Consider the following 57,524-nt stretch of genomic DNA (forward strand, 5'->3'; position numbering starts at 1 on the left):
TTTGGAAAACTAGGCGGTGCTTTGAGCGGGTTGACTGCCGCAGAACTAGGCGGAGTGGCAATCAAGGCTGCGCTGGAAAGAGTGCCAGGTTCAAATCATGTGGATGAGGTCATCATGGGAAGTGTTTTGCAGGGAGGACAAGGACAGATTCCTTCAAGGCAAGCAGCAAGACATGCTGATCTTCCGTGGTCCGTTCCGACGCAAACCATCAATAAAGTCTGTGCATCAGGAATGCGCAGTGTGAGCACAGCAGATCAAATCATCCGAGCTGGAGACGCGGAGGTCATCGTAGCGGGCGGTATGGAATCCATGTCACACGCTCCTTATTTACTAAAAAAAGCGCGCTGGGGCTACAAAATGGGAGATAGTGCGGTACAAGATGCGATGATTTTAGATGGATTAACCTGTTCATTTACAGGCGTCCATATGGGGGAGTATGGGAGCATGGCTGCGAAGGAACTTGGAATTACGCGCGAAGAGCAAGACCTTTGGGCGTTAAGAAGTCATGAACGGGCGATTGAAGCGCAGAAAAACGGCTTTTTTGAACATGAAATCACCCCCGTCACCGTCAAGACAAAAACGGGAGAGCGGCTGATCACAGAAGATGAATCCCCGCGGCGTGATACGTCATATGAACGACTGTCAAAGCTCATGCCTGTTTTTGATCAAACTGGTACCATTACCGCTGGAAGTGCACCAGGTATCAATGATGGCGCAAGTGCGCTACTTTTAATGAAAGACACATATGCAAAGCAGCATGATGTCAAGCCATTGGCAGTCGTGCTTGGTCATGTGCAGATAGCCGTAGAGGCAAAGGATTTTCCAAAAACACCAGCCTTTGCTATCGAGAAGATTTTACAGAAAACAGGGAAGCGTCTAGAGGATATTGATCTATTTGAAATCAATGAGGCATTCTCAGCCGTGGCGCTGGCGTGTGAAAAAATCACGGGGCTGGACCGGCGGAAAATGAATATCAATGGTGGTGCAGTTGCGCTTGGTCACCCTATTGGGGCAAGCGGAACACGTATCATATTGACCTTGATTCATGCATTAAAACAAAGAGGTGGCGGTATTGGCATTGCGGCGATTTGCAGTGGAGGCGGTCAAGGAGATGCCATCATGATAAAGGTAGATTAAAAGGGAGGCGTTCATCGTCATGAGTACAGAAGAAACCGTCATGGTCGTTGGAGCTGGACAAATGGGATCAGGCATTGCCCAAGTCTTTGCACAGTCTGGCTACACAGTCCTGCTGCATGATGCATCTGAAAAGCAGATTCATCGAGCCATTTCCTCCATGACCAAACAACTGACGAAACGAGCAGAAAAAGGAAAGCTAGCCCATCAGGCAGTCCGAGATATTACACAGCGGCTTGCCGTATCAACAGATTTAACGGACGTGCAGCAAGCTCACTTAGTGATTGAAGCTGCATCTGAACAAATGAGTGTGAAAAAACAAATCTTTGAAACACTTGATCAATTTGCAGAGGCGAAGACGATATTTGCAACAAACACATCTTCCTTGTCGATCACAGAATTAGCAGCTGTTACAGGAAGACCGGAGCAAGTGATTGGCATGCACTTTATGAATCCTGTCCCTGTCATGAAACTCGTTGAGGTCATTCGAGCGCTGCAAACGAGTGACGACACGTATCAACTCGTTTGTGAAACAGCAAAGGCATTAAACAAAACTCCAATTGAAGTGGAAGACTTCCCAGGGTTTGTATCAAATCGTATATTGATGCCAATGATCAATGAAGCCATCTATACCCTTTATGAAGGCGTGGCAGATGCAGAAAGCATTGACGGTGTTATGACGCTTGGAATGAATCACCCAATGGGACCGCTTCGTCTCGCTGATTTCATCGGACTAGATACATGTTTATTTATTATGAATACCCTTCATGAAGGACTTGGGGATAGCAAGTATCGACCTTGTCCTCTTTTGAAAAAATACGTGAATGCAGGCTGGCTGGGCAAAAAGACAAAGAAAGGTTTTTACACATACCACGACCACTCATAGGGGGAGTCAAAATGGATGTTTTGCTTACGGATCAACAGCGACTCTGGAGAGAACAGGCAGCAGAATTTGCAAGACAGCGTGTATTCCCGGAAGTGGAAGCCATGGAACAAGGTCAGTTCCCAAGGACACTTTTAGCTGAAATGGGACGACAAGGCTTTCTAGGGATTCCAATACCATCTTCTTATCAAGGCTTAGGAGCAGATTTTACAACGTATATCATCGCCATTCATGAATTATCTAAAGTGAGTGCGACCATCGGCGTCATTGTGTCCGTCCATACATCTGTTGTGACGATGCCTATTTTGGCTTTTGGAACGAATGAGCAAAAAGAATCCTATGTTCCGCAGCTTGCATCCGGGCAGAAACTGGGCGCTTTTTGCCTGACTGAACCGAAGGCAGGCTCAGATGCCTCTAGTATTCAGTTAAGGGCAGAGCGGACAGAAGACCATTATGTGTTAAATGGTACAAAAATGTTTATCACAAGCGGCGGGGAAGCAGAACTGTATCTTGTCTTTGCCGTGACAGATCCTGCTTCTACGAAAAAAAATATATCGGCATTCATTGTTGAGAAAGGTACACCAGGATTTACGATCGGAAAAGATGAGAAAAAGATGGGACTGCATGGATCAAAAACGGTCACGCTTCATTTTGATGGTGTGCGGATTCCAAAACAACAGCTGCTCGGAGCAGAAGGAGAGGGCTTTCACATCGCCATGTCTAGTTTAAATGCGGGAAGAATCGGTATCGCGGCTCAAAGCCTTGGGATAGCTGAAGCTGCTTTAACGGAAGCAGTGACGTATTTAAAGCAGCACCCAGCAGGTCTAGAAACGACCATTCGGCTAGGGGATTTGGCGGCGAAGCTTGAAGCTGCCAAGCTATTAGTCTATCAAGCGGCTGCTTATAAAGAGGCAAATCGTCCGGTGACAAAGGAAGCATCCATGGCAAAGCTATTTGCGTCAAAAACGGCGGTTGAGATCAGTACAGAAGCGATCCATTTACTCGGCATGGACGGTTATACGAATCGCTATCAAGCACAACGTTACTTTCGTGATGCGAAAGTTTGTGAAATCTATGAAGGAACAAGTGAAATTCAAAGGCTGGTCATTTGTAAACAGCTAATATGAAACGAGGTGGCTCATGATGCAGTTTCAATTAAGTGATGAACATGAAATGATTCAAAAAATGGTGAGGGATTTTGCGAAAAATGAAGTAGAGCCAACAGCAGCAGAGCGAGATGAGACAGAAACGTATGATCCAGCTATTTTTCGCCAAATGGCAGAGCTCGGTTTAACGGGGATTCCTTGGCCGGAAGAGGTTGGCGGGATCGGTAGTGATTATTTAGCCTACGTCATCGCAGTGGAGGAGCTTTCAAGAGTGTGTGCCTCTACAGGCGTCACGCTCTCCGCCCACACCTCTCTCGCCTCGTGGCCCATCTATACTTTTGGAACAGATGAACAAAAAGAGACCTATTTAAAGCCGCTTGCAGAAGGACAGAAGGTAGGGGCATATGCACTCACTGAGAGCGGGTCGGGTTCGGATGCCGGCGGAATGAGGACGACGGCAGTAAAGGCAGGCAGTGAATACGTCCTGAACGGTGCGAAAATCTTTATTACAAATGGGGGCATTGCGGATTATTATATTGTGTTTGCTGTGACAGACCAAGAAGCTGCATCTCGAAATACGACAGCCTTTATTGTAGAAAAAGAGACACCGGGCTTCTCGGTCGGTAAAAAGGAAAGCAAACTGGGCATTCGCTCATCGCCAACGACTGAAATTCGATTTGAAGATTGCCGGATTCATGAAAAGAACCGGCTCGGACAAGAAGGAGAAGGCTTTAAAATAGCAATGATGACCCTCGATGGCGGCAGAAACGGCATTGCTGCACAGGCTGTTGGGATTGCACAAGGCGCTCTTGATGCGGCAGTCCATTATGCGAAGGAGCGCAAGCAATTCGGCAAACCAATCATTCAACAGCAAGGAATCGCGTTTAAGCTAGCAGATATGGCAACCGCAATTGAAGCCTCCAGGCTACTCACTTATCAGGCAGCATGGCTCGAAACGAAAGGGCTCCCGTACGGAAAAGAATCAGCTATGTCCAAGCTCTTTGCTGGAGATACAGCCATGAAGGTAACAACAGAAGCCGTCCAAATCTTCGGCGGCTACGGGTATACAAAGGATTACCCAGTCGAACGATACATGCGTGATGCGAAAATCACCCAAATTTATGAAGGCACACAGGAAATCCAGCGCCTAGTCATCTCGCGCAAACTACTAGATATGTAGAAACAAAGCAAAGACCACCTGACGTGAGGTGGTCTTTTTCGGTGTGGATCATGAAGTGTTTTTGCACTAGCACCATCCAAAATTCACATTAACGTATGAGTGATTTGTAACTGATGAAGTAGTGAGTATTGGTACATGTGAATTGGCAATATACCTACTAAAGAATTAGACCTCAAGAATAATATAGCGATAACCCACATACAAGGTAATAGTCAGGTTTTCCTGAATTTAAGATGATTTCCAGTATTGAGCCATATTATATGAGCATTATGTTAAAATTGAGAAAATAAAAATATGGGAGGTTATTATGACCACAATTACTACTATCTTAGCGATTGTAACTTTGGTGATATGGATCATGGTTTCCGCAGAACTATCAAAGTCTTCAAAGAAAGATCAAAATGAAAAAGAAAATAGCCGTAGAAAATTAATTGTTTTAATGTTTGCAGGCATTATATTGACGATAGCAGTAGTCATCTCATTACTTCAGAAATTGTAGCTTTAAAATACGAAAAAAGTGATTGTATAAAAAAGTTCATCTCGTTCACTAATGTGTTTAAACTTTGCAAAAATGTCACGGTTCAGCCTCATTTCTAACGTGATGGTTATGATTTTTCCTACATAAATAAGCAATTCTTTTTTTGTCCGAATAGTGAATCTCCTAAAGAAAATCCAGAAAAATGAATATACGGAGGATTCATGCAAAAAGCAGCCATTATTTTTCATCATACGTTCAAGGATTTGAATAAAGGGTATCAATTTTGATATCAAACGGAAGTCGAGACAACTCAATATGAGTGTCTCGATTTTTTTGGAATTGAGGAAATTGATTCAATTTAACTAGGTAATTTAATCCATTATCTTCTTTTTTGACTTGGATTCGTAGGGACTTATGTTGTGTTTTGGAAAATAGTATGTTTATCACATTTTCTAAATGTTACAATTTTTCAAAAGCTATGATAGGAACTGAGCTATATAAAGCTATTGATATATTTCCAAAAATAAATCACTTTCTCATACAGATACGGTTCTTCACAGGGTCAATATGTATAACTGTACTTCCCATTCATTCATCACTTCTCTTGAATTCAAAATAAAATCAACTCTTTTTTCACATTCATAATGATGATTCAGTTAATTTTTGAATCTGGGCTCCAATTGTTGAAGAATATTTCAGTAATAATTGAAGGACTACAACGAGCATCTCTTAAAAAAATTCATCATGAAAGTTTACCTGCCTCTAAAAAGAAGGCACTGAAAATTCGAAATGAATTTTGATAGTGTTTATCAGAAATTCTGACTAGATTTGAATGAATCAGAGCATTTTATGCTATTACATAAGTGCCCAGTAAAAATGGAAAATGAACGTAAATCCTGATAAAAACTGATTACAAATACCGTTAATTAAATAAATGTTACAAATTTTCCAAAAAATTATTGAAATGTAATTTAATTCTTGCTAGACTAAAGAAGTAGTAAATAATCGAAGGAGGTCATATTATGACGAAAGCAACAGATTCTAAGTTTTATGCTTTATTATCGCTATCACTTCTTGCGGTAACATTAGTAGCTTTAGTGATTGGTAATGGTTCTTTGATTGCAGCAAATCTAGGTGTTAGTACTGCAACTGCGGCAACAGTAGTTAATTTCTTAGATACTTGGTCCTCAGTAGCGACAGTCATTACAATCGTTGGTGTTTTCACTGGCGTAGGCACAATTAGTTCAGGTGTAGCTGCTACTATTTTGGCTATCCTTAAGAAACAAGGAAAAGCAAAAGCTGCTGCTTTTTAATCTAAAAAAAAATCATCTCAATCTTTAATTGAGATGATTTTTTTTCCAAAAGTCAGGTGAAATGGCGCTTATATAGATAATGATTTAAAAACTAATTTAACGTTTTATGCCCATGCGGCTTGTAATAAAACATGAATTAGGAGGAAATTTCATGATAAAAGCAAATAAACTTGGCTCATTCTCACTATTGTTATTTGCAGTGACAATAGCATCTTTATTCGTTGGAAATGGTTTTTTGAGAGCAGCCAATCTATGTGTTACTGTGGCTGCCGCTGCTATTATGGTTGTACATAAAAAACAAGGGAAAGCGAAAGCTGCTGCTTTTTAAGATGACTTATGCATAAAACTAATAAACTATTTAAAATATATGATCAAAGTATAATGGGGTATCTCAATTATATTGGGATGATTCTTTTTTCTTTCATTGTGGTGGGAGCGTTGATTTTCTATGGGAATGAGATTCCTAGCGCTTACCTAAACAGCTTTGTTTTTATTTCAATATACATTGTAGCTACAGCTAATATTAATCGTTGTGTATTACCGTATAGAAGACAGCAGCCTGGCTTGGTCTTTGTCTCTAAACAATTGTTGTTGAAACATTTATTCTTTACGATAAAAAAAGGATATTCAGTTCAATTACTTTTGGCTTGTTTCATCGCTTTAACCTTTTTGCTAGTTGAAAATCAATATGTCATTATGATACTAGCTCTTGTGGTCGTAATGCTTTCTTTTGCATCTCAATTATTGTCTGGTCTATTCAATATCATCAATAGAATACTCCTTTTGTTACAATTTTGGTATATCATAACGTCCGTTTTTGAAGCAGTGATCATACTGCAAATAGTACAGTCTCTTCTTATTTATATTTACATAAGTAATTCTCATAGGATACCTTTGACAACTGGGCTTTCCTTTCTAAAAAGTGCGAATAAGCAACAGAGGTCTGGAAATATTCTGTATTTATTTTTGTCTTATATCACTAGTAATAAAATATTAATGATCTTAATAGGCGCTTTAGTAGCTGTGCTTACTTATTTCGCCCAATCTTTCTTAACGAAAATAGAAAATCTGCCTGCGCTCATTTTGGTCTATATCAACTTTATCACGATCTTAGAAATCCTAATAGGTTCGAAAAAGGAAGAGATTGTGCTTGATAAAGCAAGAGTCGAGACGCTACAAGCTTCATTGATTGTGAGTCCGTACGAGAGATTTAAATCCAGTACGATTTATTTACTATGTCTTGTACTGATTTTTGTCAGTGTGTGTGGAATTGTCGGAGTAATGATAAACACGTCCGATATCTCCATTATTCTTAAAAATACGTTATCGCTTCCTTTAATCATCTTTATCGGGGTCGTATATTTCAGAAAAACAGAACTATTAATCAACGATTATGAACATAAGTTACTGAAGCTATCCTTGCCGATTTTATTACTCATATGTATAACAATTTTCACAATTACTTCATGAAAAGAGGAGGAAAATGATACATAAAAGATTGAAATATTTTCTGTGGTACTACTCTATCTACTGTATTTTGCTGATAGGTACAGGGATTTATCTTGGGAATATAGTCAACAAAGATTTATTTGAAGCCACACCGCCAACATCGGGCCAGGAATTTATGTCTGTAGTCCTACAACATAACTTAACGAACTTTGCAATGTATTTACTAGGTTTCTTGTTGTCGCCTTTATTTCAAATAATGGATTTTGGAGGTTCTTCCTTCGTTATTACGATGGGTTTTAGAACACTAGGAGCACAAGAAGCTTTAAGTAAACTAATTCCTCATGGGCTATTAGAATTTCCAAATATGTTGTTTTATCAAGGAATAAGCCAGTATGTGCTTTTCACCCTCATTTATACGAAATCAATGAAAGCCGCTTTAGGTGTCATGAAAAAAATGATTCCTTATTATCTACTATCGTTAGTCATCCTAATAATCGCTGCTTTTATTGAAGGATATGATTCTTTATTATTTTCTATCATGATCAATCATAGATGGTTTTATTGAAGACTCTATAAGACGGAGAAGGGGATTCAAGTGGGATTAGAATTTGTAGAATGTACGAAGAAGTTCAAAAACAATACCATACTAGATAAAGTGAATTTTTCAATTCCAACAGGCCTCTTTCATTTAGTGGGACGAAATGGTGCAGGTAAAAGCACTCTCCTTAAAATGCTAGCTGGTCTAGATAAGAGATACTCTGGGGATATTGAGACAAACAAAGAATCGACTCTTTATTTAAATGTTGATCCAATTGGCATTCATCCATTTACAATTAGAGAAAACCTAGAGATTCTGTGGAATACCTTTCATATTGTACCGACTGAAGAACAATTGGGTATTGTGAATGATTTTTTTGATGGTAACCTAGATGGTTCGTATAGCAGAGCATCTACGGGTATGAAAGCGAAGGTAGGATTATCTTTATTGTTCGTAAAAGATTGGAAAACCATTCTAATTGACGAAACTATGTCATCTCTAGATTCAGAGAGTATAGATATGCTATCTGAGAGGCTAGTGAATCTTTCTATTAAAAAAATTTCCACCATCATATATGTTTCCCATAGCATGGTGAATAAACGCTTAAACGATCATTCAAGCATTATGAGTATAGGGGATGGGAGGCTATTATGGAACAACGTCCAAGAATAACATCACTGATATCATTAATCATTTTTATTATGGCGAATTATTATTTCGTTACTTTTGCTATTGAATTGAATGGCTACATTTCGAAACTAGATGATTTAAGAGCTTTGTTAGAGGATATGCCTTATGAAACGATGCTGAATCTAATTGTTGTCATTACAACAATTCTCACCAGTATCAGTCTCTTAGTACAATATCTCATCGCTAAATTCTTATTAATGCTCTTTTCTCCAGAGGTTAAGGGTCATTTGTTTTATGCTCTAATTCCTAAGATTATCATTATGTTTATTAATGTAATATGTATGGGGATCTTGCAAATACAAAGCTTATGGCTGTACCTCTTCACGGCACTTATAGGAGCAGTGTTCATCTTATTCTTTTTTCAATATAAAAAAGCGAACTGGAAAGCATCGATTCTCTTTGCGGCACCATTTATTATCGATGCTCTCATTTCCTTAGGAAAAGAAATAGTCGCTGTAATGTAATGAATAATAAGTAGAGCATGAACTTTTAAGTGAAACAAAGCTTGCGAAAAGAGTAACGGTATTCGCATAAAAGTGAATTCAAGGTAATTTGAGAAAAAGGTTTTATTTTCATTAAAGGTACACGTCAACTAAACCCGTTGACGTGTACCTTTTTATACGCTTTATAATAAATGGACAATCACATTTTTTCGTATGGAATGAATAGAACGTCATATAAAAAGCATGCCGGACACAAAAGTTAGACCCATTTTACCCAAATGAAGAACCATTAGGTGAGCCCCTTGAGAAAAAATCAAAAATTAACATGATTAAAGGTGGCATAAACTCCCCTAATTTGTTTATAATGAGAGGTATGGTTTGTCGTAAAAATAAGGGATAAACACTTATTATTTCACTGATAAATGGATACATACATGTAATAGAAAGGGAGTGTCTGACCTTGAGTTTGAAAGAATACTCACAGGAGCAGCTCAAGCACATGTCTTTAGTTGAACTTGCTTATGAAATTTTCAGAGACAGCAAAACACCGATTACGTTTTCCGAGTTAATAGATGAAATGGTCCGTTTACAAGGAATTCAAAAATCTGATCTTGATGATCGCCTTGCTCAATTTTATACAGACTTAAATATAGATGGCCGCTTTATTTCGTTAGGTGATCAGAGATGGGGACTTCGCAGCTGGTATCCAGTTGATCAAATCGAAGAAGAAGTTCAGCCAGCTGTGAAAACAAAAGCGAAAAAGAAAAAAACAAAAGCAGCTGTCGTTGAAGAAGACTTCGATGAAATTGAAGAGGAAGAGGAAATCGAAGAGCTTGAAGAAGACCTTGATCTTGTTGAAGACGACGATGATCTCGACCTAGACGATGATGAGGAAATCGAGGAAGAGATAGAAGACTTCGACGAAGATGATGACGAAGATGATGACGGCTTAACAGAAATTGACGAAGACGATTTAGACGATAATGAGGAAGAGAAATAACCCTCATAAACCGGTCCTTAAAACAGGACAAAACCGTCTTGACTTTCGAGAGCGAACTATGTAGTATGTATTTTGGGCTCTCTAAAAAGAGTACGTAAAGATACGTTCATTTACGCTCCCTTTCATTTATTTGAAAGGGAGCTTTCTTATTTTTCAAGAGATTTAGGGATACACTCTAAAAAGGATGAAGCTGTGCATGCCTAGTCATGCAAGGGTAAAAAAGAGAGGAGCATACGAAATGACAAAGTATATTTTTGTAACAGGAGGAGTTGTTTCCTCACTTGGAAAAGGGATCACGGCTGCCTCGTTAGGCCGCCTTCTGAAAAATAGAGGGATGGATGTCACCATTCAAAAATTCGATCCATATATCAACGTAGACCCAGGGACGATGAGTCCATATCAACACGGTGAGGTTTTCGTCACAGATGACGGTGCTGAAACAGACCTTGACTTAGGTCACTATGAGCGCTTCATTGATATTAATTTAAATAAGTACAGCAACGTCACAACTGGTAAAATATACTCTACTGTTCTGAAGAAAGAGCGCCGAGGCGACTATTTAGGCGGAACGGTACAGGTTATTCCCCATATTACAAATGAAATCAAAGACCGCGTGTACCGTGCCGGAAAAGAAACAGGTGCAGATGTGGTCATCACAGAAATCGGCGGAACAGTTGGAGACATCGAATCCCTTCCTTTCCTAGAAGCGATTCGACAAATGAAGAGTGACATTGGCCGTGAAAACGTCATGTACATTCATTGTACCCTTGTTCCTTACATCCGAGCAGCAGGCGAGCTGAAAACAAAACCAACACAGCATAGTGTAAAAGAACTTCGCAGCCTTGGGATTCAGCCAAACGTGATTGTGGTCAGAACTGAAATGCCAATGACCCAAGACATGAAGGACAAAATTGCGTTATTCTGTGATATAGATACAAAAGCTGTTATCGAATGCCAAGATGCAGACACGCTATACTCTATTCCGCTTGATTTACAAAAACAAGGATTAGACAAGCTTGTATGCGAACATATGAAACTTGATTGCCAAGATGCAGACATGACGGAGTGGACAGCGCTAGTTGATAAAGTGCAAAACCTCTCAAAACAAGTCACAATTGGTCTAGTAGGGAAATATGTTGAACTGCAAGATGCATACATTTCTGTCGTTGAATCACTTCGCCATGCTGGTTATGCATTTGATGCAGACGTTCAAATCAAATGGATCAATGCCGAAGAAGTGACAGCAGAAAATATGGCTGATTTCGCACAAGATGTAGACGGCATCATCGTTCCTGGAGGCTTCGGAGACCGCGGAGTGGAAGGGAAAATCATTGCGACACAATATGCCCGTGAAAACAAAGTGCCTTTCTTCGGAATTTGCTTAGGAATGCAAGTTGCGTCGATTGAATATGCACGAAACGTACTAGGCCTTGAAGGAGCTCATTCAGCGGAAATTGATCCTGAAACAGCATTCCCAATCATTGACCTTCTTCCAGAACAGAAGGATGTAGATGATCTAGGCGGAACACTTCGTCTTGGTCTATATCCATGTAAATTAAATGAAGACTCCAAAGCATTTGCAGCATACAACGATGAAGTGGTCTACGAACGCCACCGCCATCGCTATGAGTTCAATAACGAATTCAGACAGCAAATGGAAGCTGCAGGATTTGTCTTCTCTGGTACAAGCCCAGACGGACGTCTTGTTGAAATTATCGAGCTGAAGGATCACCCTTGGTTCCTTGCTTCTCAATTCCACCCAGAATTCGTCTCAAGACCGACAAGACCTCAGCCATTATTTAGAGATTTCGTTGGTGCTTCACTGCAAGCATCTGAATCAAAATAAAACAAAAAACTGCCGAGAGAATGATCTTCTCGGCAGTTTTTTTATTCATATTCCTCAACGATTTCTTTCAAAGTAAACGATAGAGCGTGGTAGACGTATAAACATGTCATTAAAGCAGGGTAACCGAACCTTGTCCCGTCATCAGCAGGCACAAGCGGCTTCTTAAGCTGAAAATCAATATGGACATCACAATGCTCTTCAATCATGGACGGCTCCTTTTGTGCGGGCCCGACACCAACAACAGGCGTCCCTTGCGCGTGCAGCTCTTTTACAAGAGATTGAATCTCCTCGTCTTCTGGTTCTGAATAAAATAGTAGCACTCTATCGCTTGGATGAAGCAAGCTGCGCTCTGCTTGATCAAGCGGCAGTACTTTCGCACCTGGAAATGGCTCCTTGCTTTCAGTTGCCTCTAGGGCTACAGCAGCCAGTTCATTCTTTCCGTGAAAATAAACACCATGTCCACTGACAACGGCCTGTGCAAGAAGGCGTGCACCATCCTCGATCGCTTCAGCCTGCTTTTCTCCAATACGTGAAAAAATACCTGATAACTGAGTCGTGAAAATTTTTAACAAGACGGATTTCCTCCTTCGGTCAGATCATTTTATAATAGAATATAAAGAGAATATTAGGAAAAATGCTCAGAAAATGTCGTAAAGTAAACTATTATAAATAAAGGAAATGTGAAAATCAAACAGAATTATTTAACAACAGCTCTTTTTATGGCGAAAAATGAAAGCAATGGGGTGTAACAGATGAATGAGAAAATTTTAATTGTCGATGATCAATATGGTATTAGAATATTGTTGAATGAAGTGTTTCATAAAGAAGGTTATCAAACCTTCCAAGCAGCCAATGGGCTTCAGGCGTTAGATATTGTGAAAAATCATAGACCAAACCTTGTGTTGCTTGATATGAAGATTCCCGGAATGGATGGAATTGAAATTTTAAAACGCATGAAATTAATTGATGAAGACATCCGTGTCATCATTATGACAGCCTATGGCGAATTAGACATGATCCAAGAATCCAAAGAACTCGGTGCTTTGACGCACTTTGCGAAACCTTTTGATATTGATGAGATCAGAGATGCTGTCAAAGAATACTTGCCGCTCGAAACAAACGGTTAGATGGAAATGATTGAATCGAGTCATTCTGTTGCCGATTTGTCGAATAATTGGTATCCTAGATAAGAAGAAGAAAGCGATCTGACTTTGAAAGTTTACATATGGCGAGAAATTCTGGTCATGCTAGGGTGGAGAGCTTTTTTTAGTAAGCAAATTAGCTACATAGGGAGGATTTTTCATCATGCCTTTAGTTTCAATGACAGAAATGTTGAAAGACGCAAAGGAAAAAGGTTACGCTGTTGGACAGTTTAACTTAAATAATTTAGAATTCACGCAAGCGATTTTACTAGCTGCTGAAGAAGAGAAATCTCCAGTTATCTTAGGAGTATCTGAAGGAGCAGGACGCTACATGGGCGGCTTCAAAACAGTTGTCGCAATGGTTAAAGCGTTAATCGAAGAATATAATGTAACAGTTCCTGTTGCGATTCATTTAGATCACGGTTCAAGCTTTGAATCTTGTGCAAAAGCAATCCATGCAGGATTTACTTCTGTCATGATCGATGCTTCTCACCATCCATTCGATGAGAACGTAGCAACAACTGCGAAAGTAGTTGAGCTTGCACATTTCCATGGTGTATCTGTAGAAGCTGAGCTTGGAACTGTTGGCGGACAAGAAGATGACGTCATCGCTGAGGGCGTTATTTATGCTGATCCAAAAGAGTGCCAAGAGCTTGTAGAACGTACTGGCATTGACTGCCTTGCACCTGCATTAGGTTCAGTTCATGGTCCATACAAAGGTGAACCAAACCTTGGCTTCACTGAAATGGAAGAAATTGGTAAAATGACAGGTCTTCCACTTGTTCTTCATGGCGGAACAGGTATCCCAACTGCTGACATCAAGCGCTCAATTTCACTTGGTACAGCAAAAATCAATGTAAACACTGAAAACCAAATTGCTTCTGCGAAAGCAGTACGCGAAACACTTGCTGCAAAAACAGAAGAGTATGATCCACGTAAATATCTTGGACCAGCTCGTGACGCAATTAAAGCGACTGTTATCGGCAAAATGCGTGAATTTGGTTCTTCTAACCAAGCATAATTTGATGAGAACCGAAAGCCGCCTGAGTCACAGGCGGTTTTCTCCATATCTTGAGAAAGCGCAATCAAATTTACATTTCAGACAATTTATTGATAGGAGAGTGGCACAGTTATGTTATTTTTCGTAGATACAGCGAATATCGCAGACATCAAAGAGGCGCACGAGCTTGGCATTTTAGCAGGCGTCACAACAAACCCTAGTTTAGTAGCGAAAGAAAAGGACGTATCATTCCACGACCGTCTTCGCGAAATCACTGACGTAGTATCAGGTTCTGTCAGTGCAGAAGTTATTTCCCTCAAAGCAGAAGAAATGATTGAAGAAGGAAAAGAGCTTGCTGCCATTGCACCAAATATCACGGTGAAAATCCCAATGACAACAGATGGTCTTAAAGCTGTCAAAGCGTTAACAGACCTTGGAATTAAAACAAACGTCACTTTGATTTTTAGTGCAAACCAAGCATTGCTTGCAGCTAGAGCTGGTGCGACGTATGTCTCTCCATTCCTCGGCCGCTTAGATGACATTGGCCAAAATGGTCTCGATCTCATCAGTGAAGTGAAAACCATTTTTGATGTTCATGGTTTAGATACACAAATCATTGCTGCATCCATTCGTCATCCGCAGCACGTGACAGAAGCTGCGCTTAGAGGTGCTCATATCGGCACAATGCCGCTGAAAGTCATCAAGCAGCTGACGAAACACCCATTAACGGATGCGGGCATTGAGCAATTTTTAGCAGACTGGAATAAATAAGTGATTGTGGCAGGCAGGATTGTCTCCTGTTTGCCGCAGTTTTTCTTAAAAACGCTAAGAAATGTTTTGTGCAAAGAAGAGAACATCACAGCCTCGCAAAGCTTCGATTATTTTTCTTCCGACAAATTTCGTTTAACCTGTATTCTTTCTCTTGATATTGGCTAAATTTTGGACAAGACCTTTTAAAGCGCGACATCCACAAACAGTATAACTCCAACAGTGATCTTCTTTAAGAAGGGAGACAAATATGGAAAAGTTAAACATTGCCGGCGGTGACCCCTTACGCGGGACCGTACATATTAGTGGTGCGAAAAATAGTGCAGTGGCACTGATTCCTGCCACGATTCTCGCTGATTCTCCAGTAACGATTGAGGGCCTTCCGCATATTTCAGATATTGACACATTACGAGATCTGTTAGAAGAGATTGGCGGAAAGGTCACATTTGAAAAAGGCGAAATGGTCGTCAATCCTGCTTCCATGATCAGTATGCCGCTTCCTAATGGAAAAGTGAAGAAACTGCGTGCGTCTTATTATTTAATGGGCGCTATGCTGGGAAGATTCAAGCAGGCTGTCATTGGGCTGCCAGGAGGATGCCACTTAGGACCTAGGCCGATTGATCAGCATATCAAAGGGTTTGAAGCACTCGGAGCCGAGGTGACAAACGAGCAGGGTGCGATTTATTTGCGCGCTGAAAAATTAGTTGGAGCCCGTATTTACCTTGATGTGGTCAGTGTAGGTGCGACCATCAATATCATGCTGGCAGCTGTACTGGCTGAAGGAAAAACGTTAATTGAAAATGCCGCAAAAGAACCCGAAATTATTGATGTAGCCACATTGCTTGCGAGCATGGGAGCCAAAATCAAAGGTGCGGGTACTGATGTGATTCGAATCGAAGGTGTAGGATCTCTTCATGGCTGTAAGCATTCCATCATCCCTGATCGTATAGAAGCAGGCACTTTTTTAATTGCCGGTGCTGCGATGGGAGATGAAGTTGTACTTGATAATGTGATCCCAACTCATTTAGAATCAATTACGGCGAAACTTAGAGAGATGGGGTTCACCATTGAAACAAGCAACGATCAAATGCTGATCGTTGGCAGAAACGAAGGACTCAAGCCTGTCGATATTAAAACCCTTGTGTATCCGGGCTTTCCAACGGACCTTCAGCAGCCGATGACGGCGCTGTTAACAAAGGCGAAAGGCACGAGTGTGGTCACAGATACGATCTACTCAGCCCGCTTTAAGCATATTGACGAATTGCGTCGAATGGGTGCAAACATGAAGGTCGAAGGAAGATCTGCCATTATTACTGGACAAACGCAGCTTCAAGGAGCAAAGGTGAAGGCAAGTGACCTACGTGCAGGTGCTTGTCTCGTGGTTGCAGGGTTAATGGCAGACGGTGTGACCGAAATCACAGGGCTTGAACATATAGACAGAGGATATAGTTTGCTTGAGAAGAAGCTTGAAGGCTTGGGTGCAACCATCTGGCGTGAAAAGCTGAGTGACCAAGAAATAGAAGAACTTCAAAATTCATAAGGCTTTGACTGTGAGAGGAGATTTGGACAAAAATGGAAAGAAGTTTATCGATGGAACTAGTACGGGTGACAGAAGCAGCTGCATTAAAATCTGCTCGTTGGATGGGAAGAGGATTAAAAGACGAAGCAGATGATGCTGCAACAAGTGCAATGCGTGATGTATTTGATACCATTCCGATGAAAGGAACAGTGGTCATTGGCGAGGGGGAAATGGACGAAGCACCAATGCTTTATATTGGGGAAAAGCTTGGGAACGGATACGGACCTCGTGTGGATGTAGCTGTTGATCCTTTAGAAGGAACAAATATTGTGGCAAGCGGCGGCTGGAATGCCTTAGCTGTTATTGCGGTGGCAGATCATGGCAACTTGCTGAATGCACCTGATATGTACATGGATAAGATCGCAGTAGGTCCAGAAGCGGTAGGCTGCATCGACATTGAAGCGCCTGTCATTGACAATCTTCGTGCTGTAGCAAAAGCAAAAAACAAAGATATTGAAGATGTGGTTGCAACGATTTTAAACAGAGATCGACATGAGAAAATCATTGCTGAACTGAGAGAAGCAGGAGCAAGAATCAAACTGATCGATGATGGTGACGTTGCAGGAGCCATTAATACAGCATTTGATCATACAGGTGTTGATATTCTATTTGGTTCAGGCGGAGCGCCAGAAGGTGTCCTTTCTGCTGTTGCGTTAAAGGCACTTGGTGGTGAAATCCACGGAAAGCTTCTTCCTCAAAGTGAAGAAGAACTCAGACGCTGTGAGAAAATGGGGCTGGATGTTGGCAAAGTCTTAAGAATGGAAGACCTCGTGAAAGGCGACGACGCCATTTTTGCAGCGACTGGTGTAACAGACGGTGAGCTATTAAAAGGTGTTCAATTCAAAGGCTCTGTTGGAACAACACATAGTGTTGTGATGCGTGCGAAATCAGGTACAGTTCGTTTCGTAGATGGCAGACACAGCTTAAAGAAAAAACCGAATCTTGTCATTCGTCCGTAATCTGAAAGCGGGTATTCATTACCCGCTTTTCATATAGGTGTCAAATGTATATCATTTTCTTTTTAAAGTTGAATATTCTCTGCAAATGAGGTAAAACTAAAGAGTGCTGCGAAATTTTCTGCGAATTTACTTCTTTTAAGCTTCAACAAGTTTAAATACTGCCGCATCATGACGATATACTCATTATCCTTCTCTATGTTGACAAAGCTCAATTTCACATTGTTCCTATCTTTACGATAAAACGAGTGGGAGCGTTACCATGAGAGCGAGGTCATTCCAACAAAAACGGAATTAAAAGCTAATCAAATACAATGGTCATGCATTTGTAATGAAATACATTGACTAGAAAAGTGTGGTGTCCATATTGAAAGATGTTTCGATTTCATCTTTGGAAAATATGAAATTAAAAGAGCTGTATGAGTTAGCAAAAAAGTACAAAATCTCTTATTACAGCAAACTAACAAAAAAAGAATTGATTTTTGCCATCTTAAAGGCGAATGCTGAGCAAGAGGATCTCTTATTTATGGAAGGGGTTCTTGAAATTATTCAGTCTGAGGGATTTGGTTTCTTAAGACCAATTAACTACTCTCCAAGTTCTGAAGACATTTATATTTCAGCTTCACAAATCAGACGTTTTGATTTACGAAACGGAGATAAGGTGTCTGGAAAGGTACGACCTCCAAAAGAGAATGAACGCTACTATGGCCTCCTTCATGTCGAAGCGGTAAATGGGGACGACCCAGAATCAGCTAAGGAACGTGTTCACTTTCCTGCACTCACGCCGCTATTCCCTGATCGTCAAATGATTCTCGAAACACAGCCTAATCACCTGTCTACTAGAATTATGGATATGATGGCGCCAGTTGGGTTTGGGCAGCGTGGTTTAATTGTTGCACCGCCTAAGGCTGGGAAAACCATTTTGCTCAAAGAAATTGCCAACAGCATTTCTGAAAATCACCCAGAGTCAGAGCTAATTGTCCTTTTAATTGACGAACGCCCAGAGGAAGTAACAGATATCGAACGTTCTGTTGCAGGGGATGTTGTTAGTTCAACCTTTGACGAAGTACCGGAAAACCACATTAAAGTAGCAGAGCTTGTATTAGAGCGTGCCATGCGTCTTGTTGAACATAAGAAAGATGTCATCATCTTAATGGACAGCATCACAAGGCTTGCTCGTGCATACAACCTTGTCATTCCGCCAAGCGGCCGAACGCTTTCCGGCGGTATTGATCCAGCGGCTTTCCACCGTCCAAAACGCTTCTTTGGTGCTGCGCGTAACATTGAAGAAGGCGGAAGCTTGACCATTTTAGCCACTGCGCTTGTTGATACAGGATCACGTATGGATGATGTGATTTATGAGGAATTTAAGGGAACGGGGAACATGGAGCTACATTTAGACCGCTCTCTGGCAGAAAGAAGAATTTTCCCAGCAATCGACATTCGTCGTTCTGGAACGAGAAAAGAAGAACTGCTTGTACCAAAAGAGCATCTTGATCGTTTATGGGCGATGAGAAAATCGATGTCAGATACACCTGACTTTGCTGAGAAGTTCATGCGCAAAATGAGAAAGACAAAGACAAACCAAGAATTTTTCGATATTTTAACGCAAGAATGGAAACAAGCGAACATGTCTGCATCTAGAAGATAGCTTGTTGAAAAAATACATTTGCAATCATAGACTCACACTGTTATAATTTCATCATGTGCGTTTCAGAATTTATTCTGAGATATTAACTCTGTTTCCGAATTGGATTCAGGGCGGAAGGAGATGACAGTAGATGAAAACAGGAATTCATCCTAACTACAAAAAAGCTACAGTCAAATGCGCTTGTGGAAATGAGTTTGAAACTGGATCAGTAAAAGAAGAGGTACGCATCGAGATTTGCTCTGAGTGCCATCCTTTCTATACAGGCCGTCAAAAATTCGCTTCTGCTGATGGACGTGTTGACCGCTTTAACAAAAAATACGGTCTTAAGTAATAATAGATACAATAAACAGGCAGGAATCCGTTCTTGCCTGTTTTTTTACGTGGATTGATGGAACTTTAAAACGGGGGAGAAGACCTTATGTATGTGATGAAACAAAGCGGTTGGCTTGAAGTCATCTGCGGAAGTATGTTTTCTGGAAAGTCGGAAGAATTGATTCGGAGAGCCAAAAGGGCCACCTTTGCCAAACAAGAAGTAAAAATATTCAAACCAGCGATTGATAACCGATATAGTACTAGCTCAGTTGTTTCACATAACGGTTCATCGGTCGATGGGATTGCAGTAGCCTCACCAAAAGACATAATAACGCACATATCAGAAAGAACCGATGTCATTGGCATAGATGAGGTGCAATTTTTTGATGAGACAAGCATTGACATTGTCACTCAATTGGCTGATAAAGGTTACCGAGTCATTGTTGCAGGCCTTGATCAAGACTTTAGAGGAGAGCCATTTGGTGTTGTTCCGCATTTAATGGCATGTGCAGAGCTTGTAACAAAACTTCAAGCAGTTTGTTCGGTATGCGGCTCCCCAGCGAGTAGAACACAACGCTTAATCGACGGTAAACCCGCATCCTATGATGATCCCATTATTTTAGTAGGTGCGCAGGAATCATACGAAGCACGATGCAGACATCACCATGAAGTACCAAGGCTTGACGTTGGTACAACACTTGACAATTAAAAAAATAGCAAATGCCGCTGTGTTTCGTTTTTCGAGATTTTGGCTGAACACCCATCATTTGTACTTAAATAAATTAAATAACGCTACGAAAAAATTATCTAATTTTCAACGCTTGCGTTTTAGCATAAGCAGGCATAAAATGACTAACTGTAGTGTAAAGCATTTTAACGAAAAGTTCGATTTCTTGTCATAATTTTTTTTGATTAAGGATTTTCCTCCTTAATCGTTCTTTAAATTAATAGTTCACTTTATTTATATTTTAGAAAGAGGGTAGTTTTTGATGAACAACGTGAAGAAAACAAAAGAAGGGTACCTCGAAACCACTTTGACAGGTAAAGATGTATTATCGATTCCAACGTTGAACAAAGGCGTTGCTTTCTCTGAAGAAGAAAGACAAGAGCTTGGACTAGAAGGCTTACTTCCTCCAACTGTTCTCACTTTAGAACAACAAGCGGAGAGAGCGTACAAGCAATTCCTAGCACAGCCAGATCGTCTTCGTCAAAACGTATACTTAAGTGATTTGCAAAACCGTAACGAAGTATTGTTCTATAAGCTTATATCAGACAAGCTTCGTGAAATGCTTCCAGTTGTGTACACACCAACTGTTGGTGAAGCGATTCAAGAATACAGCCATGAATACAGAAGACCTCATGGTGTCTATCTTTCAATCGACAACATTGACGGCATTGAGAAAGCATTTGAAAACTTACATGCAACAGCAGGAGATATCGACCTAATCGTAGCAACTGACTCTGAGAGCATTCTTGGAATTGGTGACTGGGGTGTCGGTGGTATCAACATCGCAATCGGTAAATTAGCTGTTTACACAGCTGCAGCAGGTATTGATCCAAGCCGCGTGATTCCAGTCGTATTAGATGTTGGAACAAACAATGAAAAATTATTGAATGATCCATTATACATCGGAAACCACCACAAACGTGTACAAGGTGAAAAATACGAGGAATTCATTGATGCTTATGTAAAAGCAGCGCTTAAATTCTTCCCGAAAGCATTACTTCACTGGGAAGACCTTGGAAACAAAAACGCACGTAACATCATGAAAAAATACAATGATAACATCTTAACATTCAATGATGATATTCAAGGTACTGGTGCCATTACTTTAGCGGGTGTTCTTGCGGCTGTCAAGAAAACTGGTACTCAATTGAAAGATCACCGTGTGATGATCTTCGGAGCTGGTTCAGCTGGAATCGGAATCGCAGATCAAATGCGTGACACAATGGTTCTTGAAGGTCTAACTGAAGAAGAAGCAAACAATGCTTTCTGGACATTAGACTACAGAGGTTTATTGACAGATCAATTCGAAGATGAAGTGTTTGATTTCCAAAAACCATACCTTCGTTCTTCTGATGAAGTAGAAGGCTGGGCACGTGATGAAAAAGGCCAAATCTCATTTGCTGAAGCTGTTCGCCAGGTGAAGCCAACGATTCTAATTGGTACATCAGGTCAAGGCGGCGCATTCACTGAAGAAATCATTAAAGAAATCGCAGCTCATACAGAGCGCCCAGTGATCATGCCAATGTCTAACCCAACACCACTTGCGGAAGCAGTTCCAGAAGATCTATTCAAATGGACAGACGGCCGTGCACTTGTTGCAACAGGAAGCCCGTTCGAAAACGTTGAGTATAACGGAATTGAACATGAAATTGGACAATCAAACAATGCGTTCGTATTCCCTGGACTTGGTCTTGGTTCAATCGTAACGGAATCAAAAATCATCACAAAAGGCATGTTCGTTGCTTCAGCGGATGCGATTGCTGAAATGGTTGATCATGATAAACCAGGTGCTGGTCTACTTCCAAGCATTGATAAGTTACAAGAAGTTTCTATTAAAGTGGCTATTGAAGTAGCAAAAGCAGCAATTAAAGATGGTGTCGCAAGAAAAACACCTGACGACATCGAACAAGCTGTGAAAGATGCAATGTGGATTCCTGAATATAAAAAAATTGTAAGAGCATAATAAAATGTGTAACGCGGCATTGTTTCGGGTAATCTAAGCAATGCCGCAATAAAATAAAGAAACATGTAAAGGATTCAAGGAGGAATAGTAAGATGGACTTTTTAAATATTTTGATCCTCCTAGCACCGATTTTTTTCGTTATCGCGCTGGGTTGGTTCGCAGGGAACTTCGGCAGCTATGACGCTAAATCTGCAAAAGGTGTAAGTACACTTGTTACAAAGTATGCTTTGCCAGCGCACTTTATCGCCAGCATTCTGTCAACACCAAAAGATAAATTCTATAGTCAAATTCCATTTTTCGTTGCATTGATTTTCGGAATCGTTGGTTTTTATATCATTATCCTTTTAGTTACGAAATTTGCGTTTAAATATGATTTAACAGATTCATCTGTTTTCTCGTTAAACTCAGCACAACCGACCTTTGCATTTATGGGGATTCCGGTCTTGGGCAGTTTATTTGGGGCTCAAGAAGTTGCAATTCCGATTGCTATTACCGGAATAGTTGTAAATGCATTGCTTGATCCAATTGCGATTATTGTGTCAACTGTCGGTGAAAAAACAAAAGGAAAAGCCAAAGATGGCGAAAGTTTCCTAAAAATGACGACAAAAGCGATTTTGCACGGTTTATCAGAGCCGCTTGCACTTGCACCGCTAGCAAGTATCATTCTTGTTCTTTTAGGATTTAAACTTCCTGAAATTGGACATGAAATGCTAGAGGAAATTGGAAGTGTGACATCAGGGGTTGCGCTATTCGCAGTCGGTGTCACTGTAGGTATTCGAAAAATTAAACTGAGCTTACCTGCTTTCAGTATTGCACTATTAAAAGTAGCTGTTCAACCGCTTCTTATGTATCTTATCGCCATTCTTATGGGGCTTTCGGCTGATGAAATTACAAAAGCTGTATTGCTTGTTGCCTTCCCAGGTTCAGCTGTTGCAGCGATGATCGCGACACGATTTGAGAAACAAGAGGCAGAAACGGCATCCGCATTTGTGATCAGTGCCATCATGTCACTCATAACATTACCGATCATTATTGCGCTTACCGTATAATATAGTAGAAGGCTGCCTCATGAGGCAGCCTTTCTTAGCGAAATGAATGAAACAGAGGGAAGAGCACACGCTTTTTTTTGATGTCAGGTTGCGTCATTTCCTTTTTTTCTTCTATTTGAGAGGGTTGTTTTAATCTTTCGGTAAGACGCTCAAGTTTAGTGGTGAGATCTTCAATTTCTCTGCGGTGCTGGAGCAGCTGGTATGATACACCTTCGTCTGCTTTTTTAGCCAGTTTCCGTTCAAGTTCCTGCAGTCGTTTTTCTACATCAGTGCTGTGCAATTGCTGCTGAATGAGCTGATTCACTTGCTTTTCTAATGCTTCAATCCGCTTAATAGAGACATCAGTTTCTACAGCAGGAGATAACTGTTGAACGGTTTCTGTGTGGATTGGCAGTCGAATGTCTTGAAGAATCACACCCTCACTCATTTGGTGTTGGACTTCTTTGAGCAGCTGTACAATATCTTCATGAAATTCATAATGTCCAAGTTCATTCCGGGCGACAGGGATGTTGAGCTGTTTGACCCAACGCTGAATCGTTTTTGAAGAAACGCCAATTTCTTTTGCAACCTCATTTGTATTCAAACCAAATGCCCTCCCTTTTTTCAATTATAAGTACCATTCTCTTCAAGGAGGAACTGTTCCTTCACGTTAGACAAAACAAGTAACCAATCGGCAAAGATCGTGTTTTCTAGCGGAAAATTGCAGAGAATCAATTGTTTTGGAAATTTTTTTGACTGTCATACCCCGCTATACTATAATTAGACTGTTACGCACAAAACAGAGGTGAAGACCATGTTAGACCGTTTAAAATCAATTGAAGAACGCTATGAAAAGTTAAATGAATATTTAAGTGATCCTGAAGTGGTGAACGACCCTACGAAACTTCGTGAATATTCGAAGGAACAATCTGATATTCAAGAAACTGTTGAGGTATATAGACAATATCGTGCGGCATACGACCAGTTGAGCGAAGCGAAAGCAATGCTGGAAGATAAGTTGGATGCCGAGATGCGCGACATGGTCAAAGAAGAAATTTCAGAGCTCACAGAGGAAACAGAACGTTTAGAAGACGAGCTGAAAATCTTGCTGATCCCGAAAGATCCGAATGACAATAAAAACGTTATTGTGGAGGTTCGTGGTGCAGCAGGAGGAGAAGAGGCCGCGCTTTTTGCAGGAAACCTTTACCGTATGTACAGCCGTTATGCTGAAATGCAGGGCTGGAAAACAGAAGTCATGGAAGCGAGTGTGACTGGGACTGGCGGTTATAAAGAGATTATCTTTATGATTAGCGGGAAAGGCGCATATTCCAAACTAAAGTTTGAAAACGGCGCACACCGCGTGCAGCGTGTTCCGGAAACAGAATCAGGTGGACGGATTCATACATCAACAGCGACAGTGGCTGTCTTGCCTGAGGCTGAAGAAGTTGAAATTGATATCCATGAAAAGGACATCCGTGTAGATACTTTCACATCAAGTGGACCTGGCGGACAAAGTGTTAACACAACCATGTCTGCTGTTCGATTAACTCACCTTCCAACAGGAGTGGTTGTATCCTGTCAGGATGAGAAATCACAAATCAAAAACAAAGAGAAAGCCATGAAAGTATTACGTGCGAGAATTTATGATAAATTCCAGCGTGAAGCACAGGCTGAATATGATCAAACACGTAAATCTGCTGTTGGAACAGGGGATCGTTCAGAGCGTATCCGTACGTACAACTTCCCGCAAAACCGTGTAACAGACCACCGCATCGGATTGACGATTCAAAAGCTTGATCAAATTTTAGAAGGAAAACTTGACGAGGTCATTGATGCATTAATTATGGAAGACCAAGCAAGAAAGCTTCAAAATGCAAAATAATCAGCGAACCATCTTTGAAGCCCTTAAATGGGCTTCTTCTTTGTTAACGGAAGCCGGTAGAGACCAAAACGCAGCAGAGCTTCTTTTGATGCATGTATTGGACCTAAGCAGAAGTGAACTTCTTGCACGTTTTCATGATCAGTTGCCAGATGAGCAAGATCGGTTATTCCGCGAGTTTGTCACGCAGCACAAGAAAGGCGTGCCAGTTCAACATCTAATAGGTATTGAATTTTTTTACGGCCGTCCCTTCGAGGTGAACAAACATGTTCTCATTCCTCGACCTGAAACGGAAGAGGTCGTTTTGGCGGCGCTGAATTTGATGAGTGACATCTTCCCGCACGATCAGCCGCTCAAAGCAGTGGACGTGGGTACAGGAAGCGGGGCAATTGCGATTACGCTCGCTCTTGAGAAAGAAACACTATCTGTCACAGCGACGGATATTTCACATGAAGCACTTGCGGTAGCAAAGCGGAATCAACAAGCGCTTGGTGCAGATGTCCATTTTTTACAAGGGGACTTACTCGAACCGATCAAGGATCAAGGCATCAAAGTGGATCTGTTTATTTCTAACCCGCCTTATATTGCGGCAGACGAAATGGGCGGTTTGTCAGAGGTGGTCACGAAGCATGAGCCAGTAAATGCGCTGACAGATGGACGTGATGGTTTGTGGTTTTACAAGCGTCTCGTTCGTGATCTTCACCATGTACTTCATGAGCAGGCGGTCGTTGTCTTTGAAATCGGACATAAGCAAGCGCAAGATGTAAAAACACTTCTCTTGCAGTCATTTCCCGCGGCAGATGTCCGCATCGTCAAGGATATTAACGGGAAAGACCGAGCTGTTTGCGCACACATCAAAACGGAAAGTCCGGCTGAATAAAGTCGGACTATTTTATTATGTAAAGATGAAACTTATGGTAAAAGAGAAACGTATATATAGAAGAATGAACATTCTGATCATGATTTTTTTACATAAATTTGTTTTGAAGGAGCGAATGGTGTGAACAGAAGGTATGCGATGGTGTTGGTCATCGTCAGTGTACTATTGATTGTGAGTGCTTGTGGCAAACCGAGCTTTAAAAAAGAAGCAGCAGCATTTGGAGAAAGCTATAAAAAAGCACAATACACAGTGAATCGAACAGATGACCTAACTGACATGAAGGAGAAGTTGAAGTCTTATTTAACCGAGCATGAATATCAAGAATATACACAAGACAGCATGTTCCCGAGCGTATTAGAAGCAGCAAAGGATCAAGATTGTCAAATTAAGCTGAAGAAAATTACGTTTACGCCTTCAGATGAAAGCGATGACAGAATTGAATTTAACTATGAAATGATGATTCAATTTATTAATCAAAAAGGAAAAGTCAAAAAAGAAATCAAGAAAAAAGGAGCAATGACTGTCATCAAAACAGATGCAGGGCTAAAAATTAGCCGAGATTGGGATGGAAGACTCTACCCTTCCGATTACCAATCCTCACTCCAAAGCCGTTCTTAATGGAACGGTTTTTTTTCATTTGACTTACAATCTATTAAAAAAATCATCTTTTCTGTTTATGAGATGGGTTTCCTGGACACAATGTTTGTAGCGAAGAGAAAAAGTGGGGGGAACACATCATGTTTAAAAGTAAAATGATGATATGTCTTTATATGTTTCTATTATTATGCGGTGCTTTTGCAAACCTTGGCAAGGAAGAGACAGCGGCTGCTTCTGCGAATCAGCCTGTTGTGATACCAGATGAAGCCATTCGATTACGCATTTTAGCAAATAGTGATCGTTCAGCAGATCAGGATGTGAAAAGAAGCATACGTGACGAAGTCAATGCCAATATGACGGAATGGGTCAAAGACCTTACATCTATTGAAGAAGCAAGACGTGTGATTCGGTCCAAGCTGCCAGAAATCAATCGTATTGCCAAAGCGAAATTGAAGGAGCAGCACATTGATCAATCCGTATCAGTCAGCTTCCAAAAAGCCTCATTTCCAACAAAGCTTTATGGAAATTTCGTTTATCCTGCTGGGAAATATGAAGCCATTTTAATTACGCTAGGAGAAGGGGATGGAGCCAATTGGTGGTGTGTATTATTCCCGCCGCTTTGCTTTATCGATTTTTCAAATGGAGAAGCCATCGCATCGCCAGAGGGTGATGAAGAGAACGAAGTGACAGCCCAGCAAACAGATGAGTCTGTGAATGAAGCGGTCAAAGAAAAGAAAGAAGAGACGAGTGAAGTGAAATTCTTTTTATTTGATTGGGTCTCTAGTCTTTTCTCCTAAAAAAGGTATAAATCTGTTTTTACCTCATAGAGTTGAAGTAAGAGATCAAAAAGAGGTGAAAGCATGTATTATCAGTTAAGAATAGCCACAGAAGAAGATGCCCCAGCCATTAATGCTTTTCTTGAAAAAGGACAAGCGAAAGGCGGCGTCACACTTGCAGAGCGTACGACATTTGTTGTTATGGAAGATGCGGACGGTCAACTGGCAGGGTGTTTAGGTCTTGAGCAACTGAGTGAACAAGAGGGCTTGCTACGGTCTCTTGTCATATCAGATAAACTAGGTCAAGGACATATCGTGTCTTTATTCCAAAGTGTTCAAACGCTTGGAGGAAAAATAGGTGTGGATACGTTTTATGTCGTTGCCAACCACTCCTCCTCACATGATTTTTTAGCATTGATGGGCTTCACAGCTTTAGAGGATATTCCAGAAAGCATGTGGGTATCTGCACATGCAAAAGAGATCTTAGCGAAAGAACAGGCTGTGGTTCTTCAAAAAAAAGCCAGTTAATCACAATATATTGAACTTATACACATACTTATCCACCGTTAAACAAGCGTTATCCACAAATTGTGGACAACGCTTGTTTTATTGATCATCATCTTTTATACTTTCAAAAGGATAATTGAGATATATCAACAGTTTTATCTTTTTTAAAAGGAGTTTGTATGATGTTAAATACAAAAAGGTGGTCTGTGGATTTAGAAAAGGATTTATCCACATACTATCCACAAATTGAACAGGCAGCGCTGTTATTGAAGCAAAACGAAGTAGTCGCTTTTCCGACAGAAACGGTGTATGGACTAGGGGCTAATGCAAAAGAGACAGAAGCTGTCATGAAAATATATGAAGCGAAAGGGCGTCCAAGTGATAATCCATTGATTGTCCACATTGCCGAGGTTGAGCAGCTTCATGAATTTGCACAAATAGAAAGTGAAAGAGCAAAGGCATTGATGAAAGCCTTTTGGCCTGGTGCTTTAACCATTGTGCTTCCGTGTAAGCTGGGCACTTTATCAAAGCAGGTCACAGCGGGTTTATCCACGGTCGGTGTGAGAATGCCTGACCATCCGATTGCGCTTGAGCTTATCCGAACGGCTGGTCTGCCGATTGCCGCTCCAAGTGCCAACCGTTCAGGTAAACCTTCTCCGACACAAGCTGACCATGTAGCAAGTGATCTCGATGGGAGAATCGCTGGGATTGTCGATGGTGGTTCAACTGGTATTGGCGTTGAGTCAACGGTCGTATCCTGTGTGGATGAGATTCCAGTCATCCTAAGACCGGGCGGAATTACAAAAGAAGCTTTAGAAGAGGTAGTAGGAACGGTCAGTATTGACCCAGGGCTGACAAAAAAGGACGAAGCGCCTGTATCGCCAGGGATGAAATACACACACTATGCCCCTGAAGCTAAAATGTACCTTTTTCATGGAAGTGATGAAGAGTTGCAGCGTCACATTCAAACATACCAGACAGAAGGTTTAAAAGTGGGTGTGCTGACAACAGAAGAAAAGAAATCGTTGTTTGCGGCAGATGTTGTTTTCAGCTGTGGATGGAGAGAAAAACCTGAAACGATAGCAGCAAACTTATATCGCGTGCTGAGACAATTTGATGAGACAGATGTAGATGTTATTATTTCAGAAACCTTTTCAAAGCAGGGGGTTGGTTCAGCGATTATGAACCGTCTGCAAAAAGCGGCAGGAGGGCGCACTCTCTCTTCATTCAAATAGTTCTAACCCTTCTTGGACAAACATAGGTTAAAGGAGAATGCGTGTCCAAGGGGGATTTACATGTACGAACTAGCCGGCGAATTGCTGACGCTCAGCATCATGGCTTTTGCACTAGGGATGGATGCTTTTTCGGTTGGACTTGGCATGGGAATGATTCAGCTGAGGTTCCGCCAGATCATTTATATTGGACTTGTCATTGGGATATTTCATATGTTTATGCCGCTTTTTGGTATGCTAACAGGTCAACTCCTATCAGGCTGGCTCGGTCTCCTTGCCACCTATATCGGCGGGGCGCTGCTTTTGGTGCTCGGTCTGCAAATGATCATTGCGTCTATTCGAAAAGAAGATAAGCCATTTATCGCACCAGTTGGCGCTGGTCTTGTTCTTTTTGCAACAAGTGTCAGTTTAGATAGTTTTTCCGTTGGTTTAAGCCTTGGAATTTACGGTTCTCATGTATGGATGACCATTTTATTGTTTGGTTTTTTTAGTATGATCCTCACTTGGCTTGGATTATTACTCGGTAAACAGGTTCGATCATGGGTGGGATCCTATAGCGGGGCGCTTGGCGGAATCATTTTACTAGCCTTTGGTATCAAATTATTATTTCCGCTCTAGTCAGCCTCCTTACACAACATGTAGAATGAAATGCTATATAATAGAAGAAAAGGAGGGCGAAAGATGAAAATCTTATTTGTTTGTACGGGAAATACATGCAGAAGTCCGATGGCTCAAGCCCTTTTTGCTTCAATTGCACAAGATAAAGGTTTAGAGGTCACTGTGAAATCAGCGGGCATTTTTGCCTCAGATGCTGGGAAGGCTTCGCCTCAAGCAGTCGAAGCATTATTTGAGAAAAGCATTCCGCTGAATCACTCTTCAGCAAAACTGACAGAGGATCTTCTGCGAGAAGCTGATTACGTTTTCACCATGACCATGCAACATAAACAGTTGATTGTGGAACAATATGCACATGCAAAAGACAAGACCTTCACTCTAAAGGAATTCGCGACAGGAGCAGAAGGTGATGTATCCGATCCATTCGGAGGTAGCCTGTCTGTTTATCAGGAAACACGTGATGAGCTTGAAGGATTGCTCCATCAGCTGGCTGAGAAATTGAAAAAGGATCGGACATCCTCATAATGGACAACCTGTAAAACCGTTGCAATAACGGTTTTTCTGCTTTTGTTTGCAAATGGCCAAGCAGAGGTTAAAATATAACTGTAAATAAAGAATAAATGTAAGGCATAACAGATCAACTCACCCTTAGGAGGAATTGCCCGATGAAAGTAGCTATTGCATCCGATCACGGCGGAACGAATATTCGTGAAGAAATCAAACAACTGATGGATGAATTGAAGATTGAATACATTGATATGGGTTGTGAATGTGGATCAGGTTCTGTAGACTACCCAGATTATGCTTTTCCTGTAGCCAACATGGTGGTAAACGGAGAAGTGGACCGCGGCATTTTAATTTGCGGGACAGGCATCGGTATGAGTATCTCAGCAAACAAAGTAAAAGGAATTCGCTGTGCGCTGGCGCATGATACATTTAGTGCGAAAGCGACTAGAGAACATAATGACACAAACGTCCTTGCAATGGGAGAACGAGTCATTGGACCTGGATTAGCACGTGAAATTGCGCATATTTGGCTGACAACAGAGTTTACTGCAGGACGTCATGCTGTACGGATTGGTAAGATCGCTGAGTACGAAGAAAAGCACCTATAAGGAGCGCTTAACATGAACATTGGTCAAGATTGGCTTGGAATGTTAAAAGAGTTTCATCAAATGGTCGAACTGCGTGCTGGGCACATCTTAGTGATCGGATGCAGTACATCAGAAGTGGCTGGGGAGCATATTGGGACAGCAGGAAGTGAGCAAATCGCTGTGTCTATCTATCAAGAATTAGATCAGTTAAGACGAGAAACTGGCATTGAGCTGGCTTTCCAGTGCTGTGAGCATCTGAATCGTGCTCTTGTTGTGGAAGAAGAAGTGGCTTTCCGGCTTAACCTAGAGATTGTGGAGGCAGTACCTGTCCGAAAGGCGGGTGGTTCGATGGCGGCTCATGCGTATCAGCACATGGAACATCCTGTGTTAGTTGAATCCATCGAGGCGCATGCTGGAATTGATATTGGTGATACATTCATTGGGATGCATCTAAAGAGAGTCGCTGTACCTGTTCGCCTCAGTCGCCATCAATTAGGGCATGCACATGTGACATTTGCGAAAACGCGTCCGAAGCTGATTGGCGGAGAACGAGCGGTTTATACAAGATCATAGCTTAGATATATTCTAATAAAATATTGAATGATGAAGGCGCTTCACCACTTGAATATTCGGTTTTTCGCAAAAAAAGAAGTCGATTTTCCAAAAAAACTTTTACATTTCACTCAAAAACCGTGTACAATGAGATGGTGAAAACATCGAATGGAAATAGATTGGAGAGGATTTCGCTGATGAAACATTTACCTGAGCAAGACGCACAAGTATTCAAGGCAATTCAACTAGAGCGGAAACGCCAGCAGGACAAAATTGAATTAATTGCATCAGAAAACTTTGTAAGCGAAGCAGTCATGGAAGCCCAAGGTTCTGTATTAACAAACAAATATGCAGAGGGCTATCCTGGTAAACGCTACTATGGCGGCTGTGAACATGTAGACGTTGTAGAAGATATCGCACGTGACCGCGCAAAAGAAATTTTTGGCGCTGAGTATGTGAACGTACAGCCTCACTCAGGTGCTCAAGCGAACATGGCCGTATACTTTACCATTCTTGAGCATGGCGATACAGTGCTAGGTATGAACTTGTCACATGGCGGGCATTTAACACACGGAAGCCCTGTTAACTTTAGTGGTGTACAGTACAACTTTGTAGAATATGGTGTTGATAAAGAAACACAGCATATCGACTATCAAGATGTACTTGAAAAAGCACGTGAACATAAGCCGAAGCTCATTGTTGCGGGTGCAAGTGCATACCCACGTCAAATTGATTTCAAAAAGTTCCGTGAGATTGCGGATGAAGTCGGTGCTTACTTTATGGTCGACATGGCTCACATTGCAGGTCTTGTTGCAGTAGGTCTTCATCCAAATCCAGTTCCATATGCAGATTTTGTGACAACGACGACTCACAAAACATTACGTGGACCACGCGGCGGAATGATTCTATGCCGTGAAGAGTTTGGTAAAAAGATCGACAAATCGATCTTCCCTGGTATTCAAGGTGGACCACTGATGCATGTCATCTCTGCAAAAGCTGTTTCTTTCGGTGAAGTATTGAACGGAGATTTTAAAACATATGCACAAAACGTCATTGACAATGCAAAGCAGTTAGCTGAAACCCTTTTATCTGAAGATATTCAGCTTGTGTCTGGTGGAACGGATAACCACCTTGTTCTTATCGACTTGCGTTCTCTTGGCATCACAGGAAAAATTGCAGAAAATGTTCTTGATGAAATCGGTATTACAGTGAACAAAAATGCGATTCCTTATGATCCAGAAAAACCTTTTGTCACAAGTGGTGTACGTGTTGGTACAGCAGCAGTGACAAGCCGCGGTTTCGACCAAGAGGCAATGAAAGAAGTCGGTTCTATTATTGCGCTTGCTCTCAAACATCATGAAGATGAAGCGAAATTAGAAGAAGCGAAAAAGCGTGTATCTGATCTGACTGCCCGCTTTCCTCTATATAACGAATTAGATTATTAAAAAGCAGACCCATTTGCCTATTTTTGGCATGTGGGTTTTTTTTGTAGGATTTGCGAATCATATTGAAAGATGATGTCTTTTTATGTAGAATTGTAGGAAGTGTGCAAAGTTCACCGGAAGATGACAGAAAAGGAGTTGTAGCAAGCTATGGCAAAGGTTTATGTATTTGATCACCCGCTTATTCAACACAAACTTACATATATTCGTGACGTTCATACAGGAACAAAAGAATTTAGAGAGCTAGTGGATGAAGTCGCAACATTAATGGCATTTGAAATCACAAGAGATCTACCGCTTGAAGAGGTAGATGTAGAAACACCTGTACAAGTAGCAAAATCAAACGTGATCTCAGGGAAGAAACTCGGTGTTGTGCCAATTTTAAGAGCAGGTCTTGGAATGGTGGACGGGATTTTGAAACTCATTCCAGCTGCTAAAGTGGGACATGTCGGTTTATACCGTGATCCGAAAACATTAAAACCTGTTGAATATTATGTGAAGCTTCCATCTGATGTGGAAGAGCGTGAATTTATCGTAGTAGATCCAATGCTTGCAACTGGTGGTTCAGCAGTCGAAGCATTAAACAGCTTGAAAAAACGCGGGGCGAAAAACATTCGCTTCATGTGTCTGATTGCTGCTCCTGAAGGTGTAGAAGAAATGCAAAAGCACCATCCTGATGTTGATATCTACATTGCAGCATTAGATGAGAAATTAAACGAAAAAGGTTACATTATCCCAGGTCTTGGTGATGCCGGTGACCGTATGTATGGAACGAAATAACATGTTTTAATAAAAGCCCACATGCAAACGTGCATGTGGGCTTTTTGAAATATATGACAAACGGTTGATATCGTTCTTAGAAAAATCAATGTATACTGAACATTAGCTGTTTTTTTCAATGAATGTCACGGGTCTCCTAAAGTTTGATGAAATTGTGAACATTTTGTGTGCTCTATCATTATAGAAAAGTTTTTTAACTTTCAACGGATTGACACATCATAGACGCTATTGTATGCTAAACGAGGGTATTATGGTAAGGTTTTCATAGCCTATAGCACTCTACTAATCCTCATTGTGAACCCTTTAATAATCAGGGTTTGTATCAGCGAATGAAGCAACATCCCATAGATCATTAGATTTCAAGTCTGATTGTGCAATTAGACCGATGGGTGATTGATTTTTTTCGAACAGGACTGCTTATCATAAGCGTCTTCTACGCAGTTTTCATCACCATTTATCACCTTTTTTACAATACTTTTCATCGGGAGTCAGATGAATGAACGATCCAAACGCGATTTTCCGCAGACAGAGTAAATACATGTTCTATCTATTGGCAATTTTTGTGTTTGGCTATGCCATGCCTGGTTTTAAACCACTGTTTCTTGGTTTGATTATCGGCACAATTTTTGCTTTCTTTAATTTATTCCTTCTTATACGGAGAATGCACGCTTTTGATCGAGCGGTTAAAAAAGGAAAATCCATTCGTTCAATGGGAAGTACAGCCAGGTGGGCCAACGCAATTCTCGCAGTAGCGATTGCTTGGCGTTACCCTAATGAAGTTCATCTGGCAGGTGTTGTTATAGGATTAATGACAATATATCCTGTCATTATGATAGATTCCTTCATTCAACTTAAACGTTCTACTATGGAAGAGAGGTGAATACTCTTTGGGTCACAGTTCAAAAACGACAGAATTTTTAGGGTTAACGTTCAACTTATCCAATGTTCTCATGATTACGATTGCTAGTATCATCGTTCTTCTCATAGCGGTGCTGACTACTCGTGTTCTGTCTATTCGTCCGACAAAGGCGCAGAACTTCATGGAATGGATTGTTGATTTTGTTCGAAATATCATAGGTAGTTCGATGGACATGAAAACAGGAGCCCCATTTCTAGCGCTAGGCGTTACATTACTCATGTACATATTTGTTTCAAACATGCTTGGACTGCCATTTTCGATTTCGGTCGATCACAACTTGTGGTGGAAATCACCAACAGCAGACCCTGCAATCACAATGACACTAGCGATTATGGTCATGGGATTGACACATTACTATGGTGTCAAGGCAAAAGGAGTCAAGGAATATACGAAAGACTACTTTAGACCAATTCCGCTTTTAGTACCATTGAAACTAATTGAAGAATTTGCAAACACGTTAACACTCGGTTTGCGTCTTTATGGAAACATTTTTGCTGGAGAGATTCTTCTTGGTTTGCTTGCAGGACTTGCGACCAATTTCTACACGCAAAATATTGCGCTTGGTATCGTTGGTACATTAGGTGCCATCGTGCCGATGATTGTATGGCAGGCATTCAGTTTGTTTGTCGGAACAATCCAAGCATTTATCTTCACCATGCTGACAATGGTGTACATTTCTCATAAAGTCAGCGACGAACACTAAAAAATTGAGAGTCCAAAATGGACGTTATTTTAAAGGAGGAGCTTTTTAATGAATTTAATAGCAGCAGCAATTGCAATCGGTTTGGGAGCACTAGGAGCAGGTATTGGTAACGGTCTAATCGTATCTAAAACAGTTGAAGGAATCGCTCGTCAGCCAGAAGCTGGTAGAGAACTAAGAACACTTATGTTCATCGGGGTAGCTTTAGTTGAGGCACTTCCAATTATCGCTGTCGTTATCGCATTCTTGGCATTCTTTGGTTAATATGTGAGAAGCGTTCTAATATGAATTTTAATGGCGAAGATCAGATTAGTTCGAAACTTCGCCATTCCTTTATGTTTTGTTTCTTAACATATTATTTAAAGAAGGGAGTTGCCGTACTAAATGTCTCAGTTACCAGTGGTTTTAGGAGCAGGTGGCTTAAGTTTCAACGCTGGAGATATGATATTCCAGCTAATCGCTATGCTCATCTTGCTTGCACTTTTAAAGAAATTTGCGCTTAAGCCTTTATTAGGGATTATGAAACAGCGTGAAGATTATATAGGAAATGAAATTTCAAGTGCTGAACAAAAGCACGTTCAAGCTGAAAAACTTCTTGAAGAACAACGTGTCTTATTGAAAGAAGCACGCGAAGAATCACATACACTCATCGAAAATGCGAAAAAGATTGGTGAGAAACAAAAAGAAGAGATCATTCAAGCAGCACGTCAAGAGTCAGAGCGCTTGAAAGAGTCTGCTAGAACTGAAATCGTGAAAGAAAAAGAACAAGCTGTGGCTGCACTGCGCGAGCAGGTTGCATCACTATCTGTACTTATTGCATCTAAAGTGATTGAAAGAGAACTTGATGAGCAAGCACAAGAGAAATTGATTCAAGAGTATCTTAAAGAGGCAGGCGAAAGCCGATGAGCGTGACTATTGTCTCTAAGCGTTACGCTTCTGCTCTTTTTGACATCGTTCTTGCTTCTTCGGCAGTAGACGAAACTGAAAAAGAGCTGAATGAGATCAAAAAAGTTCTAAAGGCTGACCAAGAATTGAATGACTTTCTTGTTCATCCAAAGATTACGGCAGACAAAAAGAAACATTTGATCGCAGAAGCTTTCAAAGGTGTTTCGACACATGTATTGCACACAATGTATTTATTGATTGACCGCGGACGCACGAATATTTTCTCTGAAATGACGTCTGAGTTTGTGAAACTGGCAAACCGCACGAAACAAATAGACGATGCGATCGTGTACTCAGTGAAACCGCTGAGCGGTGCTGAAATTCAATCTTTATCTGAAGTATTTGCCAAAAAAGCCGGAGTCACATCACTGCGTGTTGAAAATGTGATTGACAAGGATCTAATAGGCGGAGTGAAAATCCGTATCGGAAACCGCATTTATGACGGCAGTGTCAGCGGAAAGCTTTCCCGCATTGAACGTCAGCTTGCAGGCGAAAATCGTTAGAAGGGGTGAAACCTTAGTGAGTATCAAAGCTGAAGAGATTAGCGCGCTGATAAAGCAGCAAATCCAAAACTATCAATCTGAAATTGAAGTAAAAGATGTCGGTACAGTCATCCAAGTAGGGGACGGTATCGCGCGTGTACATGGCCTTGACAACATTATGGCAGGAGAGCTGGTTGAGTTCTCTAACGGTGTAATGGGTATGGCTCAAAACCTTGAGGAGTCTAACGTAGGTATCGTTATTTTAGGACCTTACAAAGATATCCGCGAAGGTGACGACGTAAAACGTACAGGTCGTATCATGGAGGTTCCAGTTGGTGAAGAGTTAATCGGACGTATTGTGAACCCACTTGGTCAGCCTGTTGATGGACTGGGTCCAATTTTAACAAGCAAAACTCGTCCAATCGAAAGTGAAGCACCAGGCGTTATGGATCGTAAATCTGTACATGAGCCGCTTCAAACAGGGATTAAAGCAATTGATGCCTTGATTCCAATCGGACGCGGACAGCGTGAATTGATCATTGGTGACCGTCAAACAGGTAAAACATCTGTTGCAATTGATACGATCCTAAACCAAAAAGATCAAGACATGATCTGTATTTATGTAGCGATTGGACAAAAAGAATCAACAGTTCGTGGTGTTGTTGAAACACTTCGTAAGCATGGTGCGCTTGATTACACAATTGTAGTCACGGCTTCTGCATCACAGCCAGCTCCACTTCTTTACCTTGCTCCTTATGCAGGTGTAACGATGGGTGAGGAATTCATGTATAACGGCAAGCACGTTCTTGTTGTATATGATGATCTTTCTAAACAAGCGGCAGCTTACCGTGAGCTTTCATTATTGCTTCGTCGTCCTCCAGGTCGTGAGGCATTCCCTGGTGATGTTTTCTATCTTCACTCTCGTTTATTAGAGCGTGCAGCGAAGCTTAGTGACGCAAAGGGTGGCGGTTCTATCACAGCATTGCCTTTCGTAGAAACGCAAGCTGGCGATATCTCTGCATATATCCCAACAAACGTTATTTCAATCACAGATGGACAGATCTTCTTACAATCTGACCTCTTCTTCTCAGGCGTACGTCCAGCAGTAAACGCAGGATTGTCTGTATCCCGTGTAGGTGGTTCTGCACAAATCAAAGCGATGAAAAAGGTAGCAGGTACACTTCGTCTGGATCTTGCTTCTTATCGTGAGCTTGAAGCCTTCGCTCAATTTGGATCTGATTTAGACCAAGCGACTCAAGCAAAATTAAACCGTGGTGCTAGAACAGTTGAAGTCTTAAAACAAGACTTGAACAAACCGCTTAAAGTTGAAAAACAAGTAGCGATTCTTTATGCACTCACAAGAGGATACTTAGACGATGTTGCGGTTGCTGATGTCAAACGTTTCGAAGCTGAGTTATTCATGTACATTGAAGAAAACCATAAAGGATTGTTTGACACGATCTCTCAAACAGGAAACATGCCTGCTGATGAAGAGTGGAATACAGCAATCGAAGGCTTTAAACGTACGTTTGCACCAAGCAACTAATTAGTAATCTTTCCGAGAGAAAAAGATTCTCTTTTTCTCTCTTTTCACGTAAATGAACACGGATTCCTGAAAAAAGGTGGTGAAATCTTTGGCCTCATTACGCGATATAAAGTCAAGGATCACGTCAACGAAAAAATCGAGTCAGATCACAAAAGCGATGCAAATGGTATCAGCTGCGAAACTGAATCGTGCTGAAAACAATGCGAAGTCTTTTGTTCCTTACATGGAGAAAATCCAGGAAGTGGTTGCTGCAATCGCAACTGGAACAAGTGCTAAGCACCCAATGCTTCTTTCAAGACCTGTCAAGAAAACAGGATATCTCGTCATTACATCTGATCGAGGACTTGCAGGACCTTTTAACAGCTCGATTTTGCGTGCCGCTTACCAAACCATTCAATCTCGTCATCAGTCAGCTGATGAATATGCGGTGATTGTGATTGGTAAAATCGGACGCGACTTCTTCAAAAAGCGCGGTATTCCAGTTATTTCTGAAGTAACAGGGCTTGGAGACGAAGTAGCGTTTGCTGATATTAAAGAATTAGCAAGCAGTACAGTTCAAATGTTCTCTGATGAAGCGTTTGACGAACTTTACATGTTCTATAACCACTTTGTCAGTGCCATTTCACAAGAAGTAACAGAGAAGAAATTATTGCCGCTAACGGACATTTCAGCCGCAGCGACACCTAATAAACGATCCGCATCTTATGAGTTTGAGCCTTCTGAAGAAGAAATTCTTGAAGTTCTCCTTCCTCAATATGCTGAGAGTTTGATTTTCGGTGCGCTTCTTGACAGTAAAGCAAGTGAACATGCTGCAAGAATGACAGCAATGAAGAGTGCAACAGACAATGCAAAAGAATTGATCGACAGCCTGACACTCTCTTACAACCGTGCTCGTCAAGCAGCGATTACACAAGAGATTACAGAAATTGTCGGCGGAGCAGCTGCCTTAGAATAGAAATAATTGTCAGGAGGGAATGCAATGAAAACAGGACGCATCAGTCAGATCATGGGACCAGTCGTAGACGTTCGTTTTGAAGATGGTCACTTGCCTGAGATTTATAATGCGATCAGAGTTTCGCATAAAGCGGAGAGTGAAAGCGAAGTTGATATCGACTTAACTTTAGAAGTAGCACTACATTTAGGTGACGATACAGTGAGAACCATCGCAATGGCTTCAACAGATGGTGTGAAGCGTGGTATGGAAGCTGTAGACCTTGGAAAACCAATTTCAGTACCAGTTGGTAACGTAACACTTGGACGTGTATTCAACGTACTGGGAGATAACATTGATTTAGATGAGCCACTTGGTGTGGAAGCTCAAAGAGATCCAATCCACAGACAAGCGCCTTCATTTGATCAACTTTCTACAGAAGTTGAAATTCTTGAAACGGGTATTAAAGTTGTTGACCTTCTTGCTCCTTACATCAAGGGCGGAAAAATCGGTCTATTCGGTGGAGCTGGTGTAGGTAAAACCGTTCTGATTCAAGAATTAATCAACAACATCGCACAAGAACACGGCGGTATTTCTGTATTCGCTGGTGTGGGAGAGCGTACACGTGAAGGAAACGACCTTTACTACGAAATGAAAGATTCTGGCGTTATCGAAAAAACAGCCATGGTCTTCGGACAAATGAACGAGCCACCAGGTGCACGTATGCGTGTTGCCCTAACTGGTTTGACAATGGCAGAGCATTTCCGTGATGAACTAGGTCAAGACGTATTGTTCTTCATCGATAACATCTATCGCTTTACACAAGCAGGTTCTGAAGTATCAGCCCTTCTAGGACGTATGCCTTCAGCGGTAGGTTATCAGCCGACACTTGCAACAGAAATGGGTCAGCTGCAAGAGCGTATCACGTCTACAAACGTAGGATCGGTTACATCGATTCAAGCGATCTATGTACCTGCGGATGACTACACGGATCCAGCTCCAGCAACAACGTTCGCTCACCTTGATGCAACGACAAACCTTGAGCGTAAGCTGACTGAAATGGGTATCTACCCAGCGGTTGATCCTCTTGCTTCAACATCTCGTGCACTTGCACCTGAGATCGTTGGCGAAGAGCACTATGCCATTGCGCGTGAAGTGCAGCAAACATTGCAGCGTTATAAAGAATTACAAGATATCATTGCCATTTTAGGTATGGATGAATTATCAGAGGACGATAAGCTTGTGGTACACAGAGCGCGTCGTGTTCAATTCTTCCTATCTCAAAACTTCCACGTAGCAGAGCAGTTCACTGGCCAAAAAGGTTCTTACGTGCCATTGAAAGAAACTGTTAAAGGCTTCAAGGAAATCTTATCTGGTAAATACGATCACCTTCCAGAAGATGCATTCCGCTTAGTTGGACGCATTGAAGAAGTGGTTGAAAAAGCCAAAGAGATGGGTGTAGAGGCCTAATCTGGTCCTTAGGAGGGTAAAAGCATGAAGACCGTTCAAGTCAATATCGTTACTCCCGACGGCCCAGTGTATCAAGCGGATGTGGAAATGGTCAGTGTCAGAGCAGAAAGCGGTGAGCTTGGTATTTTAGCTGGCCACGTTCCAATGGTTGCTCCGCTAAAAATCGGTGCAGTTCGCTTAAAACATAGTGGATCAACTGAATTGGTTGCAGTAAGTGGCGGATTTGTTGAAGTTCGCCCTGAACAAGTAACCATTCTTGCTCAGGCCGCTGAAACATCAGATAAAGTTGATGTCGATCGTGCGAAATCAGCGAAACAGCGTGCTGAAGAGCATTTGAACCACCCGAATGAAAGTGATGTACGCCGGGCGGAACTCGCATTAAAACGGGCGTTAAACCGTTTAAATGTAGCAGGGAAATAAAACAGAAAATCCTTCTTATCACAATGATAAGAAGGATTTTTTTAAAGTGACATGAGCGATTGGTACATCGACACATATGGATGAGAATCCTGTTTTTCAAGATATAAGTGCTCGCAAAACTGCGTACTATGCCACGTTTTATTGTGACGGCGCAACCCCAGCGTATATTGATGTGGAGAGTCCATATAAGGCCGTACCACCCAGTCAGCATCTGAATGATGACGAAGGACAACCTCTCCCATATACACACTCAACATCGCTTCTAATGCATCTATTGGCATTTTCCACTCGGCAAACAGCTGCTTGGTAAATGCATCAAAGTAAAGTGATTCTAACTGATACAGGCTCTCCTCAGAGTAATCCAAAGAAATGTTATGAAAATGACACAATTGCGCTAATTCTTCTAGCTGTGTCTGTCTATAATCAAAGTAGAAAGCAATGGCCTCCCATTCATGATCAAATGAGGGAACCAGTTCTCCGTACAAATCAACAAAGTCAGGAAAAGAATCTTTCAATGTGTTCAGCTCCTTCCACACGCAGTATATCATCTCCTTGGCACCAGGATAAGAGGGGATTCACTCTAAATGTAGCTCTTTTTTCCAAATGATTCATCTTTCCGATTTTCGAGGATATAATGAAAGGGAGTTTTCCTTTACAGAAATAAATAAAAGGAGGATTCAACTGTATGGAAGACGTAGGACAACAAGCAATCGTGAGTATTGTGATCCACCTGTTTTTTATTGCAATTACATGGTGGGCATTGCTTGCTATAAATATTGACCCACTGATTAAAAAAGGGAAAATCGTTCAGGCAAGATTGCTGATGATGCTCATTACCATTGCTATTGCATCTGCAGTCAGCAATTTCTTCCTTGATTACTTAAATTTCTCCAGACAAATACCTTATATGTTCTAACATAAAAGGTTTGGTCACTGCCTTATGCGGGAACGTAAAAAGAAGTGTCAAAAGTATGGCCTTTGATGACTTTTCCACGTATGCATAGACCTCCTTGCGGCAACACTTGTAGCAAGGGGGAATGACAAGTGAGAAAGTATATAAAAGGTTGGCCATTATTTGCATTTATTCTTTTTTTTGTTCTGATGATTCAAGGTGTTCGTGCGGAAGAATCTTCTCCGCTCGCCCAAATAGCAGAAGGTCTGAATAACCAGCAAATTGAAGTAGATGGATGGACTCTTCACGCTAAAACAAATGTAAACATGTCATCCGAACAATTTTCAAAAAAAGTGAAACGTTTCAAAGACGAACTACGACAGTATGAGTGGACCGAAAAAGAAGAAGAACATGTCACCAAAGTCACAGGAATTTACAAAGATGAAAAAAATGATACAATATCGAAAATTTTACTCGTGAAGACCGACACAAAATCCAATCAAAAGTCGTATTTATTATATGAGCAAAAAGGTGCTCGCCCACTGAATACCTGGGAGCATACATATGATCAGTTCGTACGTCATGCAAAAAGCATATTACAAGAGAAATTTGTAATTTTTACTTGTCTCGATGGTCATGTAAATGGTATGATGGATGTTGTTTTGCAAAAAAAAGCTGAAATGTTAGCAAATGAATTTCAAGCAAAACCAGTTGAGTATCTCGTTGAGTCTAATTTTGTGTCGCTTTCCGCTTACACAGATAAGTGGGAACAGTTCATTATGACTTCAAATGATAAAATGAATGTTCAAATTGCCATCAGAAGTTCGGAAATGAACGAAAATCATACGATTACGGTTGGCACACCAATCGTAACGACTGAATATTAATATAGAGAATTTGGGACGCGGAGGGGAAGACCTTGGAAAAAATCATCGTCCGCGGCGGTCAAAAGTTAAACGGCACAGTTAAAGTAGAAGGAGCAAAAAATGCCGTTTTACCAGTTATCGCTGCATCTTTGTTAGCAAGTACAGAAAAAAGCGTAATTTGTGATGTACCTACGCTCTCCGATGTATATACAATCAATGAAGTGTTACGTCATTTAGGAGCAGAAGTACATTTTGAAAATAACGAAGTATCAGTGGATGCATCTCATGCACTAGAAACTGAGGCTCCGTTTGAGTATGTCCGTAAAATGCGAGCGTCAGTGCTCGTCATGGGACCACTTTTAGCAAGAACAGGTCATGCAAGAGTTGCATTACCTGGAGGCTGTGCGATTGGTTCAAGACCAATTGACCAGCATTTAAAAGGCTTTGAAGCAATGGGAGCTAAAATTCAAGTAGGAAATGGTTTCATCGAGGCTGAAGTCAAAGGCCGTTTACAAGGTGCGAAAATCTATTTGGATTTCCCAAGTGTCGGCGCAACCGAAAACATCATTATGGCAGCAGCATTAGCTGAAGGCACAACAATTTTAGAAAACGTAGCAAAAGAACCTGAAATTGTTGATTTGGCAAACTACATCAATGCCATGGGCGGTAAGGTTCGCGGAGCTGGTACTGGTACAATCAAAATTGAAGGTGTGGAAACACTTCACGGTGCAAAACACAACATCATTCCTGACAGAATTGAAGCAGGTACTTTCATGGTGGCAGCAGCCATTACAGAAGGAAATGTTCTTGTGAAAGGCGCAGTGCCTGAGCACATGACATCACTTGTAGCAAAAATGGAAGAAATGGGTATTCAGATCATTGAAGAAGAAGAAGGTTTAAGAGTCATTGGACCATCTCAGCTTAAGCCAATCGATCTAAAAACAATGCCACATCCTGGTTTCCCAACGGATATGCAATCTCAGATGATGGCGCTATTGCTTCGTGCGAACGGAACAAGCATGATTACAGAAACGGTATTTGAAAACCGCTTTATGCATGCAGAAGAATTCCGCCGTATGAATGGCGATATTAAAATTGAGGGGCGCTCTGTCATTATCAACGGGCCGGTTCAACTTCAAGGTGCTGAAGTGGCAGCGACTGATTTAAGAGCAGGAGCAGCACTTGTACTTGCTGGATTAGTAGCAGAAGGTCATACACGTGTCACTGAGTTGAAGCATATCGATCGTGGTTATGTGAACTTCCACCAGAAGCTTGCAGCAATCGGTGCCGATATTGAAAGAGTAAACGATGAAACAGCAGATGTGACACAAGAACAAGTTGTATCAGATCTGAATGCGTAATGATAAAGAAATCAGTGTGTCCATAGGGCATGCTGATTTTTTTTTAGAATCATAGAATGCTTTATGTTTAAAGCTTATCATTAGTGTATCCAACCATCTTAAATTTTATTCATAAAGACGAACAGTAAAATCACTTGATATACAGCCCCTTATCTTCATCAACAGACTTGTCCAATGAATGAAAGAAGCTGTCATATTAGCTTGTCCTTCCCCATAGGATAAAAGAGATTCAATGACAAATGGGGGCAGCCAAATATGAAACCAATGATATGGACAATCGCAGGAATATGCATCATTATTTTAATGATTCCAACTTTACTTGTGTTGCCGACGTTTCAAGGGAAACCAGAGGCAAGTCAGCATGTATCAGCGGAGCCATCAGCTAAAAAAGAAGTGAAGGGTACAGTCAAATTGAAGCAATCACCCGTTGCTATCCCCGTCTATCGTTCAGCTCACCAGCAGGTAGAAAACATTCCCTTAGAAGAGTATGTGATCGGTGTCGTAGCGTCTGAAATGCCAGCTGATTTTGAGATGGAAGCACTCAAGGCACAAGCTCTCGCTGCAAGAACGTATATCGTCAGACAAATGATCATCGATAAGACCGTCAAATCACCAAAGGGCTCTCTTGTAGATGATACCCAAATGTTCCAAGTGTATAAAAACAAGCAGGAACTCAAGAAAATTTGGGGAAAAGCATACAATTGGAAATTGAAAAAAGTTACAGAAGCTGTCGCTAGCACACAAGGAAAAGTGCTCACTTATGACGAAAAACCAATTGATGCCTCATTCTTTTCAACAAGTAACGGTAAAACGGAAAATGCCGAAGCTTATTGGAAAAATGAAATCCCATATTTGAAAAGTGTCTCAAGTAAATGGGACGAAAAATCGCCAAAATTTCAAAACAAGAAAACCATCCCAGTTAGTGAATTTCAGCAAAAATTAGGTGTGACGCTTACTCAACAGGCTCAGGTAGGACAGATAGTAGAACGGACACCAGGAAATCAAGTAGCTAAAGTCGTCATAAACGGTAAAACACTGACAGGCAGAGACATTCGTGAGTCATTAGGGCTTCATTCAGCAGACTTTACATGGGAACGACAGGGCCAGCAAATTATCATTACGACAAAAGGGTATGGCCATGGTGTTGGAATGAGTCAGTATGGTGCGCATTATATGGCACAGTCAGGCAAAAAAGTGGATGCTATCGTGAAACATTATTATAAAGGGATTCAAATTGAATCAGCTGATCGTTTTCTTAACACGTATATGGCGAAAAAATAAAGCAAAGGTGCCTCAAAATGGGGGCATCTTTTTTGTGTGTTTCAAGAGGTTTGAACAGAATGTGTCAATTTGCGACTTAAGACGCACCTCAGGAAATCTTAAACATTTACGTCCCGACAAGAACCGATGGCCGATACAAAGCCCCTCAAAAGAAGGAGAAAACAAGAGAAGAAGTGATGTGTTAGGTGAATATATCTAGACAAATGACAGATTTTTAGTGATTTTGATGAAAGAGAAAAAGGGACCGAGTCCTATACCATTCCAAGACGGAATATTTTACGATTAAGATGTTTCAATTTAATACATAGGGAGGAAGGAAAAAATGATGTTGAAAAAAGTATTTACACTCGTAACCTTAGCTGTATTGACATTATCTATGTCAATCTCTTCACCAGTATTTGCAAAAGCATCTACAGTCAAAAAACATAACAAAGATGTAAGAGTCACCATCTTACTTGATGCAAGTGGAAGCATGGCAAGAAAAGTAGAGGGAGAACGCAAATTTGACCTCGCTAAACAAGAGGTATTTAAATTTGCTCAGTCACTTCCAAAAGACGCTAAAATTCGTATGAGCTTGTTTGGCTCTGAAGGAAACAACAAAAATTCAGGTAAAGCTCAATCATGTGAAGTCATTAGAGGCGTTTATGGCGTACAGCCTTACGAAAAAGAAAGCTTTGAAAACTCTTTAAACGGACTTGGGCCAAATGGCTGGACACCGATTGCTCGTGCTCTTGAACATGCAAAGCAAACGGATGAACAGCTTAATAATGGTACAAAACATATTGTGTACCTCATCACTGATGGCGAAGAAACTTGTGGCGGAGATCCAGTAAAAGTAGCAAAAGAATTGCATAACTCTAAAGGGTCGACTGTTGTGAATGTCATTGGATTAGACTTTAATGATGGCTATGAAGGTCAATTAAAGCAAGTAGCTAAAGCTGGTAAAGGCCATTACTACCAAGCAAGCACTGGTAAAGAAATGGGTTCTATCCTGTCAGCAGAATCATTAAAACTACACGAATAACTTGCTGAACAAAAGGGAAACGATTGATACATGCTTTCGTTTCTCTTTTTCTGTACAAATGTAAAAAGGGAGGTTTTTATAAATGAAACGCAATATTGTATTAACTATTTTGGCTAGTCTTGTCCTGCTTCTTTCTTCACCAGCTCATGCTGTGACAAAAAAACAGGAGCCAGCTCATGTGGTGATATTACTCGATTTAAGCGGTAGCATGGCGCAATCAGTTGAAGGCGAAAAGAAAATCGATATCGCCAAACGTTCTATTCAAAGCTTCGCTAGTATTTTATCAGATGATACACAAGTCCTTCTTCGTGTGTTTGGTCATGAAGGAACCAATAAAAATGCTGGAAAAGCAATTTCTTGTGGAAGCTCTGAAGCTGTTTATGGATTTGGATCATATGAATCATTAACATTTCAGCAAGCACTGAATGTGTATAAGCCAACCGGCTGGACACCACTTGCAAAAGCATTAACAGATACGAAGCAAGATTTTGAAGATCACCAAGCTGAAGGGAAAAATATTGTCTATGTCGTCAGTGATGGTAAAGAAACTTGTGGAGGAAGCCCTTCACAAGCAGCCAAGGAATTACATGAAGACGGAATTGACACCATTGTTAATATCATCGGCTTTGATGTGAATGAAAAAGAAGCAAAAAGTTTAAAGTCTGTTGCAAAAGCGGGCGGTGGACAATATCAACCGGCTGCTAATGCCGAAGAATTGAATCACATTCTACAAAATGAAGCGAGCGCTTTTGGTCAGTAGAATATGAAAGGGAGCTGGGGATTGTTTTCCCCAGCTGTTTTTTTGTTGAAGATCAATTCAAGGTGGTTTCTAATTCATCAATTCGTTTCTCCACGTAGTGCTGGTCTTTTCTTGCATGAAAGGTTTCGGCTTTTTCTAATATGGCCGCCGTATTATATTCGGGAATCTGTGAGTAGCTCTCATACACACCCTTTGGAATTAAAACGTTCCCTTCTGGCCAATACACAGCGATATTGCCACGTTTCAAATCCCCAAATTGAGCGACTCCTTGGTAGGATCCATATTGATTAAACAAAACAACTGGATCACCTTCTTTGACATAAAGCTCTTTAGCATCATCTTCATTCATCAAGATAGAATGACGCTTCCCACCATTAAAGGCATCCTTTTCGCTATAGATCATGGAATTGAATTGCTTTCCTCTTCTTGTCGTGATATTAAAATGTCCCTCGGTTTTTCGGTATTGAGGCAGCTGGGCAGGAAGAAGATGTCCTTTGCCGTCCGGTGTTGGACATTCTCCGTCTTCACATAGCCAGGCACCTCCCCATTGAAAAACGTCTCCTTTATGACGTAAATGCTGGATGCCATCATAGTTTCGATTTGCGATCGCTATCTCACGGCGAATGTCTTCAGCCGTTTCGAAATGAATCAGCTCAGCATCTTCAGGCCGTACTCTTTTTGCAAGATCAATATAAATATCCCATTCTGCTCTGGCCTCCTCAATCCGAGGTCCTTCAATTTCTGGACTGAAATATACCATGCGTTCCGTACTAGTGGAAGTACCGCCGCCTGGCTGCTCATATCTTGTCATAGCAGGGAGAACAATTACTGTCTCTTCTGCCTCTACAATTGTAGAAGTATTCAAAATGATATCTTGATGGACACGGAGTTCAAGCTCAGATAAAGCTTTTTCGATCGCATCTGGATTTGGCATCGTTTCTAAAAAGTTCCCGCCGCTCGTAAACAGCATTTTGAGTTTTTGTGGATGCTCTTTTGGGAGCGCCATTTTTTCAAATGATTGCCCAATAGTGTCACCATGCCATTTCGGAATGTCAAACCCCCAAATCTTTTCGATTCTTTCAATATTCTCTTCATCAAAATCACTGCCCGGCAAAACAAACGGGTCAGCACCCATTTCACCAGAACCTTGAACACCGCTATGGCCGCGAATTGGCATGACACCACAATGTTTCCTGCCAATAAATCCACGTAACATAGCAAGGTTGGCGACCTGTGATATATTATCTGTTGCAAAGCGGTGCTGGGTAAGACCCATGCTCCAAATGAAAACGCCTGAATTGGCATTGGCAAGAAGGATAGCAAATTCCTTCATTCTTTCTTTTGATAAGCCTGAAGACGCTTCAAGGTCTTCCCATTCCAACTGTGCGACATGCTGCTTTAAATCCTGTATGCCGGTAGTATGGGCTTGAATAAACTCATGGTCAAGTGCGGAATGGGGCGCGTGTTGCTCCATGTCAAACCAATGTTTGATGACACCATTCATAAACGCAATATCGCCGCCTATATTGACTTGATAGAAATCATCCGCAATTTTTGTGCCGAATAGAGCACTTTCTGGAATAGAGGGAACCCAGTACTTTTCCATGGCAGGCTCCTTGTACGGATTGATGACAATAATTTTGGTTCCTTTCTTTTTCGCCGCATACATATATTTAGTGGAAACGGGCTGATTGTTTGCTGCGACAGATCCCCAAAAAATTAAGACATCTGTTCCGATCCAGTCGTTGTAATTACAGCTGGAGGCTCCTATCCCAAGGGATCGCTTAAGAGCGGTTTTGCTCGGTGAATGACAAATGCGCGACGCATTATCAATATGATTTGTCCCGATAAAGCGAGCTGCCTTTGCCGCGGAATAATAGACTTCATTTGTAATCCCTCTAGCTGTTAAATAGAAAGCGAGCTGTCGTTTATCAATTGATTTGATTTTAGCTGCGATTTGATCTAATGCATCATCCCAAGAAATACGCGTAAAGGCATTGTCACCTTTTTTTCGAATGAGTGGATAAGGGATACGGCCAAGTTTGCGAAGAGTAGTGCTGTCCATTTGTTTGAGCTGTTGAATGTCTTCAAACCATTTTGGATCAATAGCTGGCATTGTATTAAGACGAAGTACATTTAGCCTTGTGGTGCATATATGAGGTCCTGTGAGCGTTTGGTCATATAACCCTGAAACACCAAGGGCACAGCCGTCACACACGCCTTGCGTTAAAATACGATATGCATAGGGGAGATTATCCTTGTTCTCCCACGCCACTTTCATCGTATCTCGAATGTGCTTCGGCTTTACTTTTCCAAGTCCCATAGGCGCAAAAGAGGCCCATAGCTTTGGTGAGGGTTTTTTATTAAGTTTTATAGGCCCCTTATGTTTTGTTTTCCCCATGATATCATCACCCTCCTATTACTTTATAAAGCGTTTTCATATCTAAAAATTACCTTTAGATTGTGATTCTGTCAAATTCAAATTAAGGCCGGGATGAGACAGAAGAAATAGTAGTAAGGTTTGTTTCTCTAAGCTGCTGAATATCCTTCCGTATGAGAAGAGATATGATAAAAGCGATGAAAAATAAGCCAGAGAACACCATCAGACTTTGCGTGTAGTTACCTGTTATATCCCGGATAAAGGATGAAAATAAAGGTCCTGCTAAACCAGCAGCTGCCCAGGCTGTCAGAATATAGCCGTGTATGGCACCAAGTTGTTTCGTGCCAAATAAATCACCAATATAAGCTGGGATTGAGGCAAACCCTCCTCCATAGCACGTATAAATAATCGCCATCACGATTGAAAAGACGAGCGGTTCCTTTAAATAAGGGAGTAAAGGAAAGGCAATGAGCTGAATACTAAAGAAGATTGTATACGTATTCGGCCTTCCGATATAATCTGAGAAAGAGGCCCAACCAATCCGTCCTAAACCATTAAAAGCACCTAAAATGCCAACAAGGGTAGCTGCAGCACCTGCAGTGAAACCAACACTTTCTTGAGCAAGAGGCGATGCTACTGAAATAATGGCAATCCCGCATGTGATATTAATAAAGAGCATGAGCCACAAATAATAAAAACGTCGTGTTTTGATCGCTTCATTTGCTGTAAGCTGTGATAAATCCTGAGGGATTTTTCTTTGATTTGTTTTTAACACCTCAAATTGTTTGACGTCATCAGGTGTTGGTGGTGATAAATAAAGAGATGAAATCACCATGATCATAAAATAGGAAATTCCAAGAATGTAAAAGGTAGTTGCGATATCTACTTTTTCAATGAGATATTGGATAATTGGGCTGCAAATAAGAGACGCAAACCCAAAACCCATAATAGCTAAGCCAGTTGCAAGCCCTCTTCGGTCCGGGAACCATTTCACTAAAGTTGATACAGGTGCAATGTAACCTACCCCTAATCCTATTCCTGCGAGTACACCATAGAATAAATAGAGGAGAGGGAGTGAGGACATGTGGACAGCGAATCCTGACCCTGTCATTCCAATACCAAAGAAAACGGCTGAGAAGAGTCCTGATGCCCTTGGACCATACCTTTCAACGAAATGCCCCATGAAAGCTGCAGATAATCCTAAAAATAAAATAGCAATACTGAAAGTCAGGCTTATTTCTGTCAATGACCACTGAAAAGCTTGATGTAAAGGATTCGTAAAAACACTCCAAGCGTAAACAGACCCAATAGATAAATGAATTCCCACAGCACTTGTTGCAATGAGCCAGCGATTTTTCGATTTGTTCATTTTGTTCCCCCCATATAAAGCAATCAAAAAGTTTGATAAGATAGAAATATGTTACATTTTTATGACTTTTTAAAATAATATCACAATTTGATTGGTTCATATAACTAAATTTGTGCTGAAAGGAAGATCATACTATGAATCCTTCTGTTAAAAAGAAACGAGTTATTCACCAATACCGTGAAGGTCAATTTACTTGCAAAACAGATGAAGTTGTAGAAGAATTTCCTTTAACTGTGATCGTGAATGGAGAGGAATTTGTAACACTTGTTTGTTCCCCAGATCATTTAAAAGAATTGGTGATCGGTTTTTTAGCTTCAGAAGGCGTCATTCGATTTGAAAATGAGATTAAAAGGTTTACAATAGATGAAAGTATGGGCTTTGCCTATGTTGATTTAGTTCACTCAAGCGGATTTCAGTCATCAGATTTTACTAAGCGGGTGATTGGTTCTTGCTGTGGGAAAGGGAGGCATTTTTATTTTCTCCAAGATGTGAAAACAGCAAAAACAGCCATTGATCGAATTAACATTTCTGCTGATACTTGTATGCGTCTAATGAAATCTTTACAAGAAGAAAGTCAATTGTTTCAACATACTGGTGGCGTGCATAATGCTGGACTGTGTGATACAGAAAAGCTATTCATCACTAGAACTGATATAGGAAGACATAATGCATTAGATAAAATCTATGGATACTGTTTACTTCATCAAATTCCGCTTAGAGATAAAATTCTTGTGTTTAGCGGCCGGATATCATCAGAAGTTCTGTTGAAGGCAGCAAAACTAGGAGTGTCGATCGTCATCTCAAAATCAGCACCTACTGAGCTTGCGCTTAATATGGCAGAAGAATTAAATATCACAACAGTTGGATTTGTCAGAGGAGAATCTTTTAATATCTACACTCACCATCAGCGTATAACAGAATAGGAGGCAAAGTATGGACAGTATATTGGATAAGAGACATCGACCATTGCGCGATTTAAGAATATCAGTAACAGATCGCTGTAACTTCAGATGTACGTACTGTATGCCTGCTGAAATTTTTGGACCAGATTATCCTTTTTTGAATAAAGAAGAGCTGCTTAGTTTCGAAGAAATTGAACAGCTTGCTACCCTTTTTGCAAAGGACCTAGGTGTGGTAAAAATACGCATCACAGGTGGCGAACCCTTATTGCGAAAAGATTTGCCTATCTTAATAGAAAAGCTCTCAAACATTCCAGGAATCGAAGACATTGCTATGACAACAAATGGAACACTTTTACCTGTATATGCTGATAAGTTAAAGAAAGCAGGTCTTCAAAGAGTCACCATTAGTTTGGATTCATTAAATCCTGACCGTTTTAAGCAAATGAACGGAAGGAATATTTCTATCCAAAAAGTGTTTGATGGGATTGAGGCTGCAAAAAAAGCAGGACTTGCTATTAAGATCAATATGGTTGTTCAAAAAGGTGTGAATGATCAGGATGTTTTGCCAATGGCAGCTTACTTTAAAAAAGCAGGACATGTTCTCAGATTTATTGAGTTTATGGATGTCGGAAATACGAACAAATGGAATCTAGAGCATGTCATGACAAAAAAAGAAATCATTGGTCTAATTGACTCAACATTTCCCATCAAACCAGAACCTCCTCAGTACCCAGGAGAAGTAGCCAACCGATTCTTTTACCAGGATGGTTCAGGAGAGATAGGCATTATTTCTTCTGTTTCAGATGCTTTTTGTGGAACATGTAATAGAGCGAGGCTTTCTGCTCGCGGTGAATTGTTTACATGTCTTTTTGCATCATCGGGTTTTGACCTGAAGCGGGTGATTCGTTCGACAAAAGATAATGAAGAAATAAAGAACATATTGAAGGAACTATGGTCGAATAGAGATGATCAATATTCAGCCGAGAGAGAGCAAAAGAAAGATCAGAAAAAAGTTGAAATGTCATACATCGGTGGGTAGTGACAACAAAGTATCATGATCATGATTTTTTGAAAAGTAGAGAAAATGTCATAATCATGATTGAAAATCCTTTTATAGAAATAGGTCTATTCATCTTAGAATCCTATCATGATCAAAAACCAGCAGAGATTCTGCTGGTTTTTAAAATGTTATTTTGTGGCTCAAAAATGTTGAAATAGGCCTAGAAAATCGTTTTTTCAACATTTTTTACTGCTTTACTTTTATAGGAGCTGTGATAAGATCAACTCAATCTTTACCAACTCGATTTTTTCACTCCTGGAATGTGGCCCTTATAGGCAAGCTCACGAAAAGCAATTCTAGACATTTTAAATTTTCGTAAGTAACCTCTAGGGCGACCGGTTAATTCACAGCGGTTTTTTAAGCGGGTAGGGGAAGAGTCTCTAGGTAATTTCCGTAAAGCTTCATAGTCACCTTGTTCTTTTAACTCTTTTCTTAATTCAGCATATTTCAATACAAGCTGCTGCCGCTTTTTTTCTTTAGCAATTTTAGATTTCTTTGCCACTTAAAACCCTCCTGGCTTAATGTTGGATTTTCCATTGAAAGGGGTCTTCAAACGTAGTCCAATTTTGATCAAATTCCTCAGGTGTGAGTAAGCATTGATCAAGTGTTCGAATGATATCTGCTTTAGGTAAATCTACGCCAATAAACACAAGTTTTGTATGCCTGTCACCAAATTCTGCGTCCCACTCATCAAGAAGCTCTGGTTCTTGCTTTAATATCTGTGCTTTTTCTTGCTCAGGCACGGCAGCAATCCAGTAGGCAATTGGTTCAATCTGAACAGATTTTCCAGCCTGTGAAATTAAAATGGTTAAATCATGATGTGTGGCAAGCCATGTAAATCCTTTAGCGCGAACGATTTGCTCTGGCATCTGATCTAACCAATGATTTAACCTGCTAGTATGGAAAGGAAGTCTTCTCTCATAAACAAAGGATGAGATGTTGTATTCTTCTGTTTCCGGCGTATGCTGAGAATGCCCAGCGTTGATTTCTTTAATCCAGCCAGCAGAAGCACTGGACTTTTCAAAGTCGAATAAACCAGTATTTAAAATGTCACTTGGCTTTACTTGCCCTTTTGAGGTTCTGATGATAGATGCTTCTGGTTGAAGTGTTGTCAGCACATGCTCAAGTCGGTCTAATTCTGAGTTTGATACTAGATCACATTTATTGATAATCAGTACGTCACAAAATTCAATTTGATCAATCAGTAAATCGGAAATTTCGCGTTCGTCATCATCTGAAACGGCTTGTTTACGGTCTAATAGACTTTCTCCTGACTGGAAGTCGGTCCAGAAACGATTCGCATCTACAACAGTGACCATCGTGTCTAGCCGGCAAAAGCGTGTTAAATCGATGCCCATTTCTTCATCAATATAAGAGAAAGTTTGCGCGACTGGAATTGGTTCACTAATACCTGTAGACTCAATGACAATATAATCAATAAGACCAGTCTTACATAGGCGCTCTACTTCAATTAACAAATCTTCTCTTAATGTGCAGCAAATACAACCATTAGATAATTCAACTAGCTTCTCATCTGATCGAGAGAGCTCACCGCCTTGTTTGACTAGTTCTGCATCAATATTAATTTCGCTCATGTCATTAACAATTACAGCTACTTTTAACCCTTTACGATTTTGTAGTACATGATTTAATATGGTTGTTTTTCCAGCTCCTAAAAAACCGCTTAATACTGTAATGGGTATTCGCTTATTCATTTCCTTCTGTCCCTTTGCCAACGATCATGTTCATTTCCGCCTCTCTTAAAAAGTAATGATTACGATTTGTAGTCTAAAAAATTATTTTGTTTCTCTATGAAGGGTATATTTCTTTAACCGAGGAGAATATTTTTTTAACTCCAGTCGATCCGGATTCGTTCTTTTATTCTTTGTTGTGATATAGTTTCTGTCACCAGTTTCCGTACAGGCTAAGGTAATTTTCACACGCATCAGTAATAGGGCCCTCCTTTAATTCGTAATGGTTACGATTTGTATTTTAAAATGATCACGAAAGAATGTCAAGCTTTGTAGGGTGATCATGCAAAATGATCAAACAACAGGGGTATCGAATGTTCATTGATACCCCTCTCGATTAATAAAAGTCACCAAGCTCTTCTTCGTATTCACCTTCATATTGCTGAATGTCACTAGGAATTTCTTGAAGAAATGCTAGACCGCCTAATATCAGCATCAGGATAATGGCGATGAATGAGAGAATGGCTGCGACAATACTTGATATGGCAAACAGCGTCTGCATTTTCATCATCTTAGCATATTGTTCCAATAACTCTTCGTAAGAAGTATCAGGAGCTTGAATTAATTGTTCAGCTGCGTTTACAGATTTTTGTACATGGATTCCCATCATAATGAGGAAGACGCCAAGTGCAGCAGGAAGAACAAGCCAAAAGCCAATAAGAATAGCTAGGCCGCCTGAAATATAGAGAAATATACTACCAACTTTTCCCCACTTTGTGATCGAATGAAGAGATTGAATGATTTTCTCAGTTTGTTGCAATGATGTTCACTCCTTTATGTATTCACTCTTTATCATACTTGAGCAGGTAGTACTTTAGGAAGAGTGAATGTAGAACAATTTTTAAAAATTTCTATCTATACTTTACTATTAATGGATAAATAAATTATCTTCGAATAAGAAAAAAGTAACATTTACCATGAAATTTAACGACAATTTATGTCAAAAATAAGATTAGTAGTTAAAAATAATTAGTAAAATTATCAAAATATGTTGTTAGTTGTCTTGTAATTGGTTATTATTGTGTTGTATTACCATAAAAATTGGAAGGTGGAATTCATATGTTAGATCGTTTTTTAAACAAAATGACCAATGTTCAACCTGCAGCTTCAAGATGTATTTTGCAAAAATTAGTCACTTCATGCAAGTCAGCACCAACTTGTTTCCTTCAAGGTGTTGGAACTTTCCGTTACTACGTGGATCGTGATACAGGTGAGATTTGTACTAGCCAAGAACGCATTAGATGTGGCTGCTAAATTCAAGGATTTTATTTAATAGGATGTGAACGCATGAGCATATCTTCAATCTCATTCTTAACAAATGCTATGCAGACGTCAAACAGTCGTCAAGCGAGTCAACCATCCAATTCTTTTTTAAACCAAGCAGCGAAAATTGTTCAAGGCGACCATTCTCCAGAAGAGAGAAAGGCATTATTTCAACAACTGACCCTAGTTCAGCAAGGAAAAGATTTAGAGCTTCATGTGTCTAAATTAAAGGAACTAGAGAAAGAGGTTCAAAAAGAATTGTCTTCTTCGTCCGTTACTGTGAATCAACATGGTGACCAAGTAGATATTTCAACTGAGGCTCGCAGTGAGTTTGAACAAGCTGAGGAACAAGCCACAGCTTCAAGTGAAGCTGGTGAAATTGCCGCAAGGGAAAAGGATCAGGATGTTCAGGTAGATCCAAAACAATAAAAAAAGAGGCATGTGTTTTTTGATCTTCACATGCCTCATTTATGTTTATTTTTCAAACAACCTTGAATAAAGACCATCTGGAAAAGGGGCTGCATATGAAATTGTTTCATCTTCTTCTACCATGATGTAATATGGAAATTCTTCAATCTGGAATATGTTAGTCATTTGTTCGTCCACTGAGATAATTCGCATGTTGGTTTGGTTATCACGATATAATTCTTGATCCTCTTCTTTCCCATTCTTTAGCAAAATACTAAAAGGAATGTCTAGTTCACGCTGCTTTTTCGTTTCTAAGAATTGTTCCAGCGATGGGATGCAATGCGGACATGCTGTGTCAGTGAATATAAGCAACTGTTGCTTGTGATTGTTTTGCAGTAAATCATTCATTTGAATAGGTGATGGTTTTTCGAGTAGCGGATGAACAAGTTTTTGTCCAACATGATGGACTGGTAAGATGATTAAGTCCATCTCGTGTTTTAGATAGATCATGATTCCGATCGTCAATAAAAGGCTGCAGACAATAAGAGTTAACTGTAAAAGTAAGATTGAAGTCATCGTATATCGTCCTCTCAGAGTGAAGTTACGCAGAGCTATCATAATATAAATATCAAAAATATGTCAATTATACTAAATGGTGTAAGGTGGAGCGTTTGATGAGTACAGTGAACCATTGTTTATATGCAATCTCTTATACTTGGAAAAGAAGTCGATCATATCTTCTGTTAACTCTATTCATCCAAGTGATCGTTGGCTTTATGCCTTTGGCTAGTGTCTGGATTATTCAAACATTGATTAATGAAATTATTTTATTTATGACTTCTTCTGGAGACATCCAAAAGGTTTTATGGTTATTTGGATTGCAAATGGTCATTGTGGTTTTAGGGTATGGGCTTCAATTCATTCTTCAGCTTAGTCAGCAGAAAGCGACAAATTTGATTGGTTTGCATTTGAAGGGTGAATTACTTCAAAAGGCGATCAGGCTTCCATATATTACATTTGAACACCCGTCTTTTTATAATGAAAGTCAACGTGTGATGAACAGTCATCAGCATGTTCTGAGTATGGTTAGAAGTATATTTACAATCATGAGCGCATTGATTACTGTTGTATCACTTCTCATTTATATGATTGGTATCCATTGGGGCTTGGCGGTTATTCTGATCTTATGTACTCTGCCTGTCTTATGGATTGAGCTTTTCTTTGGAGGCGCACGGTATCAATTAAACCGGATGT

At 40.7% G+C, this 57,524-nt stretch carries 65 protein-coding genes (2 of these 65 only partly in view); 55 read left to right on the forward strand and 10 right to left on the reverse strand.

Annotated elements, in window-relative coordinates; translation table 11 throughout:
* The 13 genes from GPS65_RS01665 to pyrG all read left to right on the forward strand — a co-directional run.
* Positions 1–1,137: the 3' portion of an acetyl-CoA C-acetyltransferase gene (locus tag GPS65_RS01665; protein ID WP_144455348.1), read on the forward strand. 39 nt of this gene lie to the left of the window's left edge; 1,137 of the gene's 1,176 nt are visible here — the last part of the coding sequence; its start codon lies off the left edge, out of view; it ends in the stop codon at positions 1,135–1,137.
* 19 nt (positions 1,138–1,156) lie between these two features.
* Positions 1,157–2,020 carry a 3-hydroxybutyryl-CoA dehydrogenase gene (locus GPS65_RS01670; RefSeq protein WP_012011583.1) on the forward strand — a complete coding sequence of 288 codons (864 nt, stop codon included), beginning with the start codon at positions 1,157–1,159 and terminating at the stop codon, positions 2,018–2,020.
* An 11-nt stretch (positions 2,021–2,031) separates the two neighbouring features.
* The gene (locus GPS65_RS01675; RefSeq protein WP_012011582.1) at positions 2,032–3,144 is read left to right on the forward strand and encodes an acyl-CoA dehydrogenase family protein; all 1,113 of its coding nucleotides are present in this window, start codon (positions 2,032–2,034) and stop codon (positions 3,142–3,144) included.
* 16 nt (positions 3,145–3,160) lie between these two features.
* Complete coding sequence (locus GPS65_RS01680; RefSeq protein ID WP_088003341.1) at positions 3,161–4,303, forward strand: acyl-CoA dehydrogenase; 1,143 nt, start codon at positions 3,161–3,163, stop codon at positions 4,301–4,303.
* Between the two features lie 307 nt (positions 4,304–4,610).
* Positions 4,611–4,802 carry a hypothetical protein gene (locus GPS65_RS01685; RefSeq protein ID WP_012011580.1) on the forward strand — a complete coding sequence of 64 codons (192 nt, stop codon included), beginning with the start codon at positions 4,611–4,613 and terminating at the stop codon, positions 4,800–4,802.
* A 1,001-nt stretch (positions 4,803–5,803) separates the two neighbouring features.
* Positions 5,804–6,094, forward strand: coding sequence for an uberolysin/carnocyclin family circular bacteriocin (locus GPS65_RS01690; RefSeq protein WP_025093875.1), 291 nt, complete (start codon positions 5,804–5,806; stop codon positions 6,092–6,094).
* A 151-nt stretch (positions 6,095–6,245) separates the two neighbouring features.
* Positions 6,246–6,422 (forward strand): hypothetical protein, encoded by a 177-nt coding sequence (locus GPS65_RS19235; protein WP_012011577.1) that lies wholly within the window; start codon positions 6,246–6,248, stop codon positions 6,420–6,422.
* A 695-nt stretch (positions 6,423–7,117) separates the two neighbouring features.
* Entirely contained in the window at positions 7,118–7,564 is a 447-nt protein-coding gene (locus GPS65_RS19410; protein WP_224925559.1) for a hypothetical protein, read from the forward strand.
* Positions 7,565–7,577: 13 nt separating this feature from the next.
* A complete protein-coding gene (locus tag GPS65_RS01700; protein ID WP_012011575.1) occupies positions 7,578–8,108 on the forward strand; it encodes a stage II sporulation protein M in 531 nt (176 codons plus the stop codon).
* Positions 8,109–8,138: 30 nt separating this feature from the next.
* Positions 8,139–8,753: an ATP-binding cassette domain-containing protein gene (locus GPS65_RS01705; RefSeq protein WP_012011574.1), complete on the forward strand. Its 615-nt coding sequence runs from the start codon at positions 8,139–8,141 to the stop codon at positions 8,751–8,753.
* Positions 8,732–9,235, forward strand: coding sequence for a hypothetical protein (locus tag GPS65_RS01710; protein WP_012011573.1), 504 nt, complete (start codon positions 8,732–8,734; stop codon positions 9,233–9,235). Before GPS65_RS01705 ends, GPS65_RS01710 begins: the two co-directional genes overlap by 22 nt.
* A gap of 439 nt (positions 9,236–9,674) precedes the next feature.
* Complete coding sequence (gene rpoE / locus GPS65_RS01715) at positions 9,675–10,214, forward strand: DNA-directed RNA polymerase subunit delta (protein WP_012011572.1); 540 nt, start codon at positions 9,675–9,677, stop codon at positions 10,212–10,214.
* Between the two features lie 238 nt (positions 10,215–10,452).
* Positions 10,453–12,060 carry a glutamine hydrolyzing CTP synthase gene (gene pyrG, locus GPS65_RS01720; RefSeq protein WP_003215143.1) on the forward strand — a complete coding sequence of 536 codons (1,608 nt, stop codon included), beginning with the start codon at positions 10,453–10,455 and terminating at the stop codon, positions 12,058–12,060.
* Between the two features lie 41 nt (positions 12,061–12,101).
* Here pyrG and GPS65_RS01725 read toward each other — a convergent pair whose 3' ends face one another.
* The gene (locus tag GPS65_RS01725) at positions 12,102–12,632 is read right to left on the reverse strand and encodes a DUF2529 domain-containing protein (RefSeq protein WP_119125499.1); all 531 of its coding nucleotides are present in this window, start codon (positions 12,630–12,632) and stop codon (positions 12,102–12,104) included.
* Between the two features lie 180 nt (positions 12,633–12,812).
* Between GPS65_RS01725 and GPS65_RS01730 the strand changes: the two genes are divergently transcribed.
* From GPS65_RS01730 to GPS65_RS01775, 10 genes are all read left to right on the forward strand, one after another.
* Positions 12,813–13,187, forward strand: coding sequence for a response regulator (locus GPS65_RS01730; protein WP_003214681.1), 375 nt, complete (start codon positions 12,813–12,815; stop codon positions 13,185–13,187).
* A gap of 178 nt (positions 13,188–13,365) precedes the next feature.
* Positions 13,366–14,223, forward strand: a complete 858-nt coding sequence (locus tag GPS65_RS01735; protein WP_012011570.1) for a class II fructose-bisphosphate aldolase — start codon at positions 13,366–13,368, stop codon at positions 14,221–14,223.
* A gap of 111 nt (positions 14,224–14,334) precedes the next feature.
* Entirely contained in the window at positions 14,335–14,973 is a 639-nt protein-coding gene (gene fsa, locus GPS65_RS01740; RefSeq protein WP_003215343.1) for a fructose-6-phosphate aldolase, read from the forward strand.
* Positions 14,974–15,220: 247 nt separating this feature from the next.
* Positions 15,221–16,510: a UDP-N-acetylglucosamine 1-carboxyvinyltransferase gene (locus tag GPS65_RS01745; protein WP_119125498.1), complete on the forward strand. Its 1,290-nt coding sequence runs from the start codon at positions 15,221–15,223 to the stop codon at positions 16,508–16,510.
* Positions 16,511–16,542: 32 nt separating this feature from the next.
* On the forward strand, positions 16,543–17,508 hold the full coding sequence (glpX, locus tag GPS65_RS01750; RefSeq protein ID WP_012011567.1) for a class II fructose-bisphosphatase: 966 nt from the start codon (positions 16,543–16,545) through the stop codon (positions 17,506–17,508).
* A 364-nt stretch (positions 17,509–17,872) separates the two neighbouring features.
* Positions 17,873–19,156 (forward strand): transcription termination factor Rho, encoded by a 1,284-nt coding sequence (gene rho / locus GPS65_RS01755; protein WP_003215202.1) that lies wholly within the window; start codon positions 17,873–17,875, stop codon positions 19,154–19,156.
* Positions 19,157–19,286: 130 nt separating this feature from the next.
* Positions 19,287–19,487, forward strand: a complete 201-nt coding sequence (gene rpmE, locus GPS65_RS01760; protein ID WP_003215407.1) for a 50S ribosomal protein L31 — start codon at positions 19,287–19,289, stop codon at positions 19,485–19,487.
* Positions 19,488–19,574: 87 nt separating this feature from the next.
* A complete protein-coding gene (locus GPS65_RS01765; protein WP_119125497.1) occupies positions 19,575–20,177 on the forward strand; it encodes a thymidine kinase in 603 nt (200 codons plus the stop codon).
* Positions 20,178–20,457: 280 nt separating this feature from the next.
* Positions 20,458–22,158 carry an oxaloacetate-decarboxylating malate dehydrogenase gene (gene malS, locus GPS65_RS01770; RefSeq protein WP_012011565.1) on the forward strand — a complete coding sequence of 567 codons (1,701 nt, stop codon included), beginning with the start codon at positions 20,458–20,460 and terminating at the stop codon, positions 22,156–22,158.
* Between the two features lie 92 nt (positions 22,159–22,250).
* Complete coding sequence (locus GPS65_RS01775; RefSeq protein WP_012011564.1) at positions 22,251–23,207, forward strand: AEC family transporter; 957 nt, start codon at positions 22,251–22,253, stop codon at positions 23,205–23,207.
* 34 nt (positions 23,208–23,241) lie between these two features.
* Here GPS65_RS01775 and racA read toward each other — a convergent pair whose 3' ends face one another.
* Positions 23,242–23,790 carry a chromosome-anchoring protein RacA gene (gene racA, locus GPS65_RS01780; RefSeq protein ID WP_119125496.1) on the reverse strand — a complete coding sequence of 183 codons (549 nt, stop codon included), beginning with the start codon at positions 23,788–23,790 and terminating at the stop codon, positions 23,242–23,244.
* A gap of 210 nt (positions 23,791–24,000) precedes the next feature.
* Between racA and prfA the strand changes: the two genes are divergently transcribed.
* The 21 genes from prfA to GPS65_RS01885 all read left to right on the forward strand — a co-directional run bounded on the left by prfA (position 24,001) and on the right by GPS65_RS01885 (position 40,953).
* Positions 24,001–25,068 (forward strand): peptide chain release factor 1, encoded by a 1,068-nt coding sequence (prfA, locus tag GPS65_RS01785; protein WP_012011562.1) that lies wholly within the window; start codon positions 24,001–24,003, stop codon positions 25,066–25,068.
* Positions 25,058–25,945, forward strand: a complete 888-nt coding sequence (gene prmC, locus GPS65_RS01790; RefSeq protein ID WP_012011561.1) for a peptide chain release factor N(5)-glutamine methyltransferase — start codon at positions 25,058–25,060, stop codon at positions 25,943–25,945. Before prfA ends, prmC begins: the two co-directional genes overlap by 11 nt.
* A gap of 138 nt (positions 25,946–26,083) precedes the next feature.
* The gene (locus tag GPS65_RS01795) at positions 26,084–26,563 is read left to right on the forward strand and encodes a hypothetical protein (protein ID WP_012011560.1); all 480 of its coding nucleotides are present in this window, start codon (positions 26,084–26,086) and stop codon (positions 26,561–26,563) included.
* A gap of 119 nt (positions 26,564–26,682) precedes the next feature.
* Positions 26,683–27,339, forward strand: coding sequence for a stage II sporulation protein R (spoIIR, locus tag GPS65_RS01800; RefSeq protein ID WP_088003371.1), 657 nt, complete (start codon positions 26,683–26,685; stop codon positions 27,337–27,339).
* A gap of 63 nt (positions 27,340–27,402) precedes the next feature.
* Positions 27,403–27,846 (forward strand): GNAT family N-acetyltransferase, encoded by a 444-nt coding sequence (locus tag GPS65_RS01805; protein ID WP_012011558.1) that lies wholly within the window; start codon positions 27,403–27,405, stop codon positions 27,844–27,846.
* Between the two features lie 161 nt (positions 27,847–28,007).
* Positions 28,008–29,060: an L-threonylcarbamoyladenylate synthase gene (locus GPS65_RS01810; RefSeq protein ID WP_081112344.1), complete on the forward strand. Its 1,053-nt coding sequence runs from the start codon at positions 28,008–28,010 to the stop codon at positions 29,058–29,060.
* 60 nt (positions 29,061–29,120) lie between these two features.
* Entirely contained in the window at positions 29,121–29,675 is a 555-nt protein-coding gene (locus GPS65_RS01815) for a manganese efflux pump MntP (RefSeq protein ID WP_012011556.1), read from the forward strand.
* Between the two features lie 63 nt (positions 29,676–29,738).
* Entirely contained in the window at positions 29,739–30,197 is a 459-nt protein-coding gene (locus GPS65_RS01820; protein ID WP_012011555.1) for a low molecular weight protein arginine phosphatase, read from the forward strand.
* Positions 30,198–30,337: 140 nt separating this feature from the next.
* Entirely contained in the window at positions 30,338–30,787 is a 450-nt protein-coding gene (gene rpiB / locus GPS65_RS01825; protein WP_012011554.1) for a ribose 5-phosphate isomerase B, read from the forward strand.
* Positions 30,788–30,799: 12 nt separating this feature from the next.
* Positions 30,800–31,339, forward strand: coding sequence for a TIGR01440 family protein (locus GPS65_RS01830; RefSeq protein WP_012011553.1), 540 nt, complete (start codon positions 30,800–30,802; stop codon positions 31,337–31,339).
* Between the two features lie 176 nt (positions 31,340–31,515).
* Positions 31,516–32,763, forward strand: a complete 1,248-nt coding sequence (gene glyA / locus GPS65_RS01835; RefSeq protein ID WP_012011552.1) for a serine hydroxymethyltransferase — start codon at positions 31,516–31,518, stop codon at positions 32,761–32,763.
* Between the two features lie 147 nt (positions 32,764–32,910).
* Entirely contained in the window at positions 32,911–33,540 is a 630-nt protein-coding gene (gene upp / locus GPS65_RS01840) for a uracil phosphoribosyltransferase (protein ID WP_003214553.1), read from the forward strand.
* Positions 33,541–34,036: 496 nt separating this feature from the next.
* Positions 34,037–34,420 carry an ATP synthase subunit I gene (locus GPS65_RS01845; RefSeq protein WP_003215321.1) on the forward strand — a complete coding sequence of 128 codons (384 nt, stop codon included), beginning with the start codon at positions 34,037–34,039 and terminating at the stop codon, positions 34,418–34,420.
* A 7-nt stretch (positions 34,421–34,427) separates the two neighbouring features.
* Entirely contained in the window at positions 34,428–35,162 is a 735-nt protein-coding gene (atpB, locus tag GPS65_RS01850) for a F0F1 ATP synthase subunit A (protein ID WP_088003385.1), read from the forward strand.
* A 48-nt stretch (positions 35,163–35,210) separates the two neighbouring features.
* On the forward strand, positions 35,211–35,423 hold the full coding sequence (gene atpE, locus GPS65_RS01855; protein WP_003214968.1) for a F0F1 ATP synthase subunit C: 213 nt from the start codon (positions 35,211–35,213) through the stop codon (positions 35,421–35,423).
* Between the two features lie 120 nt (positions 35,424–35,543).
* Positions 35,544–36,065, forward strand: coding sequence for a F0F1 ATP synthase subunit B (atpF, locus tag GPS65_RS01860; protein ID WP_003214532.1), 522 nt, complete (start codon positions 35,544–35,546; stop codon positions 36,063–36,065).
* Positions 36,062–36,607 (forward strand): F0F1 ATP synthase subunit delta, encoded by a 546-nt coding sequence (locus tag GPS65_RS01865; protein WP_012011549.1) that lies wholly within the window; start codon positions 36,062–36,064, stop codon positions 36,605–36,607. The genes atpF and GPS65_RS01865 overlap by 4 nt, the downstream gene beginning before the upstream one ends.
* 16 nt (positions 36,608–36,623) lie before the next feature.
* A complete protein-coding gene (atpA, locus tag GPS65_RS01870) occupies positions 36,624–38,132 on the forward strand; it encodes a F0F1 ATP synthase subunit alpha (RefSeq protein WP_012011548.1) in 1,509 nt (502 codons plus the stop codon).
* An 88-nt stretch (positions 38,133–38,220) separates the two neighbouring features.
* Positions 38,221–39,087 carry a F0F1 ATP synthase subunit gamma gene (locus tag GPS65_RS01875; protein ID WP_012011547.1) on the forward strand — a complete coding sequence of 289 codons (867 nt, stop codon included), beginning with the start codon at positions 38,221–38,223 and terminating at the stop codon, positions 39,085–39,087.
* Between the two features lie 24 nt (positions 39,088–39,111).
* The gene (gene atpD, locus GPS65_RS01880) at positions 39,112–40,533 is read left to right on the forward strand and encodes a F0F1 ATP synthase subunit beta (RefSeq protein ID WP_012011546.1); all 1,422 of its coding nucleotides are present in this window, start codon (positions 39,112–39,114) and stop codon (positions 40,531–40,533) included.
* Positions 40,534–40,557: 24 nt separating this feature from the next.
* Positions 40,558–40,953, forward strand: coding sequence for a F0F1 ATP synthase subunit epsilon (locus GPS65_RS01885; RefSeq protein ID WP_003214592.1), 396 nt, complete (start codon positions 40,558–40,560; stop codon positions 40,951–40,953).
* 41 nt (positions 40,954–40,994) lie between these two features.
* On the opposite strand, the gene GPS65_RS01890 is transcribed toward GPS65_RS01885, so the two are convergent.
* The gene (locus GPS65_RS01890; protein WP_012011545.1) at positions 40,995–41,501 is read right to left on the reverse strand and encodes a hypothetical protein; all 507 of its coding nucleotides are present in this window, start codon (positions 41,499–41,501) and stop codon (positions 40,995–40,997) included.
* 137 nt (positions 41,502–41,638) lie between these two features.
* Between GPS65_RS01890 and GPS65_RS01895 the strand changes: the two genes are divergently transcribed.
* From GPS65_RS01895 to GPS65_RS01920, 6 genes are all read left to right on the forward strand, one after another.
* Positions 41,639–41,869, forward strand: coding sequence for a DUF1146 family protein (locus GPS65_RS01895; protein ID WP_012011544.1), 231 nt, complete (start codon positions 41,639–41,641; stop codon positions 41,867–41,869).
* Positions 41,870–41,997: 128 nt separating this feature from the next.
* The gene (locus GPS65_RS01900; protein ID WP_012011543.1) at positions 41,998–42,732 is read left to right on the forward strand and encodes a YwmB family TATA-box binding protein; all 735 of its coding nucleotides are present in this window, start codon (positions 41,998–42,000) and stop codon (positions 42,730–42,732) included.
* A 32-nt stretch (positions 42,733–42,764) separates the two neighbouring features.
* Positions 42,765–44,072 (forward strand): UDP-N-acetylglucosamine 1-carboxyvinyltransferase, encoded by a 1,308-nt coding sequence (murA, locus tag GPS65_RS01905; RefSeq protein WP_012011542.1) that lies wholly within the window; start codon positions 42,765–42,767, stop codon positions 44,070–44,072.
* Positions 44,073–44,327: 255 nt separating this feature from the next.
* Positions 44,328–45,353 (forward strand): stage II sporulation protein D, encoded by a 1,026-nt coding sequence (gene spoIID, locus GPS65_RS01910; protein ID WP_119125494.1) that lies wholly within the window; start codon positions 44,328–44,330, stop codon positions 45,351–45,353.
* Positions 45,354–45,678: 325 nt separating this feature from the next.
* Positions 45,679–46,377 (forward strand): VWA domain-containing protein, encoded by a 699-nt coding sequence (locus GPS65_RS01915; protein WP_081112358.1) that lies wholly within the window; start codon positions 45,679–45,681, stop codon positions 46,375–46,377.
* 82 nt (positions 46,378–46,459) lie between these two features.
* On the forward strand, positions 46,460–47,137 hold the full coding sequence (locus tag GPS65_RS01920; RefSeq protein ID WP_119125493.1) for a VWA domain-containing protein: 678 nt from the start codon (positions 46,460–46,462) through the stop codon (positions 47,135–47,137).
* 52 nt (positions 47,138–47,189) lie between these two features.
* Here GPS65_RS01920 and GPS65_RS01925 read toward each other — a convergent pair whose 3' ends face one another.
* Both GPS65_RS01925 and GPS65_RS01930 read right to left on the reverse strand, forming a co-directional pair.
* Entirely contained in the window at positions 47,190–49,538 is a 2,349-nt protein-coding gene (locus GPS65_RS01925; protein WP_119125492.1) for an FdhF/YdeP family oxidoreductase, read from the reverse strand.
* A gap of 82 nt (positions 49,539–49,620) precedes the next feature.
* Positions 49,621–50,886, reverse strand: coding sequence for an L-lactate MFS transporter (locus tag GPS65_RS01930; protein ID WP_119125491.1), 1,266 nt, complete (start codon positions 50,884–50,886; stop codon positions 49,621–49,623).
* A 134-nt stretch (positions 50,887–51,020) separates the two neighbouring features.
* On the opposite strand from GPS65_RS01930, the gene fdhD reads away from it, so the two are divergent.
* On the forward strand, positions 51,021–51,809 hold the full coding sequence (fdhD, locus tag GPS65_RS01935; RefSeq protein ID WP_119125490.1) for a formate dehydrogenase accessory sulfurtransferase FdhD: 789 nt from the start codon (positions 51,021–51,023) through the stop codon (positions 51,807–51,809).
* A gap of 10 nt (positions 51,810–51,819) precedes the next feature.
* Complete coding sequence (gene moaA / locus GPS65_RS01940) at positions 51,820–52,827, forward strand: GTP 3',8-cyclase MoaA (RefSeq protein ID WP_012011535.1); 1,008 nt, start codon at positions 51,820–51,822, stop codon at positions 52,825–52,827.
* A gap of 253 nt (positions 52,828–53,080) precedes the next feature.
* On the opposite strand, the gene rpsN is transcribed toward moaA, so the two are convergent.
* The 4 genes from rpsN to GPS65_RS01960 form a co-directional block, all read right to left on the reverse strand.
* Positions 53,081–53,350 (reverse strand): 30S ribosomal protein S14, encoded by a 270-nt coding sequence (gene rpsN / locus GPS65_RS01945; protein WP_012011533.1) that lies wholly within the window; start codon positions 53,348–53,350, stop codon positions 53,081–53,083.
* A gap of 16 nt (positions 53,351–53,366) precedes the next feature.
* A complete protein-coding gene (locus GPS65_RS01950) occupies positions 53,367–54,563 on the reverse strand; it encodes a GTP-binding protein (RefSeq protein WP_161985304.1) in 1,197 nt (398 codons plus the stop codon).
* 81 nt (positions 54,564–54,644) lie between these two features.
* Positions 54,645–54,794: a 50S ribosomal protein L33 gene (gene rpmG, locus GPS65_RS01955; RefSeq protein WP_003214771.1), complete on the reverse strand. Its 150-nt coding sequence runs from the start codon at positions 54,792–54,794 to the stop codon at positions 54,645–54,647.
* Positions 54,795–54,936: 142 nt separating this feature from the next.
* Positions 54,937–55,359 (reverse strand): DUF5362 family protein, encoded by a 423-nt coding sequence (locus GPS65_RS01960; protein WP_003215041.1) that lies wholly within the window; start codon positions 55,357–55,359, stop codon positions 54,937–54,939.
* A 299-nt stretch (positions 55,360–55,658) separates the two neighbouring features.
* Between GPS65_RS01960 and GPS65_RS01965 the strand changes: the two genes are divergently transcribed.
* Positions 55,659–55,853: a hypothetical protein gene (locus GPS65_RS01965; RefSeq protein WP_003215165.1), complete on the forward strand. Its 195-nt coding sequence runs from the start codon at positions 55,659–55,661 to the stop codon at positions 55,851–55,853.
* Between the two features lie 33 nt (positions 55,854–55,886).
* On the forward strand, positions 55,887–56,291 hold the full coding sequence (locus GPS65_RS01970) for a hypothetical protein (protein WP_012011531.1): 405 nt from the start codon (positions 55,887–55,889) through the stop codon (positions 56,289–56,291).
* Between the two features lie 45 nt (positions 56,292–56,336).
* Here GPS65_RS01970 and GPS65_RS01975 read toward each other — a convergent pair whose 3' ends face one another.
* A complete protein-coding gene (locus GPS65_RS01975; RefSeq protein ID WP_041816008.1) occupies positions 56,337–56,846 on the reverse strand; it encodes a thiol:disulfide interchange protein in 510 nt (169 codons plus the stop codon).
* Positions 56,847–56,944: 98 nt separating this feature from the next.
* Here GPS65_RS01975 and GPS65_RS01980 point away from each other — a divergent pair, with 98 nt between their 5' ends.
* Positions 56,945–57,524, forward strand: the start of a protein-coding gene (locus tag GPS65_RS01980) for an ABC transporter ATP-binding protein (protein WP_041816005.1). It continues 1,220 nt past the right edge of the window; only the first 580 of its 1,800 coding nucleotides appear in the window; it begins with the start codon at positions 56,945–56,947; its stop codon lies beyond the right edge, outside the window.

This window comes from Bacillus pumilus (genome assembly GCF_009937765.1).
GTDB lineage: Bacteria > Bacillota > Bacilli > Bacillales > Bacillaceae > Bacillus > Bacillus pumilus_O.

Excerpts from the sequence above, each read along its gene's own strand:
- GPS65_RS19235 (WP_012011577.1), top strand. The coding sequence starts at position 6,246 with ATGATAAAAGCAAATAAACTTGGCTCATTCTCACTATTGTTATTTGCA.
- GPS65_RS01930 (WP_119125491.1), bottom strand. The coding sequence starts at position 50,886 with ATGAACAAATCGAAAAATCGCTGGCTCATTGCAACAAGTGCTGTGGGA.
- GPS65_RS01675 (WP_012011582.1), top strand. The coding sequence starts at position 2,032 with ATGGATGTTTTGCTTACGGATCAACAGCGACTCTGGAGAGAACAGGCA.
- GPS65_RS01810 (WP_081112344.1), top strand. The coding sequence starts at position 28,008 with ATGTTAAATACAAAAAGGTGGTCTGTGGATTTAGAAAAGGATTTATCC.
- GPS65_RS01765 (WP_119125497.1), top strand. The coding sequence starts at position 19,575 with ATGTATGTGATGAAACAAAGCGGTTGGCTTGAAGTCATCTGCGGAAGT.
- prmC (WP_012011561.1), top strand. The coding sequence starts at position 25,058 with ATGCAAAATAATCAGCGAACCATCTTTGAAGCCCTTAAATGGGCTTCT.
- atpD (WP_012011546.1), top strand. The coding sequence starts at position 39,112 with ATGAAAACAGGACGCATCAGTCAGATCATGGGACCAGTCGTAGACGTT.
- pyrG (WP_003215143.1), top strand. The coding sequence starts at position 10,453 with ATGACAAAGTATATTTTTGTAACAGGAGGAGTTGTTTCCTCACTTGGA.
- GPS65_RS01730 (WP_003214681.1), top strand. The coding sequence starts at position 12,813 with ATGAATGAGAAAATTTTAATTGTCGATGATCAATATGGTATTAGAATA.
- glyA (WP_012011552.1), top strand. The coding sequence starts at position 31,516 with ATGAAACATTTACCTGAGCAAGACGCACAAGTATTCAAGGCAATTCAA.
- GPS65_RS01885 (WP_003214592.1), top strand. The coding sequence starts at position 40,558 with ATGAAGACCGTTCAAGTCAATATCGTTACTCCCGACGGCCCAGTGTAT.
- GPS65_RS01710 (WP_012011573.1), top strand. The coding sequence starts at position 8,732 with ATGGAACAACGTCCAAGAATAACATCACTGATATCATTAATCATTTTT.
- GPS65_RS01685 (WP_012011580.1), top strand. The coding sequence starts at position 4,611 with ATGACCACAATTACTACTATCTTAGCGATTGTAACTTTGGTGATATGG.
- GPS65_RS01820 (WP_012011555.1), top strand. The coding sequence starts at position 29,739 with ATGAAAATCTTATTTGTTTGTACGGGAAATACATGCAGAAGTCCGATG.
- GPS65_RS01895 (WP_012011544.1), top strand. The coding sequence starts at position 41,639 with ATGGAAGACGTAGGACAACAAGCAATCGTGAGTATTGTGATCCACCTG.
- GPS65_RS01815 (WP_012011556.1), top strand. The coding sequence starts at position 29,121 with ATGTACGAACTAGCCGGCGAATTGCTGACGCTCAGCATCATGGCTTTT.
- GPS65_RS01805 (WP_012011558.1), top strand. The coding sequence starts at position 27,403 with ATGTATTATCAGTTAAGAATAGCCACAGAAGAAGATGCCCCAGCCATT.
- fdhD (WP_119125490.1), top strand. The coding sequence starts at position 51,021 with ATGAATCCTTCTGTTAAAAAGAAACGAGTTATTCACCAATACCGTGAA.
- GPS65_RS01965 (WP_003215165.1), top strand. The coding sequence starts at position 55,659 with ATGTTAGATCGTTTTTTAAACAAAATGACCAATGTTCAACCTGCAGCT.
- GPS65_RS01680 (WP_088003341.1), top strand. The coding sequence starts at position 3,161 with ATGCAGTTTCAATTAAGTGATGAACATGAAATGATTCAAAAAATGGTG.
- GPS65_RS01845 (WP_003215321.1), top strand. The coding sequence starts at position 34,037 with ATGAACGATCCAAACGCGATTTTCCGCAGACAGAGTAAATACATGTTC.
- rpmE (WP_003215407.1), top strand. The coding sequence starts at position 19,287 with ATGAAAACAGGAATTCATCCTAACTACAAAAAAGCTACAGTCAAATGC.
- atpE (WP_003214968.1), top strand. The coding sequence starts at position 35,211 with ATGAATTTAATAGCAGCAGCAATTGCAATCGGTTTGGGAGCACTAGGA.
- upp (WP_003214553.1), top strand. The coding sequence starts at position 32,911 with ATGGCAAAGGTTTATGTATTTGATCACCCGCTTATTCAACACAAACTT.
- prfA (WP_012011562.1), top strand. The coding sequence starts at position 24,001 with ATGTTAGACCGTTTAAAATCAATTGAAGAACGCTATGAAAAGTTAAAT.
- GPS65_RS01975 (WP_041816008.1), bottom strand. The coding sequence starts at position 56,846 with ATGACTTCAATCTTACTTTTACAGTTAACTCTTATTGTCTGCAGCCTT.
- GPS65_RS01670 (WP_012011583.1), top strand. The coding sequence starts at position 1,157 with ATGAGTACAGAAGAAACCGTCATGGTCGTTGGAGCTGGACAAATGGGA.
- GPS65_RS01745 (WP_119125498.1), top strand. The coding sequence starts at position 15,221 with ATGGAAAAGTTAAACATTGCCGGCGGTGACCCCTTACGCGGGACCGTA.
- atpF (WP_003214532.1), top strand. The coding sequence starts at position 35,544 with ATGTCTCAGTTACCAGTGGTTTTAGGAGCAGGTGGCTTAAGTTTCAAC.
- glpX (WP_012011567.1), top strand. The coding sequence starts at position 16,543 with ATGGAAAGAAGTTTATCGATGGAACTAGTACGGGTGACAGAAGCAGCT.
- GPS65_RS01920 (WP_119125493.1), top strand. The coding sequence starts at position 46,460 with ATGAAACGCAATATTGTATTAACTATTTTGGCTAGTCTTGTCCTGCTT.
- GPS65_RS01690 (WP_025093875.1), top strand. The coding sequence starts at position 5,804 with ATGACGAAAGCAACAGATTCTAAGTTTTATGCTTTATTATCGCTATCA.
- rpmG (WP_003214771.1), bottom strand. The coding sequence starts at position 54,794 with ATGCGTGTGAAAATTACCTTAGCCTGTACGGAAACTGGTGACAGAAAC.
- spoIID (WP_119125494.1), top strand. The coding sequence starts at position 44,328 with ATGAAACCAATGATATGGACAATCGCAGGAATATGCATCATTATTTTA.
- GPS65_RS01950 (WP_161985304.1), bottom strand. The coding sequence starts at position 54,563 with ATGAATAAGCGAATACCCATTACAGTATTAAGCGGTTTTTTAGGAGCT.
- GPS65_RS01735 (WP_012011570.1), top strand. The coding sequence starts at position 13,366 with ATGCCTTTAGTTTCAATGACAGAAATGTTGAAAGACGCAAAGGAAAAA.
- rpiB (WP_012011554.1), top strand. The coding sequence starts at position 30,338 with ATGAAAGTAGCTATTGCATCCGATCACGGCGGAACGAATATTCGTGAA.
- GPS65_RS01865 (WP_012011549.1), top strand. The coding sequence starts at position 36,062 with ATGAGCGTGACTATTGTCTCTAAGCGTTACGCTTCTGCTCTTTTTGAC.
- GPS65_RS01775 (WP_012011564.1), top strand. The coding sequence starts at position 22,251 with ATGGACTTTTTAAATATTTTGATCCTCCTAGCACCGATTTTTTTCGTT.
- GPS65_RS01925 (WP_119125492.1), bottom strand. The coding sequence starts at position 49,538 with ATGGGGAAAACAAAACATAAGGGGCCTATAAAACTTAATAAAAAACCC.
- GPS65_RS01830 (WP_012011553.1), top strand. The coding sequence starts at position 30,800 with ATGAACATTGGTCAAGATTGGCTTGGAATGTTAAAAGAGTTTCATCAA.
- moaA (WP_012011535.1), top strand. The coding sequence starts at position 51,820 with ATGGACAGTATATTGGATAAGAGACATCGACCATTGCGCGATTTAAGA.
- GPS65_RS01890 (WP_012011545.1), bottom strand. The coding sequence starts at position 41,501 with ATGATATACTGCGTGTGGAAGGAGCTGAACACATTGAAAGATTCTTTT.
- fsa (WP_003215343.1), top strand. The coding sequence starts at position 14,335 with ATGTTATTTTTCGTAGATACAGCGAATATCGCAGACATCAAAGAGGCG.
- GPS65_RS01795 (WP_012011560.1), top strand. The coding sequence starts at position 26,084 with ATGGTGTTGGTCATCGTCAGTGTACTATTGATTGTGAGTGCTTGTGGC.
- malS (WP_012011565.1), top strand. The coding sequence starts at position 20,458 with ATGAACAACGTGAAGAAAACAAAAGAAGGGTACCTCGAAACCACTTTG.
- GPS65_RS01915 (WP_081112358.1), top strand. The coding sequence starts at position 45,679 with ATGTTGAAAAAAGTATTTACACTCGTAACCTTAGCTGTATTGACATTA.
- GPS65_RS01970 (WP_012011531.1), top strand. The coding sequence starts at position 55,887 with ATGAGCATATCTTCAATCTCATTCTTAACAAATGCTATGCAGACGTCA.
- spoIIR (WP_088003371.1), top strand. The coding sequence starts at position 26,683 with ATGTTTAAAAGTAAAATGATGATATGTCTTTATATGTTTCTATTATTA.
- GPS65_RS01700 (WP_012011575.1), top strand. The coding sequence starts at position 7,578 with ATGATACATAAAAGATTGAAATATTTTCTGTGGTACTACTCTATCTAC.